Annotated in this window: 47 protein-coding genes; 26 read left to right on the forward strand and 21 right to left on the reverse strand. The window is 60.9% G+C overall.

Annotated features, from left to right (window positions below; all coding sequences use genetic code 11):
• Positions 1 to 214: 214 nt before the first annotated feature.
• Positions 215 to 1,108: a LysR family transcriptional regulator gene (locus AB7849_RS17535; RefSeq protein ID WP_037101889.1), complete on the reverse strand. Its 894-nt coding sequence runs from the start codon at positions 1,106 to 1,108 to the stop codon at positions 215 to 217.
• Positions 1,109 to 1,235: 127 nt separating this feature from the next.
• Between AB7849_RS17535 and AB7849_RS17540 the strand changes: the two genes are divergently transcribed.
• Positions 1,236 to 2,231, forward strand: a complete 996-nt coding sequence (locus AB7849_RS17540) for a zinc-binding dehydrogenase (protein WP_008215271.1) — start codon at positions 1,236 to 1,238, stop codon at positions 2,229 to 2,231.
• Between the two features lie 32 nt (positions 2,232 to 2,263).
• Here the strand turns inward: AB7849_RS17540 and AB7849_RS17545 are convergent, their stop codons facing one another.
• A complete protein-coding gene (locus AB7849_RS17545; RefSeq protein ID WP_008215274.1) occupies positions 2,264 to 2,935 on the reverse strand; it encodes a response regulator transcription factor in 672 nt (223 codons plus the stop codon).
• A gap of 101 nt (positions 2,936 to 3,036) precedes the next feature.
• Positions 3,037 to 4,977, reverse strand: coding sequence for an acetate--CoA ligase (gene acs, locus AB7849_RS17550; protein ID WP_008215277.1), 1,941 nt, complete (start codon positions 4,975 to 4,977; stop codon positions 3,037 to 3,039).
• A 224-nt stretch (positions 4,978 to 5,201) separates the two neighbouring features.
• Here acs and AB7849_RS17555 point away from each other — a divergent pair, with 224 nt between their 5' ends.
• From AB7849_RS17555 to AB7849_RS17585, 7 genes are all read left to right on the forward strand, one after another.
• Positions 5,202 to 6,617 (forward strand): carbohydrate porin, encoded by a 1,416-nt coding sequence (locus AB7849_RS17555; protein WP_008215279.1) that lies wholly within the window; start codon positions 5,202 to 5,204, stop codon positions 6,615 to 6,617.
• Between the two features lie 153 nt (positions 6,618 to 6,770).
• Entirely contained in the window at positions 6,771 to 7,349 is a 579-nt protein-coding gene (locus tag AB7849_RS17560) for an acetate uptake transporter (protein ID WP_008215281.1), read from the forward strand.
• Between the two features lie 167 nt (positions 7,350 to 7,516).
• The gene (locus AB7849_RS17565) at positions 7,517 to 7,774 is read left to right on the forward strand and encodes a hypothetical protein (RefSeq protein WP_008215283.1); all 258 of its coding nucleotides are present in this window, start codon (positions 7,517 to 7,519) and stop codon (positions 7,772 to 7,774) included.
• Between the two features lie 292 nt (positions 7,775 to 8,066).
• Entirely contained in the window at positions 8,067 to 9,482 is a 1,416-nt protein-coding gene (locus AB7849_RS17570; RefSeq protein ID WP_369501457.1) for a tyrosine-type recombinase/integrase, read from the forward strand.
• 334 nt (positions 9,483 to 9,816) lie between these two features.
• On the forward strand, positions 9,817 to 11,337 hold the full coding sequence (locus tag AB7849_RS17575; RefSeq protein WP_157618199.1) for a hypothetical protein: 1,521 nt from the start codon (positions 9,817 to 9,819) through the stop codon (positions 11,335 to 11,337).
• 82 nt (positions 11,338 to 11,419) lie between these two features.
• Positions 11,420 to 13,405, forward strand: a complete 1,986-nt coding sequence (locus AB7849_RS17580) for a hypothetical protein (RefSeq protein ID WP_369501459.1) — start codon at positions 11,420 to 11,422, stop codon at positions 13,403 to 13,405.
• 7 nt (positions 13,406 to 13,412) lie between these two features.
• Entirely contained in the window at positions 13,413 to 13,820 is a 408-nt protein-coding gene (locus AB7849_RS17585; protein WP_008215289.1) for a hypothetical protein, read from the forward strand.
• A gap of 51 nt (positions 13,821 to 13,871) precedes the next feature.
• Here the strand turns inward: AB7849_RS17585 and AB7849_RS17590 are convergent, their stop codons facing one another.
• Positions 13,872 to 17,087, reverse strand: coding sequence for a type I restriction endonuclease subunit R (locus AB7849_RS17590; protein WP_369501460.1), 3,216 nt, complete (start codon positions 17,085 to 17,087; stop codon positions 13,872 to 13,874).
• A 221-nt stretch (positions 17,088 to 17,308) separates the two neighbouring features.
• Between AB7849_RS17590 and AB7849_RS17595 the strand changes: the two genes are divergently transcribed.
• Together AB7849_RS17595 and AB7849_RS17600 are read left to right on the forward strand one after the other, a co-directional pair.
• A complete protein-coding gene (locus AB7849_RS17595; protein ID WP_369501461.1) occupies positions 17,309 to 18,424 on the forward strand; it encodes a helix-turn-helix domain-containing protein in 1,116 nt (371 codons plus the stop codon).
• A gap of 14 nt (positions 18,425 to 18,438) precedes the next feature.
• Positions 18,439 to 18,942 carry a hypothetical protein gene (locus tag AB7849_RS17600; RefSeq protein WP_008215293.1) on the forward strand — a complete coding sequence of 168 codons (504 nt, stop codon included), beginning with the start codon at positions 18,439 to 18,441 and terminating at the stop codon, positions 18,940 to 18,942.
• A gap of 100 nt (positions 18,943 to 19,042) precedes the next feature.
• On the opposite strand, the gene AB7849_RS17605 is transcribed toward AB7849_RS17600, so the two are convergent.
• Positions 19,043 to 19,459, reverse strand: a complete 417-nt coding sequence (locus tag AB7849_RS17605) for a helix-turn-helix domain-containing protein (protein ID WP_369501462.1) — start codon at positions 19,457 to 19,459, stop codon at positions 19,043 to 19,045.
• Positions 19,460 to 19,593: 134 nt separating this feature from the next.
• Between AB7849_RS17605 and AB7849_RS17610 the strand changes: the two genes are divergently transcribed.
• Entirely contained in the window at positions 19,594 to 20,439 is an 846-nt protein-coding gene (locus tag AB7849_RS17610; RefSeq protein ID WP_369501463.1) for an 8-oxoguanine DNA glycosylase, read from the forward strand.
• Here the strand turns inward: AB7849_RS17610 and AB7849_RS17615 are convergent.
• The 10 genes from AB7849_RS17615 to AB7849_RS17660 form a co-directional block, all read right to left on the reverse strand.
• On the reverse strand, positions 20,380 to 20,931 hold the full coding sequence (locus AB7849_RS17615; protein ID WP_157618202.1) for a nitroreductase family protein: 552 nt from the start codon (positions 20,929 to 20,931) through the stop codon (positions 20,380 to 20,382). The genes AB7849_RS17610 and AB7849_RS17615 overlap by 60 nt on opposite strands.
• Before the next feature lie 100 nt (positions 20,932 to 21,031).
• Positions 21,032 to 21,637 carry a 7-cyano-7-deazaguanine synthase gene (locus AB7849_RS17620; RefSeq protein ID WP_008215299.1) on the reverse strand — a complete coding sequence of 202 codons (606 nt, stop codon included), beginning with the start codon at positions 21,635 to 21,637 and terminating at the stop codon, positions 21,032 to 21,034.
• Positions 21,634 to 22,845, reverse strand: coding sequence for a PfkB family carbohydrate kinase (locus AB7849_RS17625; RefSeq protein ID WP_008215301.1), 1,212 nt, complete (start codon positions 22,843 to 22,845; stop codon positions 21,634 to 21,636). Before AB7849_RS17625 ends, AB7849_RS17620 begins: the two co-directional genes overlap by 4 nt.
• A 28-nt stretch (positions 22,846 to 22,873) precedes the next feature.
• Positions 22,874 to 23,200 carry a hypothetical protein gene (locus tag AB7849_RS17630; RefSeq protein WP_008215303.1) on the reverse strand — a complete coding sequence of 109 codons (327 nt, stop codon included), beginning with the start codon at positions 23,198 to 23,200 and terminating at the stop codon, positions 22,874 to 22,876.
• Between the two features lie 333 nt (positions 23,201 to 23,533).
• Positions 23,534 to 24,028 carry a DUF4268 domain-containing protein gene (locus tag AB7849_RS17635; RefSeq protein WP_081491849.1) on the reverse strand — a complete coding sequence of 165 codons (495 nt, stop codon included), beginning with the start codon at positions 24,026 to 24,028 and terminating at the stop codon, positions 23,534 to 23,536.
• The gene (locus tag AB7849_RS17640; RefSeq protein WP_369501464.1) at positions 23,973 to 25,256 is read right to left on the reverse strand and encodes an SMODS domain-containing nucleotidyltransferase; all 1,284 of its coding nucleotides are present in this window, start codon (positions 25,254 to 25,256) and stop codon (positions 23,973 to 23,975) included. Before AB7849_RS17640 ends, AB7849_RS17635 begins: the two co-directional genes overlap by 56 nt.
• A complete protein-coding gene (locus AB7849_RS17645; protein WP_037101892.1) occupies positions 25,253 to 25,861 on the reverse strand; it encodes an SLATT domain-containing protein in 609 nt (202 codons plus the stop codon). The genes AB7849_RS17640 and AB7849_RS17645 overlap by 4 nt, the downstream gene beginning before the upstream one ends.
• Before the next feature lie 164 nt (positions 25,862 to 26,025).
• Positions 26,026 to 27,354, reverse strand: a complete 1,329-nt coding sequence (locus AB7849_RS17650) for a restriction endonuclease subunit S (protein ID WP_081491850.1) — start codon at positions 27,352 to 27,354, stop codon at positions 26,026 to 26,028.
• Positions 27,344 to 29,023, reverse strand: coding sequence for a type I restriction-modification system subunit M (locus tag AB7849_RS17655; RefSeq protein WP_008215313.1), 1,680 nt, complete (start codon positions 29,021 to 29,023; stop codon positions 27,344 to 27,346). The genes AB7849_RS17650 and AB7849_RS17655 overlap by 11 nt, the downstream gene beginning before the upstream one ends.
• Positions 29,024 to 29,073: 50 nt before the next feature.
• Entirely contained in the window at positions 29,074 to 29,298 is a 225-nt protein-coding gene (locus tag AB7849_RS17660) for a helix-turn-helix domain-containing protein (protein ID WP_008215315.1), read from the reverse strand.
• 82 nt (positions 29,299 to 29,380) lie between these two features.
• On the opposite strand from AB7849_RS17660, the gene AB7849_RS17665 reads away from it, so the two are divergent.
• The 3 genes from AB7849_RS17665 to AB7849_RS17675 all read left to right on the forward strand — a co-directional run bounded on the left by AB7849_RS17665 (position 29,381) and on the right by AB7849_RS17675 (position 30,901).
• Positions 29,381 to 29,737 carry a hypothetical protein gene (locus AB7849_RS17665; RefSeq protein WP_037101883.1) on the forward strand — a complete coding sequence of 119 codons (357 nt, stop codon included), beginning with the start codon at positions 29,381 to 29,383 and terminating at the stop codon, positions 29,735 to 29,737.
• Entirely contained in the window at positions 29,734 to 30,018 is a 285-nt protein-coding gene (locus AB7849_RS17670; protein ID WP_081491851.1) for a BPSL0761 family protein, read from the forward strand. The genes AB7849_RS17665 and AB7849_RS17670 overlap by 4 nt, the downstream gene beginning before the upstream one ends.
• A gap of 142 nt (positions 30,019 to 30,160) precedes the next feature.
• Positions 30,161 to 30,901, forward strand: a complete 741-nt coding sequence (locus AB7849_RS17675; RefSeq protein ID WP_369501465.1) for an SseB family protein — start codon at positions 30,161 to 30,163, stop codon at positions 30,899 to 30,901.
• Between the two features lie 340 nt (positions 30,902 to 31,241).
• Here the strand turns inward: AB7849_RS17675 and AB7849_RS17680 are convergent, their stop codons facing one another.
• The 3 genes from AB7849_RS17680 to AB7849_RS17690 all read right to left on the reverse strand — a co-directional run bounded on the left by AB7849_RS17680 (position 31,242) and on the right by AB7849_RS17690 (position 33,749).
• Positions 31,242 to 31,742 (reverse strand): hypothetical protein, encoded by a 501-nt coding sequence (locus AB7849_RS17680; protein ID WP_037101886.1) that lies wholly within the window; start codon positions 31,740 to 31,742, stop codon positions 31,242 to 31,244.
• A gap of 310 nt (positions 31,743 to 32,052) precedes the next feature.
• Entirely contained in the window at positions 32,053 to 32,667 is a 615-nt protein-coding gene (locus tag AB7849_RS17685; RefSeq protein WP_008215318.1) for a class I SAM-dependent methyltransferase, read from the reverse strand.
• Between the two features lie 14 nt (positions 32,668 to 32,681).
• Positions 32,682 to 33,749 (reverse strand): DMT family transporter, encoded by a 1,068-nt coding sequence (locus AB7849_RS17690; protein WP_369501466.1) that lies wholly within the window; start codon positions 33,747 to 33,749, stop codon positions 32,682 to 32,684.
• A gap of 221 nt (positions 33,750 to 33,970) precedes the next feature.
• On the opposite strand from AB7849_RS17690, the gene AB7849_RS17695 reads away from it, so the two are divergent.
• Positions 33,971 to 34,309: a hypothetical protein gene (locus AB7849_RS17695; protein WP_369501468.1), complete on the forward strand. Its 339-nt coding sequence runs from the start codon at positions 33,971 to 33,973 to the stop codon at positions 34,307 to 34,309.
• Between the two features lie 764 nt (positions 34,310 to 35,073).
• Here the strand turns inward: AB7849_RS17695 and AB7849_RS17700 are convergent.
• On the reverse strand, positions 35,074 to 35,307 hold the full coding sequence (locus AB7849_RS17700) for a hypothetical protein (RefSeq protein ID WP_369501469.1): 234 nt from the start codon (positions 35,305 to 35,307) through the stop codon (positions 35,074 to 35,076).
• On the opposite strand from AB7849_RS17700, the gene AB7849_RS17705 reads away from it, so the two are divergent.
• The 6 genes from AB7849_RS17705 (at position 35,287) to AB7849_RS17730 (ending at position 42,380) form a co-directional block, all read left to right on the forward strand.
• The gene (locus tag AB7849_RS17705) at positions 35,287 to 36,234 is read left to right on the forward strand and encodes a c-type cytochrome (protein WP_369501470.1); all 948 of its coding nucleotides are present in this window, start codon (positions 35,287 to 35,289) and stop codon (positions 36,232 to 36,234) included. The genes AB7849_RS17700 and AB7849_RS17705 overlap by 21 nt on opposite strands.
• Positions 36,231 to 36,683, forward strand: a complete 453-nt coding sequence (locus AB7849_RS17710; RefSeq protein WP_008209317.1) for a DUF411 domain-containing protein — start codon at positions 36,231 to 36,233, stop codon at positions 36,681 to 36,683. The genes AB7849_RS17705 and AB7849_RS17710 overlap by 4 nt, the downstream gene beginning before the upstream one ends.
• Positions 36,684 to 36,760: 77 nt before the next feature.
• Positions 36,761 to 37,633: a DUF4396 domain-containing protein gene (locus tag AB7849_RS17715; RefSeq protein WP_369501471.1), complete on the forward strand. Its 873-nt coding sequence runs from the start codon at positions 36,761 to 36,763 to the stop codon at positions 37,631 to 37,633.
• Between the two features lie 105 nt (positions 37,634 to 37,738).
• Positions 37,739 to 39,514: a copper resistance system multicopper oxidase gene (locus AB7849_RS17720; RefSeq protein ID WP_369501472.1), complete on the forward strand. Its 1,776-nt coding sequence runs from the start codon at positions 37,739 to 37,741 to the stop codon at positions 39,512 to 39,514.
• Positions 39,515 to 39,609: 95 nt separating this feature from the next.
• On the forward strand, positions 39,610 to 40,620 hold the full coding sequence (locus tag AB7849_RS17725; RefSeq protein ID WP_008209314.1) for a copper resistance protein B: 1,011 nt from the start codon (positions 39,610 to 39,612) through the stop codon (positions 40,618 to 40,620).
• 449 nt (positions 40,621 to 41,069) lie between these two features.
• Positions 41,070 to 42,380, forward strand: coding sequence for a hypothetical protein (locus tag AB7849_RS17730; RefSeq protein ID WP_157618029.1), 1,311 nt, complete (start codon positions 41,070 to 41,072; stop codon positions 42,378 to 42,380).
• Between the two features lie 104 nt (positions 42,381 to 42,484).
• Here AB7849_RS17730 and AB7849_RS17735 read toward each other — a convergent pair whose 3' ends face one another.
• Positions 42,485 to 44,857, reverse strand: a complete 2,373-nt coding sequence (locus AB7849_RS17735; RefSeq protein ID WP_369501473.1) for a heavy metal translocating P-type ATPase — start codon at positions 44,855 to 44,857, stop codon at positions 42,485 to 42,487.
• 94 nt (positions 44,858 to 44,951) lie between these two features.
• On the reverse strand, positions 44,952 to 45,263 hold the full coding sequence (locus tag AB7849_RS17740; RefSeq protein ID WP_369501474.1) for a hypothetical protein: 312 nt from the start codon (positions 45,261 to 45,263) through the stop codon (positions 44,952 to 44,954).
• A 230-nt stretch (positions 45,264 to 45,493) separates the two neighbouring features.
• On the opposite strand from AB7849_RS17740, the gene AB7849_RS17745 reads away from it, so the two are divergent.
• The 5 genes from AB7849_RS17745 to AB7849_RS17765 all read left to right on the forward strand — a co-directional run bounded on the left by AB7849_RS17745 (position 45,494) and on the right by AB7849_RS17765 (position 52,847).
• Positions 45,494 to 45,883 carry a hypothetical protein gene (locus AB7849_RS17745; RefSeq protein ID WP_157618028.1) on the forward strand — a complete coding sequence of 130 codons (390 nt, stop codon included), beginning with the start codon at positions 45,494 to 45,496 and terminating at the stop codon, positions 45,881 to 45,883.
• A gap of 684 nt (positions 45,884 to 46,567) precedes the next feature.
• Entirely contained in the window at positions 46,568 to 47,950 is a 1,383-nt protein-coding gene (locus tag AB7849_RS17750) for a TolC family protein (RefSeq protein ID WP_008209303.1), read from the forward strand.
• Positions 47,947 to 49,296: an efflux RND transporter periplasmic adaptor subunit gene (locus AB7849_RS17755; protein ID WP_008209301.1), complete on the forward strand. Its 1,350-nt coding sequence runs from the start codon at positions 47,947 to 47,949 to the stop codon at positions 49,294 to 49,296. Before AB7849_RS17750 ends, AB7849_RS17755 begins: the two co-directional genes overlap by 4 nt.
• Positions 49,293 to 52,469: an efflux RND transporter permease subunit gene (locus AB7849_RS17760; RefSeq protein WP_008209298.1), complete on the forward strand. Its 3,177-nt coding sequence runs from the start codon at positions 49,293 to 49,295 to the stop codon at positions 52,467 to 52,469. Before AB7849_RS17755 ends, AB7849_RS17760 begins: the two co-directional genes overlap by 4 nt.
• A gap of 21 nt (positions 52,470 to 52,490) precedes the next feature.
• A complete protein-coding gene (locus AB7849_RS17765) occupies positions 52,491 to 52,847 on the forward strand; it encodes a P-II family nitrogen regulator (protein ID WP_008209296.1) in 357 nt (118 codons plus the stop codon).
• The last annotated feature ends 1,042 nt before the right edge of the window (positions 52,848 to 53,889 follow it).

Raw genomic sequence — 53,889 nt, forward strand, 5'->3', positions numbered from 1 at the left:
AATCCACGCCGATGGTTATAGTGCTCATGGAGACTTCCTCTTCGTAGTGACGGTTGTGTCGCAACACCATCATGGCCATCGAGGCCGAAAGGGAGGGGAAGTCTCTTTTTACTCGTTCAAGGCGGACGCGACAGTTCCTACGCTTTAGTGGATACCGTGCCGCACTGATGGGGAACGAAGCGATGCCGGGAAAGTTTTGGACTCATATCGCGATTCAGCGTTCCGCGCGTTCGAATGCCGAGACAAGATAGTCGATGAATACCCGCAGCCTCATCGGTATCCGTCGTCCTGATGGATAAACAAGGTGGATGGGAACGCGCTCCGGTTGTAACTCGGGAAGCAGCACCTGGACTTCGCCGGAGCGGATTTCGTCTGCCACCAGCCAGTAGGGTGCCTGGGCGATGCCGAGGCCGCAAAGAACTGCCGCACGAATCTGTTCGGCGTCGCCGGTTATCAGTGAGCCGCGCGGAACGTAGGAAACCTTTTCCCGCTTGACCTTGAGCGACCAAGGGTAACGCTCGCGGTCTTTTGCAAAGGCAATGCATGCGTGCCTGTCCAGATCCGCAAGCCGGGTCGGCAGTCCTTTCGCGGCAAGGTAGCCCGGGCTCGCCACCAGTACGAAATCCGTCTCGGACAACTTCCTTGCGGTGAGCGTGGAATCCACCAGCCGACCGTGGCGGATAGCCAGGTCGATGCCGTCTCCCACCAGGTCGACGTGCCGCTCCGATACCGACAGTTCGATCGCGACATCGGGATAGCGTCGAAAGAATCCGGGGAGTAACGGCGTGATGCATAGCCGGCCATGGGCCGGCGCGGTATTGATCCTGAGCATGCCTCGCGGCGACTGCTGACGCTCGCCCACGGAAGATTCGAGCGCGTCGAAGCCATCCACGAGCTGCTTGGCCGTCGCGTAGAACGTTTGCCCCGCTTCGGTGATGGTGATTTGGCGCGAGGTGCGCAAGACGAGCTGGGCGCCGAGGTACCGCTCCAGCGCCAGGATTTGCTTGCTTACGGCCGGTTGTCCGATGCCTTCTTCGCGTCCCACGGCGGAAAAGCTGCCGCATTCGACGAGGCGCACGAACAGGCGAATCGCATTCAGGCGATCCATGGCCACCACCTCATTCATTCCGAATTGGCATGGATGGTATGCCCACGAGCGGTGTTCCGGCAATGGATGGCATTGCTTATGGTGCGGGCTGTGCCATCACCGATATCCAGAACGAAGGAACCCACTGATGAAAGCGATTTGCGTGACACCAGAGCGGGAGTTGGAGGTTTGCGCCATCCCGACCCCGAGCGAGCCGGCAGCAGGCCATGTCCTCGTCGACATGGATGCCTCGGCGATCAACCATGGCGACAAGGCGTTCCTGAAAATGCCGGGGACGGCCGGCAACGCGCTCGCCGCCAGCCAGCACGACGTATGGGGTGCATCGGGATCGGGACGGGTGTTGGCCGTGGGGGCAGGCGTCCCCGCGGACTATGCCGGCAAGCAGGTGGCCATCTATCGTTCACTCGGCAGAAGCCCGGAGACGATCGGGTTGTGGTGCGAAAGGGTGCAGGTGCCCTGGACGAGTTGCCTGATCCTGCCGGATCACGTGCGCGCCGCGGACTACAGCGGGTCATTGGTCAACGTCATGACGGCATACGCCTTTCTCGAAGAAATCGCCGAGGCGGGACACCAGGGGGTCATAGTCACGGCCGGAAATTCGGCCACGGGCCACGCCATGGTTTCACTCGCGCGCCGCAGGAAGCTGCCCGCGATTTTCCTGGTGCGCAGCGAGGCGGCGCGGGAGACGCTCCGTGGCTTGGGTGCGGAGCATGTCATCGTGACCCACGAAGGCTTCACCGATACGCTCGCCGCGTTGTCCGCCGAACTGGGTGCGACGGCGGTCTTCGATGGCGTCGGCGGCGATTTGCCGGGGCGGCTGGCTCCCAGTTTACCGATGAATTCAACGATTTATCTGTACGGTTTCCTGGGTGGTGCCACGCCGTTTGCCATCCCGTCCGTGGTTTTCATGATGAAGAACCTGACGGTACGCCGGTTCAGCAATTTCGAGAGCAGGACCGTGAAGGAGCCGGAAAAACTCGCTTCGGCGCTGAGAGCGTTGGAGGGGGTGATTGATGATCCGGTGTTCACTACCCGGATCGGGAAGACGTTTCGCTACGACCAGATCGAAATGGCCATGGCCTACGAGGCGCTGGCGGGTGCCAAAGCCGTGCTGGTTGCATAGTTGTTCCGATTCCCGGCACGTCAAACAGAGAATTACTCCTCGTCCGCCGGCAACGCTGGCACGGCGCCTTGGTCGACGGCGAGCTGGCTGGCGAGCAGGGCGACCTGGGTGCGGTTGTTCACGCCGAGCTTGCGCATGATTGCGGTCATGTGCGCTTTCACGGTGGCTTCGGAAACGCCGAGGTCCCAGGCGATCTGCTTGTTGAGCAGGCCTTCGGCGATCATGGTGAGCACGCGGAATTGCTGCGGCGTCAGTGCGGCGATGCGCGCGGCGGCGTCGGCTTCGTCCGGTTGCAGCGGGGCGTGGCCGCCGAACAGTTGCGGCGGCTGCCAGGTGTCGCCGTCGAGCACGCGGCGGATGGCTTCGGCGATGGCGCTGCCGTCGGTGGATTTGGGAATGTAGGCGGCCGCGCCGTGGGCCAGCGCGCGGCGGGCCACGGTGGCTTCCTCGTGGCCGGATACCACGATGATCGGCAGCCCCGGGTACTGGCCGCGGATGTGTGCCAGCGCGGAATAGCCACGGGCACCGGGCATGTGCAGATCCAGCAACAGCAGGTCGGCGTCGGGATACTGTTCGATCAGCCCCATCAGGTTGTGCACGTCGTCGGCGCAGTGCACCCGCGCTTGCGGCAGCGCGCCGAGCACGGCGCGTTGCAGGGCATCGCGGAACAGCGGGTGATCGTCGGCAATCAGTACGTCGGACATGGTTTTCGCCAAAAATGCAGGAGCGCACCCTGTGCGCGATGCCTGTGCACAATGATGCAGAAAAGAGCATCGCGCACAGGGTGCGCTCCTACACGGTTACCTTATTTGATGAGTCGCTCGTCCACCAGGTTCTTCACCACGCTGGGGTCGGCCAGGGTGGTGATGTCGCCGAGCTGGTCGGGCTGGTTTTCGCCGATCTTGCGCAGGATGCGGCGCATGATCTTGCCCGAGCGCGTCTTCGGCAGGCCGGGTGCCCACTGGATGTAATCCGGCGTGGCGATCGGGCCGATTTCCTTGCGTACCCAGGCGATCAGTTCCTTGCGCAGCTCCTCGCTGCCGGTTTCGCCGGCGACCAGGGTGACATAGGCGTAGATGCCCTGGCCCTTGATCTCGTGCGGGCAGCCGACCACGGCGGCTTCGGCCACCTTCGGATGCGCCACCAGCGCGCTTTCCACTTCGGCGGTGCCGAGGCGATGGCCGGAGACGTTGATCACGTCGTCGACGCGGCCGGTGATCCAGTAGTAGCCGTCTTCGTCGCGACGCGCGCCGTCGCCCGAGAAGTAGTTGCCGGGGTAGGCGCTGAAGTAGGTATCGATGAAACGCTGGTGGTCACCGTAGATGGTGCGCACCTGGCCGGGCCAGGAATCGGTGATCAAGAGATTGCCCTCGCAGGCGCCCTGCTGCACTTCGCCGTTGGTATCGACGATGGCCGGCTTGATGCCGAAGAACGGCAGCGTGGCCGAGCCGGGTTTGGTAGCGATGGCGCCGGGCAGCGGCGAGATCATGATGCCGCCGGTTTCGGTCTGCCACCAGGTGTCGACGATCGGGCAACGGCCTTCGCCGACCACGCGGTGGTACCACTCCCACGCTTCCGGGTTGATCGGTTCGCCGACCGAGCCGAGCAGGCGCAGGCTGGCGCGCGAGGTCTTCTTCACCGGTTCCTCGCCTTCGCGCATCAGTGCGCGGATCGCGGTGGGCGCGGTGTAGAACAGGGTGACCTTGTGCTTGTCGACCACCTGCCAGAAGCGGCTGAAGTCGGGGTAGTTCGGCACGCCTTCGAACATCACCGTGGTGGCGCCGTTGGCCAACGGTCCGTAGACCACGTAGCTGTGGCCGGTGACCCAGCCGACGTCGGCGGTGCACCAGTAGACGTCGTCCTCGCGCAGGTCGAACACCTGCTCATGGGTGTAGCTGGTGAACACCAGGTAGCCGCCGGTGCTGTGCTGCACGCCCTTGGGCTTGCCGGTGGAACCGGAGGTGTACAGCACGAACAGCGGGTGTTCGGCCTCGACCGGGGTAGGCGGGCAATCCGCGCTCTGGCCTTCCATCAAGGTGTGGTACCAGCGGTCGCGTGGCGACTGCATCTCGATGGTGCCGCCGGTATGGCGCACCACCACCACGGTTTCCACGCTGTTGGTGCCGGGGCGCTTCAACGCTTCGTCCACGTTGACCTTGAGCGCGATGCGCTTGCCGGCGCGCAGGCCTTCGTCGGCGGTGATCACCACCTTGGCCTGCGAATCGACGATGCGCCCGGCCAGCGAATCCGGCGAGAAGCCGCCGAACACCACCGAGTGGATCGCGCCCAGTCGGGCGCAGGCCAGCATGGCCACCGCGGCCTCGGGAATCATCGGCATGTAGATGGCGATGCGGTCACCCTTGACCACGCCCAGGTGCTTCAGCGTGTTGGCGAACTTGCACACTTCCTCGTGCAGTTCGCGATAGGTGATGTTGCGCGAGTTCTTCGGGTCGTCGCCCTCGAACACGATGGCCACCTTGTCGCCGCGCTTTTCCAGCTGGCGGTCGAGGCAGTTGGCCGACACGTTCAGTTCGCCGTCTTCGTACCAGCGGATGTGCAGGTCATTGCGGTCGAACGAGACGTTCTTGATCTTCGTCGGCGGCTTGATCCAGTCCAGTCGCTGGCTCACGCGGGCCCAGAACCCTTCCGGGTCTTTCACGGACTCGGCGTACAGCCGTTCGTAGTCGTCCTTGCGGGTCAGCGCCTTGGCGGCGAACTCGGGGGGAACCGGATGGATCGTGGACATGCTTGCCTCCTGCTGGCGGAATGATGGGCAGAGCGCAGCGGCAGCGCGAGGCGTCGCGCACGGCGCGGAGATACATGGTCGTCGATCGAGTGTAGCGGTTGGCCGATGGGGTGGGCACTGGTGGCTGTTCGACTTTGGTCGAGTCTCGACCAATGGCCAATAGGCGCGTGCAAGCCGGCGCGCCCATGCTCGGACCGCATTTGACCCGGGGAGACAACCAGCTCATGAATTCGCCCAGCCCACGCCGTCGCGTTCGCGCGCTCGCCTTCGGCATCGCCTGTGCCCTGAGCCTGCCGCTTGCCGCACAGGCGCAGACATCCGGCAGCACCAGCGGCAACGTCAGCGCGCGCGAACAACAACTCGAACAGCGCGTCGACCAGCTGGAACAGGAGCTGGCCCAGCTCAAGGGCATGATCCAGGCACAGAAGACGGCGCAACCGGCGCCCGCCGCCGCGCCGGCCGCCCAGGCACAGAACGTGGCGGCAGCGCCCGCTTCGGCCAAGCCGGTGTTCACCAGTGCGCCGGGTGTTTCGGTGGCGCTGCACGGGTTTATCAACGCCAGCGCCTTCAGCCAGAACAAGAGCTTCACCTACGGCAACGGCCAGAACGCCTTGTTCCCGGTGCCGGGTTCGCAAGGCTCGCTCAGCGGCGTGGACGTACGCAACACGCGCTTCTGGCTCGACTTCAGCGGCGCCAAGTTTGCCGGTGACTGGGTCGGCGGTGGCCGCATCGAGATGGACTTCTTCGGTGGCTTCAACGGTACCGGGGCCTACAGCCGGCAGCAGATCACCCCTCGTCTGCGCCAGGCCTACATGGACCTGACCAACCCGCTCACCGGCACCACCATCCGCATCGGCCAGCAGTGGGACCTGATGTTCCCGCTGAACTCGCCGACCTCGCTGGCGCATATCGCGTTCCCGCTGGGCTTTGCCAGCGGCTACGGCGGCTGGCGCTTCCCCGGCATCGTGTGGATGCAGGATCTCAACCACGGCTCCAGCGGGCCGGCCTGGCGCCTGGACCTGGGCGCGTTTGACGGTTCGTGGAGCGGCCCGGGCAACAACGTCAATTACCTGTCCGCCGGCAACGCCGGCTTCCGCCCGCAGGTGGAAGCGCGGCTGAGCGTGAAGGACAAGAACTGGCTGGTCTATGGCGCCGGGCATTACAGCCGAATCGACCTGAGAGGCGTGGGTGGTGATGCGCCGACACCGATCAAGTCCGACCTGAAGAGCACCGGCTACGAGATTGGCGGCAGCTGGAAGCCCGGTCCGTGGGACTTCAAGGGCGTGGCCTATACCGGCCGTGCGCTGGGCGAGATCTTCGGCGCCATGTCGCAGTTCGGCGATATCCAGGAAAGCGGCGGCTTCGTGCAGGGTGGTTACCACTTCACGCCGAACTGGAGCCTGTACGCGTTCTACGCCTACGCCAGCCCGGACAACAACGACGTGATCCGCTGGCTTGGCCATGGTTCCACCGGCCTGTTGAAGAACCGCCAGGCCGCGTTGAGCCTGCAATACGCCGCCGGTGCCTACGAACTGGGCGTGGAGCTGCTGCACGACAAGCTCGACTCCACCAGCAACGGCATCGATCGCAAGACCACCACCGGCAACCAGGTCAGCCTGAACGCGCTGTACCACTTCTGAGCCTGACGGCGGCGCTTCGGCGCCGCTGTCGCATTCCACTTGAAGCAGCGGGCCTGCCCGCGATGACACGAGCCAAGCGCGGCGCGTGGATGGCTCGCCGCGCGCGCTGGAGACGGCTTCCATACCGCCATCCGACCACCTGGGGACACCACGATGAGCGATGCAACCTCGCAAGTGAAGTTTTCCAATCCGGCGCCCCTGGGGCTGGCCGGGTTCGCACTGACCACCTGGCTGCTCAGCATGATCAATGCCGGCTGGTTCAGCGGTGAATCGATGGGCCTGGTGCTGGCCGTGGCGCTGGCCTACGGCGGCACCGCGCAGGCCATTGCCGGCATCATGGAACTGCCGCGCGGCAACACCTTCGGCGCTACCGCCTTCCTCAGTTACGGCGCCTTCTGGTGGTCGTTCGCGCTGTTCGTGCTGTTCCTGCACGGCAAGGTGCCGGAGGCTTTCGTCGGCTGGTACCTGTTCCTGTGGGGCGTGTTCACCTTCTACATGTGGCTGGCCTCGCTTCGTGCGGCGCGTGCGCTGCAGCTGATCTTCCTGGCGTTGTGGATCACCTTCTTCCTGCTCGCGGCGGGTGAATGGACGGGCATCGCCGGGGTGCACCAGGCCGGTGGTTACATGGGTCTGCTAACGGCGGTGCTGGCGTTCTATCTGTCGGCGGCGGAAGTCATCAACGAGTCGCACCAGCGTACGGTGTTGCCGGTAGGGGCACCGCGCTCGGCGTGACCGCTTCCCGGCCTCCCCCTGCGACCGAAGGAAGTCCCTTGGGGCAAGCAAGGGGAGGCGCAACACGGACGCCCTCCCCTGTTCCGCAGGGGAGGGTTGGGGTGGGGTAAAACACGTTGCTTCAAGGTGTCGCCCATCCTGAGACAAGCCCGTTGCACACTGGCGGAATGAACGGGTTTCCCCACGCACACAAGGGTCGCGGCGCGGCTTCCAATCCGGAGGGGCGCTTCGAGTCGATTCGGCATCATGCCGAGGATGACGGCTGGCAGAGCCTGCTGCTCGACGAGGACGCGCCGCGGCCACGTACCGAAGTGACCGACGAGCGCGCGAAGAGCGTCATCACCCGCAACGACTCGCCCGACATCGCCTTCGACCAGGCGCTGAATCCGTATCGCGGTTGCGAGCACGGTATGACGTACTGGTAGGTGTTCAGCGCAATTTCTCCACGAAGCCGCTTAAAAACAGCGCTTTGGAAGGGCCAAAGAGTGAACACCATCGTCGCTGATTCGCCGATCCGGTGAACACTCCAAAAATTGCGCCTTATTGATGTCGGTAGGTTGGGTGCTTGCCACCGGGTCGGACGATTCGCGTTCACACGAAGGAATTTCCCCCAACCCCGCCCTGGAGAAACTCGCCCAAAAAACGGGTAGTTTCGTTGCTGTACCGGCTGCACTCGTCGGTATTGTTCGCTCTGTCAACTCACGGCGGAGCAAAGTCATGGACGAGTCTTGTGCGACCTCAAGAGCAGGGGCGGAATCACCCAGACAGGTGCCGGCCTTCGCGGAATTAAACGTGTACGTCCGCAGCACGTACCTAGAAGCCGACGATCAAGGCGAGCTCCGCGCACGGAATGTCAAGCCGATCCCGGATGGCTTGCACATCCTGGTCTCGGGAACGACGGGTCAGGTCGTGGAGCCCGTTCTTCTCTTCTTGGCGGACAAGTTGATTCGACGGTTGCTCCTGAGTAGGCCGAACAGGCTGAAAAAAAGCCCCCATACGCGGAAGGCACTCGCATACGACCTGAAAGATTTTTACGATTTTTTAGACGGTAACGGCCTTACCCTCGACGCGGTCGACGACAGGACGTTGAACACTTACGTGTCCAACATGGAATCCAGACCGTCTCCGGTCACTGGTCGGCCCTACAGGGACAACACAATTATCCGGCGGCTATCCACGGTGAAAATGTTTTGCTCGTGGGCACAAGACAGGGGGCTACTTCGCCACCGCTTTTTGGTCGAGGAAGTGAAAAGCAAGCGGCCCGTGGACAGCAGATTCCTGGCACATCTCGCGTCACCCCGAAAGACGGAAAAGTTTGCCGCTGAAGTCGATATACCCTCAGCTCCGGATCCTTCGGAAAACGTCACCGTGCTGTCGCGCGAAGAAGCCCGGGACATCCTCGACGCGCTAGGTCCATCGGTGCCGATGGAGTGCTTCGGCGAGACCGAAGAATTGACTGACGGACAGTCGGTTCGTGATCGGGTCATGGCGCAATGCGGGCTTTATGTTGGGTTGCGCCGCGAAGAAGTCTGCGATCTCGAGCTGACCATGCTCAATGCAATCAGGATCGCAGATGACGCCCATCCACAAAGCAACCAACAAATGTCGGTGCACGGCAAAGGCGACAAATGGCGCACGGTGAACGTGCCGACATGGTTGATCCTGTCGATGCGATATTACGTTGCTACCGAGCGAGCAGCGGTCGCCGCAAAAGTCCGCGCGCAAGAAGCCAACTACGTTCCGCCGAATCGGGTTTTCTTGAATCGTTCGAGCGCACGCACAGGACGTGGCGCGCAGGTGGCACCAAAAACACTAGGCCGCATATTCCGCGAAGCTCAGCTGCGGCGAAATGCAGCATGTGGATCTGGGTTGCTGACCGAGCCAGGTGCCAGGTTCCATGGATTTCACGTGCTCCGGCATTCGTACGCGGTGTACACATACATTTCTCGCAAGCGCGGCGGCGATACCGACCCGATCAAATACATTCAGGCCCAGCTGGGGCATGCGCACTACTCCACCACCACCGATACCTATTTGAGGTTTGCGGTGTTGGCAGAGTCGAGGCTGTGTGACGTCTATTCAGACGCCAATAGGATGGCGGCCGAAATGTTTGGAGCCGACGTCGATGGCTAAGAGTGGCGCGGCCAAGTCACGGCATGCCCAGCAGGGCGCTACGGGTACGCGCCTATCTGGCGACGCGGATCCGACGCCTGTCAGTGATGCCATCATCTACGATGATACGAAGGCGTCGCTCCTCGTGCGACTCGTCGATCGGCGCACGAGCATCAGCGTCACAGTCGACTGCAGTACATGGTTGGTTGCCCCGGATCTTGCGCTTGAGCTTGCGAAGTCGTCAGTTGCGGCCTGCGCAGGGCAACGCCTTCGAACCAGAGAAGCTCAACTAATCAACCTATCTTATGGCCTCTTTGAGTACCTGCGTACGTGCGAGCGTCACAGGAATCTGGCCATGGCGGATGTCACCACAACCTTCCTGAGGGAAGTTGTCGGAGAATGGATAGGCCGCATACGAGAGGACGGGTCCCACCACTTCGACTACGAGACCCGCAATCACTATCTTGGCGCCATCAGAAAAGTGATTCGATACATAAAGGCACACTATCGGTCGTCATTACCTGACGACTGCGAAGTTCCGAGCAATCCTTGGCCCGGAGGCTCAAATGGCGGGAAGGCGGCGAAGACCAGGGATCCAATCGACGATTCCGCCTTTTACCTATACTGCCGGGACAAAGCCGTTGCGCAGATGGCTGGGATCGAAGCGATCTGGAAATCGGCAGACGAAGCACTGCGCATCAATCCCCGCATCGCGGAAAATCCACTACCTCGCCGTGCGCGAACTGTAGGCATGGCCTACCTACGTGTTTCCCGCCTAACCGGCGGCTATATACCGGAGCAGAAGGTTATTAAAAAGGTCTCGGGCGAGTTGTTCGATTTGACCGAAGAGTTCGGCTACACGGCGATCGCGCGTGCGCTGGCACCTCTGGCCGGGGATCTGACTAAATTCGTCTTCCTCCTCGCCTTCGCAACTGTCCTGAACATGCAGCCGCTGTTGGATATCGAGCTAGACAATCTTGAGATCAAGTCGATCTTGGCGACCAACAGGTTGCTCATCAAAGGCCCGAAGTATCGCGCTGGAAAAACCCAGCATTTGAACTACGCCGAGTCCACCGAATCTGACAGTCCTTTCCGTGTCGTCGCGTTCCTAAAACGATGGACTGAGCGGCTGCGCACCATCTGCCCAGAGGAGCTCAAGGATCACCTATGGTTGTACGTGCCGCGAAACAAAAAGGGAACAGTGCGCATCGAGACTCTCCACGAGATGGGACGCGGCAAGTCGGTAAATTTTCACTCACACATCATCGGATTTTGTAGAGCGGGGAGGTTTGAGTGGAGAGGTTTGCGCTCAGTCCGAACCGCCGGCGCGGAAATCGCTGACCAACTGTTCGATGGGGACATTCGTCAAATCAGTGCGCTGCTTCAGCACAGCGGAATTTCGGTGACGGAGAAACACTACCGGTCCAGAGCTGCACAGCAACGCCAGACAGAACAACTTGTGGCGGGAATAAGCCAGCGCGAGCGCTGGGTGCTAAGCGACGGAAAAATTGATCCACGAAATGCACCAGCGAGCGATGAGTTGGGAGCTGCAACGCCGGGATTCCGCTGCAATGATCCTCTTTCCAGCCCCATGCGCGGCGAGCGCGAAGGAAGGATGTGTGGCGCGTATGGACAGTGTCCAGCGTGCCCGCTCGGGTCGATCGACGTTTCCAGCCCGTACGCACTCGCGCGTCTCCTGCAACTCAAAGCCCTGCACCAGCGCGCGCGCGAACAGCTCGGCGAACAGGCCTGGCAGATGCGATGGGGAGAAAGCTACACGCATCTAGTCACATTCTGGCTCCCACTGTTTACGAATGAAGCTGTGCTAGCTGAGGCGGAACGGCTGCTCATTCCGCCATTGCCGCCATTGGATTAATAGTATGCAAAAGCCTGCACGCTGTGCGCCCAAACCGAACCACGTTTATGCACTCGCGATGCTGCGAGTGAGCGAGAAATGCATGTTTGCCGACAACATATGGGTCTTACTCCACTGCGTCGCCGGGCAGCGACCTCGCCATGGAACGATCAACTGGAATATTTCGCTTCCGGACGGATCGTCCCTGACCGACGAGAAAAACAGCAGCTTGCTTACGGAGTTCAAGGCACTGGTCTGGACGATGATCCACGACCCTCGCGAAGGGAAGGCGATTACGGGTGGAACGCTGAACAGTTTGGAACTGGCGATCGCGAGTGTTTGCTCCTGGATGATCTTGGAGGAAGTGCCCTCCATTGCCGACGTCGACTCTGCTATGAGCTGGGTATACGCGCAGTATTTCCTCGACCACCACGAACAAGTAGATCCAAAGAAGCAAAAGACGAGGCCGCGTACCGTATCCAACGCAAGCGCATCCGTGCGTCTGACCGTCCTGGTGTACATGTATCGTCAGCGCCAAGCCCTTCGGTTGCTAGGCATTGAGCCGGCACAAGAGGCACCATATGACGGTCGCTCGGTTGACGACGTCGTCCGTAACGAGCTTGATCTTCATCGTAAAGGAAAGCTCGACCCGATCCCGGACGACATAGCCATTCCTATCCTGGGCTCCGCAATCAGATTCCTTGGTGCGCCGGCCGATGACGTAATGGCACTTCAAGACCTATGTATGCGCGCCTTCGAAGAGGCACCGGGCGAGTCGGAGGGGACATGGTGTCGACGCGAAAAGTACCGTGCTGCAATCGACGAGCTCACAAAGTTTCAGTTCGCACGAATTGATGAAGAGGTCGAGCCGTGGCGCGGCCCACTCCAACCTACGCCACGACCACTTCGCGACGGGCGGATGGGGATGCTGGAAGGGAATCAGCTCCTGCGTCGCCTGATCATTACCATTCAGTCGGCGGCGATTGTGTGTATTCAGGGTTCCACGGGCATGCGCGCGCATGAGATGTGTGGGTTGGATGCTGGATCCGACGAGAGCCAACCATTGCCGGGCTGCATCGAATCGGAGATCTCTTCCGATGGGTTGATGGAGATCTTCTATTGCCGCAGTGTCGAAGCGAAACAGAGCAAAGTCCGCACCCGCTGGGTGATCGGCGCGCGAAGCGTTGGGAGTAACTACCTCCCCCCTCCGGTTCGCGCATTCCAGGTCTTGTGGCAGCTCTACATGCGGTGGCGGAGGCTCGGGGGGACGACCAAACTCCTGGTGACATTTCGCGCCGCGAAGGGCCTTCCGCGGAAATCGACATCAGTTGGCCGCATGACGGTTGTGGCCCTGACCGAGCTGCAGAAGGACTTCTTGCGGGAACACTGTGATCTTTCCGGCGCGTCGGAGGCGAGTCGAGTCGAATTCCTTGAGCAGCATCGTCTGCGCGGTCACCGTTGGCGCACCACGTTTGCGCTCTTCCTGTTTCGCGTGAATTCGGGATTGCTACCTGCGATATCACGCCACTTCCAGCACCTGAGCATGGTGATGACCGAACGCGGATACATCGGGAACGATGTCGATCTGATTGACACGCTCGATAGCACGCGAGTGATGGAGAGCGCACGATTCATGTTGGAATTCGCGGAAGGCCGCAGCGCGGCGGCCGGAAGTGTCGCGAAGCACGTGGAGCGATTCCGCGAGGAGCTGCGCGAGCAAAAGGTTGAGGCCACCCAGGCAGCTGCGGAAGCTTTCATCATCGAGAACGACTTGCGCATCTTCTTTTTGCCGTATGGCCACTGCTTCCTGCACCTGAAGCCCGAGGCGTCGAGATGCCACGATCTCGGAGGCAGCAGTCACTGGTCTCGGCGCGGCCCGAACGTGGCATTTCGATCACCGTCGGTCTGCTTGGGCTGCCAGCTCTTCATCGCCAACGGACGACACCTTCCGGTTTGGCAGGAGCGAGAGTCGACGTATGCGAAGGCACTGAAGGGTTCCCAGAGGGATCCTGCTTTGCGGGTCATCAAAGCGCGCCATGCGCAGGCGACGAACATGGTTGCCATTCTGGGTAAGAAGGCGGCGAAGTGAGGGATTGATGATCAAGAGCGACAAGGCTGTTGAAGCGGAATTGGAAGCGGCGCTACAGCGTGTGCTCTCGGGTACGCCGCAGACACCACGGCTTGCGCAGCTCGCCGAGAAGGGGAAGCTTGGCGTGTCCTATGCCGTCGTCGCGGAGGAGGCGAGGCGTAGTCGAACCCTGATCGGATATGACGGATGTCGATACCAAGCGTTTCGGGACAAGGTTAAGGCCATTTTGGAAAAAGGGCCTCGAGCAACGGATCTCGCGCGCGGGCTCGAGGCCGCAAGGAAACGCATTCGAGACCTCGAGGCGCAAATCGTCATCAAAGACAGCATCCAAGCCAGCTTGTTGCTTGAGCTCGACGCACGTACCCCTGCGCCGACAAGCACGGTAGGTAACGTGACTCGCATATCACGGCGGTGACTGGGCGGCTATTAGTCAGAGGGTCGAATAGGATCGCAGACAGACCCACTCTCAGTCTGGCTGCCCCGCACTCGCCCAAGCGCCGGTCAAGGTCTCAGCCTGCCGCAGTACGATTTCCACCGCCTCGTCCTGTTTGTCGGGCGGATACTTGTAGCGCCGCAGCAAGGTCTTCACCATCACCCGTAGCTTGGCACGCACAGAATCACGTACCGCCCAATCCACCGTGACGGAATTGCGCAGCTTCTGGGTCAGCTCTACAGCGATCTTGCGCAGCGTCTCGTCACCAAGCTCGCGCACCGCGGATTCGTTATTCGCCAGCGCATCGTAGAAGGCGACTTCATCGCGATTGAGTCCCAGCGCGTCCCCATGTTCAGCAGCCTGCTGGAATTTCTTGGCCATCGCGATCAGCTCTTCGATCACCTGCGCCGTTTCGATCGCACGGTTGCGGTAGCGGGTCAACGACGCCTGCAGCAGCTCCGAGAATTTCGCGCTCTGCACGACGTTGGTCTTGAAGCGTGATTTGATCTCGCCCTTCAGCAGCCGCTCCAGCAGCTCCACCGCGAGGTTGCGCTCCTTCATGTGGCGCACGTCCTGCAGGAACTCCTCCGACAGCACGCCGATGTCCGGACGCTTCAGGCCGGCGGCGGCAAATATGTCGATGACCTGATCGGACACCACGGCACGCGAGATGATCTGCCGCAGTGCATGCTCCTTCTGCTCGTCGCTGAGCTTGGTGTCGGTGGTCGCGTGCTTGGTGATCGCCGACTTGATCGCCTGCAGGAACGCCAGTTCGTCGCGATAGGCCAGCGCCGCATCCAGCGTGCAACACAGCGCGAACGCCTTGGTGGCGGCCAGCACCTGGTCGGCAAAACGCTGCTTGCCGTCGTCCAGTCCCAGCACGTGGTTTGCTGCGCCGGGCAGGAGTGCCCAGGCCTGCGTGCGGAACGCCGCATAGTCGTAGCCGTGCAGCATGCCGCGCAGCAGTTCCATCCGCTCCACCAGCACATCCAACGCCTCTTCGGCATTGATCGTGGGGCGGCCTCTGCCCTTGGCCTGGGTGTAGTCCGCCAGTGCCTGCTTCAACTCGTTGGCAATGCCGATGTAGTCGACCACCAGGCCGCCGGGCTTGTCCTTGAACACCCGGTTCACCCGCGCGATCGCCTGCATCAGGTTGTGCCCGCGCATCGGCTTGTCGATGTACATGGTGTGCAGGCACGGTGCATCGAAACCGGTCAGCCACATGTCGCGCACGATCACCAGCTTGAACGGATCGCCGGCATCCTTGTAGCGCCGCTCCAGCCGCTTGCGCGTTTCCTTCGGATACACATGCGGCTTGAGCATCGGCTTGTCGGCGGCTGAGCCGGTCATCACGATCTTGATCACGCCCTTTTCGGGATCGGCATCGTGCCACTCGGGCCGCAACGCCACGATGGCGTCGTACAGATGCACGCAGATCTCGCGGCTCATCGCCACGATCATGGCCTTGCCATCCATCGCGGCAAGGCGGTTCTCGAAATGCTCGACGATGTCGCTGGCCACCTTCTGGATGCGCGGCGCGGCACCCACTACCTTCTCCAGCGCCGCCCAGCGGCGGATGCGCGCTGCATGCGAGGGATCGTCGACCGCGCCTTCGTTCAACTCGTCGACTTCCTCGTCGAGCGCGTCGATGTCGCCATCGCTCAGTTCGAGCTTCGCCAGCCGCGATTCGTAATAGATCGGTACCGTGGCACCATCCTTCACCGCCTGCTCGATGTCGTAGACGTGCACGTAGTCGCCGAACACGGCGCGGGTGTCGCGATCGGTCAGCGACACCGGCGTGCCGGTGAACGCGACAAAGGTGGCGTTCGGCAGCGCATCACGCAGGTGCTGGGCGTAGCCGTAACGCACGCTGCTCGCGTAACTGGCGGAGGCCTCGTGCGACGTCAGCGCCGCCGTCGCCACCGAGCCTGCCGCGTCCGCCGCCATCTTCGCGGGCTTGGCCTTGCCGGGATCCCCGGTCAGCTTCGCCTCGAAGCCGTACTGCGTGCGATGCGCCTCGTCGCAGATGACCACGATGTTCTGCCGCTGGGACAGCACCGGAAACACATCCTCGTCCTCGCCCGGCGTGAATTTCTGGATCGTGGTGAAGATGATGCCGCCGGACGGACGGTTGCCCAGCAGTTCGCGCAGGCGTGGCCGCGTATCGGCTTGCACCGGCGTTTCGCGCAGCAGGTCGGCGACGCCAGCGAACACGCCAAACAACTGGTTGTCCAGATCGTTGCGGTCGGTCACCACCACGATGGTCGGGTTGCCCATCGCCGGGTGCTGCATCAAGGTGCCGGCTAGGCAAGTCATCTCGATGCTTTTGCCCGCACCTTGCGTATGCCACACCACGCCGCCCTTGCGCGATCCGCCCGGCTTCGATGCCGCCAGCACACTTTCCACCACCGCGCGTACCGCGTGGAACTGGTGGTATCCGGCCACCTTCTTGACCAGCGCACCGTCGTCCTCGAACAAGATGAAATTGCGCAGGTATTCCAACAGCAAGGCGCGGTCGAATGCCCCATGCACCAGCGTTTCCAGCTCGCGCATCTCGCCCAGCGGATCGGTCTGCACGCCGTCGATCGTGCGCCACGCCATATAGCGTTCGCGCTCGGCGGTGAGAGAGCCCATCCGCGCGCGGATGCCGTCGGAGATCACCACCAGCGCGTTGTAAATGAACAGGTCGGGGATGTCCTCCCGGTACGCCTGCACCTGGTTGAACGCCGACCAGATATCCGCGTTCTCGTCGCCCGGATTCTTCAACTCCAGCAGCACGATCGGCAGGCCATTGAGGAACAACAGCAGATCCGGTCGCCGCGTGCGTTTCGGCCCCTGGATGGAAAACTGGTTGACCGCCACCCAGTCGTTGCCGCGCACATCGTCGAAATCGACCAGTCGCACGAGGTCACCGCGGGTCTCGTTGCCTTGCTGGAACTGCACCGGCACGCCTTCGGTCAGCCAGCGGTGCAGCTGGCGGTTCGCCTGCAACGGGCCCGGGATGTTCGGATTCAGCACCATCCGCAGCGCCTCGTCCTGCGCCGTGGCGGGAATCCGCGGATTCAACCGGCGAATCGCATCGCGCAGCCGAGGTTCAAGTACCACCTGCCGGTAACTGTTCCGCTCGCTACCTGGCGTGTGCGCATCCGGCGGCGAAATATCCGGCCCGTGCGCCACCGCCCAGCCCAGGTCGGCCAGCCACTTCAGCGCAGCCTGTTCCAGGTGGTCCTCCAGCAGGATCGGTGTCATCGCTTCCCCTGTGGCCCGGGCGGGCCGAAGCATGTCCGTGATGATGCGCGGCTCAGGTGAGCTGAAGCATGCAGCAAGTGTGATCTTGGACTTTAGCCAAATGGGACGCCTGTAAGGGGTAAATATGAACATCGACTCGATGTGGGCACCGCCTTCAACCTGCAAGAATTCTTGCATTTGACACTTTTGCAAGATAGAATTCCGCAACTGGAGGTGCCGCTATGGACCAAGCAACGATCCGCCGCCGCCTGCAAGCATTGCGCGAGCGCCGAGAGGTCAATCAGACCGACCTGGCCCAAGCCCTGGGCTTCAATGACCGCCAAACCTTGTCCGACATCGAGTTGGGCAAGCGTCAGGTTGCGCCTGTCGATCTGGTGCGCGCCGCCGAGTTTTTCGGTGTCGACACCGGTTATTTCACCGATCCCTTCGAACTCGCCGGCGAAGCCAACTTCTCCTGGCGACAGGCCGCCAAGGCGGATGATCTTGAATCCTTCGAACGACGTGCCGGCGGCTGGATCGCCACCTATCGCCACTTGAGCCGTCTCAAGGGTGAGTCGGTGAATTCCCTGCTCCCCCAGATCGGCTTGAACCCGAAGAGCTCGTTCGAAGAGGCTGCCGACGAGGGCGACGCCGTTTCACGCTCGCTCGGTCTGGGCGATGTGCCAGCGGCGAACCTGGCATCAGTGCTCGAACAGAAACTCGATACGCTGATCCTGCATGTCGATACAGTAGTCGGCGTGTCTGGTGCGGCGTGCCAGCTAGGGCCACTCAACACCATTCTCATCAACCGCCATGAACCCGCCGGACGCCGTGCGTTCGACATGGGTCACGAGCTTTTCCACCTCATCACCTGGCGCGAGATGGCACCGGCGCACGTCGAGGAGGAGAGCAAGCTCTCGAAGAACCAGAAGCGCGTAGAACAGCTCGCGGACAATTTCTCCGGTGGCCTGTTGATGCCGCGTCATGTTGTGGTCGGCCTGATCGACAAGGCCGCTTTGCCGTCGAATGATCCTGAGGCTCAGGCTCGGTGGATCCGTGAAGCCGCCACCCAACTTGGTGTCAGTGGCCCGGCGATGAAATGGCGCCTGGTCGCGTTGGGACTGTTGAAGAATGCCGCCGCGCAGAGCATCGGCGATGGCCTGCTGCGCATGGATGCTGCCGCAAATCCCGCCGCCTTGCCGCCCCGCTTCAGTCACCGCTTCGTGGCAACGCTGGGCTGGAGTATCGAACAGGGCCATTTGTCGGTACGCCGCGCTGCGGATGTGATTGGCACCAGCGTGGATGATTTGGCCGTCCTGTTTACCGAGCACGGCCTGAAAACGCCGTTCGATCTGTAACCGGTCAGCACGGAATGGATTTCCAACCGCGACAGATTGTGCTGGTAGATACCAACGTCATTCTCGAAGCGCATCAGACCGGCTGCTGGATACCGCTGGCCAACTACTTTGCCTTGCACACGGTGGCCAAGGTCGTCGAGGAAACCCAGACCGGCTACCAGAACCGCGATCCCGAGCACTGGATTGACGAGGCCGTGCTGCGCGGGCAACTGAGCCACGTCGAATCGATCACCGAAATACAACGGGTGACATTCAACATGGCGCATGGTCATCCCACCCTCGATGCCGGCGAACGCGATCTGCTGATCTACGCGGGAACTCTTGCTGCGCCGGCCTGGCTGCTCAACAGCCCGGACATGGCCGCCGTGCGTTTTGCCCACGATCTCGGCTGGATCGATCGGCTGGTTTCGCTTGGTGCGATGAGTGCGCACTTGAAGGCACGGCTGAGCCGCGATTTGCGCGACAACTACACGGAGCGCTGGTTGTCGCGCAAGCGGACAGAGCTGGTGCTCGGTTGAGCAGCGCCGCCGCTCACACTAAGCGGCGAACGCAAAAAAAGCGAAGTCCAAGAACTAAGAGCATGTTACGACCTTTGATGCGCTGCGACTTTTCGTGACACTACCTCTTCCGCTTGCGTTGTGTTGAATTTCCTAGCAGCGGCATCAGGCTTTTGAGAATTCCTGCCACGCACGCCGTTGCTTGTGGGCCGCCAGCGATGACTTGCTGTAGCAGCCCAGAGAGTTCAGCCGAGCCTGAAAGGGCTTCTCCCGTCATTTTTAGATCGGCATATAAGCATAACTTTCGCATTGCATCGGTTGGTCGCTTGCGCCGCCCGTTGAGGACGCGACTAATCTGCGGTTGCGGCACGCCAGTAGCGTCTTCTACGTCCTTCTGAGTGTGCCCCTCAACGTCCATGCGTGCCCGTAACGCAGCCGGGAGCTGCGCCATCCAGGAATGAACGGGGGCCTTTCTATTAGGCATATAGGCATACTTTATGGCATACTTCGCTCGTAAGAAAGTTGCGGGCAAGCACATGCACCGGCCTTCAGCCGTAATCACTGGTCGTTAGCGTTCCGGATGGTTGAATGGCGGTTAGGAGTGCTTGCGGCGCAGCGGTCCTTTACCCGTGGTTTGTCTCGCGGGTTCTGATTCTCGGATTGGAGGAGCCCATGCAGCGCGCTTACGTGATGCTGGAATCGATGGCGGTCAGTGTCGATTTGCCGCCACCCGAAACAGAGGTCATGCCGGGTGTTCAATGGGGATACGTCGAAGCATTCCCTTCTCCGGCGTACTGGGCCTACCAAGTCATCGCACGACGCATTGAGGCGCGTTCGATCAACTACCGACTGGGACGGACTTTGCGCGAAGAAGTCGGTGCCTGCCTGTTGGGCGGCCACGGCATCCCGGCTCGCATCGGACTCCGGGCTTTCGAGCATTTGAAGGCCAAGGGCGCGTTTGAAAGGCCCAACCAGGATGAAGCAACCTTGCGCGGCTGGTTGTCGGAGCCGATCGAAGTCGATGGCAAGCACATCCGTTATCGTTTTGCGGCGCAAAAGGCACGTTATCTTGCCGCAGCGTTCGAGCGACTGATGGCCGAACCCTCGCCGCAGAACTCGGGGCGGGAATTGCGGGATTGGCTACTTGGTATACCGGGAATCGGGTTCAAGACTGCCTCTTGGATTGCCCGCAACTGGCTCAATGCCGATGATGTGGCGATCTTGGATATTCACATCTTGCGCGCCGGCGCCCTTGCGAAGTTCCTCGATGCTGGACTGACGGTTGAGCGCCATTACCTCGAGTTGGAACAGCAGTTCCTTGCTTTTAGCAAGGCCTTGGGCGTGCGCTCGTCGGAACTAGATGCGGTGATTTGGTGGGAAATGATGGCGTCCCCGCGCACCGTCGCGACAGTGCTGGAGTCATTGCCCGAGGGCAAGTTCAAACAAAAGCATGCGACATCAAGGTTTCGCCCCAAGGATCGCGACGCCGACTCCCTGCAGCTTGCCCTGATCGGATAGCTGGGCGACCCACGGGTTGCCCGTGATGCCAAGCAGGCAGTAGTTCAATCCCAATGCTGCGGCGACCAGGGCGAGGCTGCCCTGCAGAACCCCCGCATCGCGCCAGATTAGGCTTTCTGGGTTCTCATACTTGGCGGCAGTCTTTCCCGGCTCGGCCACGAACAGGATCAAGTGGCCACCGCCCCGTGGCACCACCTGCTCGCTGCAGTCGACCAATGGCTGCAAAAGGCTGTCGTCCTTCGCCAGAAGGTCCAAGCTGTGATCCTGCGGGTTGTAACGCGCCCAGCTCTCTTCATCTGTGAGCTGGATGACCAAATGGATGGGATGAATAGCGCCCGCCGAGGGTGTTGGACGATGCTCGATCTGGAATCCGAGTGGAGATCGGGCCGCTTCTTTGGTCCGAGCGGTATGCCACAGCAAAGCACCTAGCAGCGCTTCAGGAACAGGCGCAAATGTTCGGTGGCTATGTCGGGTGTCAAGCGTGGTAGCCATGGGAGCTAACGCTTCGCCATCGGAAACGGGAAGTGAGCGACGCCCCTTAACCTCCCACTCGATAGGGCTGTAGAGGTCCGGCGCGGAACGTGGTATCGGGTCAGTCCCCAGTGGCCACATCAGCATCCAGCTCCTGCAGAGTCTCGAAATGCTTATTGCAGCCACGACAGTGGCAGCAAGGAACATCAGCCTTGTGGCAGCTGTGAGCCCACGCGAGCATGGACCGCGGAATGTCCGACTGGCGAATCAGATCCGCCGTTCGCAGGCCAATCGCTGGCGCTTCAACGACGATGCCGCCTTCTTGGTGGGAAAGCAGGCGATTGATGTTTTCGAAGAACTCGGGAGTGCCGTCCTTGTGGATGCCGTCCGATGCGACGGTTCCCAACCAGAGCCGCTGAACACCGGTGGCCACGGCCTTCATTGCCACTAGGGTCACCAACAACTGGTTGCGATACGGCCACCAGTCACTGGCCGGTGCGTTCGGGTCGGGTGCGGTACCCGCCATGTCACCGGAACCCAATGCCTTGGCGTCGAAACGGAGCACCGTGTGCGGGATGTCTAAGGCACTGCAGATCGCGGCTGACGCACTGATCTCGGCAGTGGCGGCGAGCTGGCCGTAGTCGACCGTGAATGCCAACTCGGGGCGCTTCCACCACGCAAGGGCGATGGAATCCATGCCGCCGGAAAGTAGCAGCGCCGTCTTCATAGAGACGCGGCGACCCACACGGTCTTGTAGATCGCGCTGACGAAGTCCCTGCACATGAAGCACCCCGAGCCGATCATCATCTTTCGGTTCTCGGTCGTCTCGTTCTCGGCATAAACGATCACTGGTTTTCCTTCGCGGTGGGCGAAGCCGACCTCGAAGACGGTACCGGCATCGGTGCCGTCCATGATGGCCAGCAACAAGTCGCAATCGTGAATGCCCATAATGTCCTTGGGCACGACATCCGCGGCATCGCCCGGGCCGACATCATGGTAGGGAGAAAAGACCTCCAATCCCATGTCGAGCAAACTACGGCGGGTCTGATCGACCACCCACAACTCACCAAGCGTGAAGAACGGCCCGGCAAGGTAAACCTTGCGTCGCACCCCCTTCTTGTAATTGTCCGAGATGAAAATAGGGTCGGGTTTATAGCCATCAAGTTCGGAGGCAGTAGGAAAACCGAGGTGTTGGCAGTAGAACGCTGTCGCGCGAGATGCCCGATCTGCAGCTGCCACGGGATCTCGCTGCTCTTCCATCCACGCATAGGCGAAGTTCGCGGCGAACTGGTCGCCAGAACCGATCTTCCAAACATTGGTAGTTTCGTAGGCCGGGACTTGAGTGATCTTGCCGCTATGCCATACAAGTGCGCCTTGTGGGCCGCATTTGATGATCACAACTTCGGCATTCTCCTGGTGGGCCAGTTGCTGGGCAGCCTGATCCAATGAGAGGTTATCAGCCGCCCCGAGCAGCGCACGTGCCTCGTATCTGTTCAGCACCAACGCCAGGTGATTGGCGGTAGATCCGTTCTGGTGGAAGGACTCTGGTCCATCGACATTCTGCGGATCGAATACGGCGTAATCCGCATGGATGATGGCCGTGCCTTCCATCATGCCGTAACGAAGGACGTGGTCACCCTTGACCTGCAAGGGAGACAGCTGGCTCGTTGGGCGCCAGAATTTGGGTCGAGCCAGTCCATGCTCATAGTAGAAGCTGATACCCTCAGTCGTTTCGGTATCGTAGACGTCGAATCCTTCCGCAACCTTCCTATCGTCCAAGACCCCTTTCGCTTGGGAGGTCATATAACTGTGCAAAGCAACCTTGCCAGCCAATTTAGCGATCGCGCTTGCCGCACGTCCCGCAGAGCCATAGAACTCGTCCCAATTGGGCCGTAAGCATCGCTCCCGATACACACCACCAACGATCGTCAGCATCTCAACCTCCCCTGTAGTGATGCCGCTGCTAGACCGGCTTAATGCGAACCCGAACTTGGCCATCGGACTTGGAAATTACCGTGGCGACGTACTTGGTTCCCGCATGAATGCATTCTCGCAGCCGATTGGTCTGGGCGTGCGTGATGCCGCCAGCCCTTTCGCCTTGGTAGGTCAGGGCGACTACGCTGGTCGCACCTAGTTGCTCGAGTTCGACCTGTAGGACATCGTTGATCGACAAGTTCTTGATAACGGCTTCCTTCGGAGAGGAAATCGCCGTTTCGATGATGAGACGCTCGCAAGCAATTGGCGCATCGTCGCTCGCTCCGCCTCCGAAACCACCACCTGATCCGGACATCACGCACCTCCGCTGTTGGTTGCTCTGGTTTCCACGCCAAACATTAACTCGACTACGCTTTGTCGGCGCGAAATCGTCGTGCCGATCAAGATTTACCCATTCTGAAAGCCCCACTCATCATCCTATATGACCGACTGCCCGTATTCAAAACGGTACCGTTAGTAACTTCTCTTAGAATTCGGTTACCCACAGAAGTATTCCTCAATCCAGTCGCACTGCTTGAGGTGTACGCACTCAGTTCTTGAAGTGTCCGCTGTGGATCGGCAAGCGACCTTCAGTCGAGTGGTCAACATGCCGGAAATCCGCAACAAGTCGTGCCGGCGCACCTCGACTTCACGGCAACGCCCGAATCACCGGCCTGAAAACGTCGGGCATGCGCGTCGTCTGGTCGATCATCCAGGCGATGTATTCGGGCCAGCGGGTTTCGTTTTCCAGAAGGCTGTCGGGACGGCAGAGGGCGATGCAGCAGGCGTGGGCGTCGGGGAGTTCCTGCCATTCCAGTGCGCAGCCGCGTTTTGTCTCGATCGGTTCGAGCTGTTGGCGCAGTTGTTCGAAGCGAAGCTTCGCCCCCCTGTCGTTGATGTACACCACCACGCCGAGCCGTGCATCGCTTGGCTGACGGTGCCGCTGAGGATGAAGCCGGCGCGGCCCAGCGAGATCTGGATTCAGTGTTGCGGACGCGGCTTCTGCGGTTTGATCGTCGAGGTACGCTCGACTAGTCGGGCGACGAATAGGGTCGGCTAGCCACTTCATCACCAGCCGGCGCAGGCTTTTAGATCGGTACCCCGATCCGGTCTCTGGCAACCACCACACCATCTTGGACTGCATACACCTCGACGTAGTGCTCTCCGGGAAAGGAGGCAGCTTCGGTTCGCTCCCGCTTGCCTTGATCTGGACTGATCTCTCCTCTCAGTTGATCGCGTCGGACCGCCTCGGCTCCCCGATTGCGCACCTTCCAAAAAAGTGAATAGATGCCGGGTACGTCGCAATCGACAACGTGGAAGCGCAGATGGCGACCGACCGGCACGCGTTGCCTTGAACGAAGCATTTTTTGCAGCGCATCGCGAAGGACATTGGCCTCTTTGGTTTCACAATCCAACTCGATGTCGTAGCGAACATCGACCGGATAGAGATCTTCTATGAACTGCTCGCCGTCCCGAACTACGGCCGCAGCGGCTTCCTTCATCACAACGACTTTCGGGAAATGCCGACCGAAAATGTTCCGCCATAGCTTCGCTTGCGCTGCATCGCCCACGGCATGGATGGCCTCCTGGCATCGTTTAGCCGCCTTCTTCGCTTTTGCTTGGAACTTCGACTTGCACCTGACACGCTGACCACTTCCTGGTGCCATCCAGTATTCCTGTTCCGGCAGCGCGCCCAGATAGGTGAAGAGATCCAGAAACAAGTCTGGATACGTGCTGTAGGTGGCCGCGTTGAACTTGCTCGATTGTGAAAAGAAATTGTAGGAAAACGTGTCGATCAACAATCCGCCAATTCCCACACCGTCCTTGTTCTTCCACGCACGAAGCATCTTGCTGACGTCTTTCAGGTTGCCGTTTGTGACCTTATCGAGTTCGTTGACTACCTTTATTTCGGGGCGAGGCTTGGTGACTTTCCACGAACCGCCATTGTTCGTATCGCCGTGGATATAGTCGCCATCCGCGTTGAGGAACGCTGGCAAGACCTCGACGTGATAGCCATTGAAAAAGACACCAACTACTTGGCCGTCCGCCTTGATAGTTGTATTTGGATAGCGGTTCTTGAGCGAGTCGCGCACTTCACGAAGCATGCTGGACGGACCGTTGCCCTCAAGCTTCTTGTAACGTTCCAGCTCCGCCGCAGGCAGTTCAAAGACCATGTCGAGGTCGCTGACGCCCTCAATGGCTGTATGGCGGCCGTACGACCCAATCTGAAGGCTATTGCGCTGATCCGACTCAATATCCCAGAAGTCGGCATTAAGTCGTGTGGTGATGCTGCCGTACTTCTGCGAGATGTCGGCAGCGTTGCTAACCGTCAGTGCCAAGCGAAAGTCTTTGAAGAGGCTGGCGATGCTCATTTTGCAACTCCATTTGCGAGGCAGATATGGATGTGTGTCAAACCTAGGATCACCAAGATCACGACCACGAACACCGTGACGGACAGCGAGAGTGGAATCTTGTCTCGCCAAAATTTGAAATGAAGTTGCTCGTCCAGCCAGTCGGTCTGCGCCTGCCAGAAGAACTTGTAATGCGCGTACCAGTCGCTGAGGAAGATTTGCTTGCTGATCCCGATGGATTGCGACTCGGCCAAGGTCTCACGATACCTAGCCTCAAGGTCAGCCAAATCGTCTCCTTCATGGCGCCCTTTGGCTTCGTAGTAAAGCCCACGAAGTTCGGTAAACAGGGTAGTCAGACGGCTGCCGACGTTTTCATAGCGGGCGCGCTGATCCTGGTACGAGTTGAAGTAGAAGGCGGCAATACCGATCAGCAGCAACACCGCCGCTAGGATATGATTCTCCATCGCTGGAATAACGAGTGCAAAAACACCGAATCCCAAGGTGACTAAACTGATCCAACCTGGCGCCTTTTCGACGATGTCATAGGTCGCCAGATGCTTTTTGGCGGCATAGCCGATGTTGTAGCCGGTCTGTGCCAGCTCCTTCAAAAAGTATGGCCGTTCCATGCTTTCCCCAATGTCGCGTAATGGCGCCAGACGCGCCCCCGAATAGAACATAGGGATGGGAATGCCGAGGTCAAGGGGCAGCCCTGCTGGTTTACGTAGTCAAGGCTGCACAGCACCTTCGCGAGCAATCAGCGACAGCTGCGCGTGCGGATTCGATCGCCAGCTCATGCGATGGCCTCTTCGCTCAGGCTCTGCGCCTCGGGCAGGCGTAGCTTGCCGGAGATCAGGCGGGGAAGCAGAGTGTCGCGGAGTTGGGTGAGTTGACGCATTTGCAGCGAGTTTGAGATACGCCTATCGAGCAACGGCTCAATGATTTCGGTTGCTGCCGTCAGTACCGGCAGTGGCGGTACTGCGACCTTCGCCTGCGTGAGGTGTTGCCGTTGGATATGCCCCATGGTGGTTGCCTTACTTGCCGCAATTTGCCGAAACATAGGCAAGTGCTGGCGTGTGGCGAGGTAGTAGAACCACTTGGGAACTTCGGTGGAGGTCACCTTGAACAAATGCTGGTTGAGGGCGCCGTCGCCACCGCACCAGAACTCCACTTCCAATGAACCTGACCACGAGAAAAGTACGTCGCCGTCGTGAACCACGTAATCCGGCTTCAGTCGAGCGCTCGCGCGGTCGGCATAGGTGGCAGTGCCAGCGCGTAGTTGCGCGATTTTGATGACCGGCAGAAACTCGTCTTCGCTCTCGGGTGGAAATTTTTGCAGCGCGAGACCGTTGAGATAATTCGCAATGGAATCGAGCGAACGTGCCTGCCAACCATGCGGAATCGGGCCGAGCGGGGAATCTTCGAAGGAGTCCGGGAACAGCGCGGTGGTGGCGGCGGCCATACCATCGGGTTCGCGGCCTTCGGCTTTTGCACGCACCGGGTCGAAGTCGGCGAACCATGACTTGAACAGGGCTTGGGCGATCGCTTCGAGGGTGGCGTCCTCCTTCTTCAGAAGCTGGATTCGACACTCAATAGCCGACATGAAGCTTGCTATTTCGACTTGTACCGACGGGGGAGGAACAGGCACCGTCAGCTTGGAAATGATGCCTGTATTGAGGTTGGGCATGACGGCCCCCACAGCGTGGGTACGCAGCCACTCAAATGCTTCATTGGTTGCAAGAAAGGAGGCAAGAAATTTCGAGTCCAGGGTAGATGATCGAAGTCGAAGCAAGATCGCTCCGGTACCGCAAAGTGCGCCGACATGATCATCATCCACATAGGCGGAAAGGCCCGTTGCTTGCGCTCCGCGGCGCGCAAACAAGATATCGCCGCGCTGCAAAACATGGCGTTTGAGTTCAGACGCCTTCTCGCTGGTGATTTGAGGAAGCACCGATTCCGACAAGATGAGGCCGCGGCCTATGGCTTCAGTGGGTACCACGGGTATGCCATGTTCAATGTAGTCATGCTTGTGGAGTTGTGAGCCGAACGGACCGGTTTGCAACGTGACTTCGCCACGTCGTACCAACTCGCCGATCTGTATCTCTGGCCACTCAGACGCCATAACCCAACGCCCCCAACTTCTCTCGAATCAGCGCATCCAGTTCCACGCCTCTGGCCATCTGCTCAGCGAGCTGCGCGGTAAGCCGATCCATCTTCTCGCTGAACACCTCGTCGTCGTCCTCGATATCCTCCGCGCCCACGTAGCGGCCGGGGGTGAGCACGTAGCCGTGTTCGGCGATTTCGGCGAGGGGCACGCTACGGCAGAAGCCGGGAATGTCGGCGTAGGGTTCGGGCGGCGCTTCGACTTCGCCCTGCGGGCTACGCTCAGCGTGAACGGATTTCTTTGAGCTCTGCGGATTGCGCTCGGTGGGAGCGGGCTCTTCTTGGTTGTCATGCGCGAATGGCATGTTGTGCACGAAGCCGTCTTCCCGCCAGCGGTGCACGGTGTCGCCGATGCGGGCGATGTCTTCGTCGTCGAAGACGCGGAACACGCGGCCTTCCAAACGACCGAGTTTGCGCGCGTCGATGAACAGCACTTCACCTCTGCGATCCCGGCCGTTTTTCGTCTTGTCCTTGGCCAGGAACCACAGGCAGGCGGGAATTGTGGTGTTGAAGAACAACTGTGGCGGCAGTGCCACCATCACCTCGACCACGTCGCGTTCAATCATCGCCTGGCGGATCGCGCCTTCGCTGTTCTGGTTGGAGCTCATGCTGCCGTTGGCCAGCACCACGCCGGCCTGACCGCGCGCGGACAGGTGATGCAGGATGTGCTGCAGCCAGGCGTAGTTCGCGTTGCCGGCGGGCGGCGTGCCGAACTGCCAGCGGCGGTCGTCGGCGAGGCGCTCGCCGCCCCAGTCGCTGATGTTGAACGGTGGGTTGGCCAGCACGTAGTCGGCGCGCAGGTCGGGGTGCTGGTCGCGGTGGAAGGTATCGGCCGGCTCCTTGCCGAGGTTGAAATCCATGCCGCGGATGGCCAGGTTCATCGCCACCAGCCGCCAGGTGGTCGGGTTCGCCTCCTGGCCGTAGATGCTGAGGTCGCCGAAGCGGCCGCCGTGGCTTTCCACGAATTTCTCCGACTGCACGAACATGCCGCCGGAGCCGCAACACGGGTCGTACACCTTGCCCTGGTGCGGGCCGAGAATTTCCACCAGCACCTTGACCACCGAGGCGGGCGTGTAGAACTGGCCACCCTTTTTGCCTTCGGCGCTGGCGAACTGGCCGAGGAAGTATTCGTACACTTCGCCGAGCACGTCCTTGGCCTTGTCGCCCGCGCCGAAACCGATCGTGGAAACCAGGTCGACCAGCTCGCCGAGCTTGCCCGGTTCCAGCTGGGCGCGGCCGAAGCGCTTGTCGAGGATGCCCTTCAGGCGCGGGTTGTCCGCCTCGATCGCGTCCAGCGCGGCGTCGATGCGGCGGCCGATGTTCGCCTGCTTGGCATGCGCGCGAAGATTCTCCCAGCGTGCCTGCTCGGGCACCCAGAACACGTTGGCGGCGGTGTAGTAATCGCGATCCTCTTCGGCGGCGGCGCGCACGACGGGATCATCGAGGTACAACTCGGACTCTGGGTCAGCCAGCGCCACACGTAAACCGCTGCGCAACTCGTCGAACGCATCGGAGATGTACTTCACGAAGATCAGCCCGAGCACCAGATGCTTGTACTCGGCCGCGTCCATGCTGGATCGCAGCTTGTCGGCGGCGGCCCATAAGGTCTTTCTCAACTCGATATTCAATGATGTTGTTCCCGGTAGTCCTGAGCCAACCCGTATGCCGGCGGCAGGGCTTAAAGCTTGGCTTGCGCCATCAATGCTGCAATCGGCATGTCCAGCCCGTCTGCCACCCTAGCGAGGGTGGCCAGCGTTACGTTCCGCTCGCCGCGCTCGATGGCGCTGTAGTAGGCGCGGTGCATGCCGATGGCATCGGCAAAGGTGTCCTGGCTGTATTCAAGGGCTTGCCGACGCTCACGCACGGCGGTACCCAATTTGGTCTGTAGCGTCACCTTGTCCATGCGGTGACCGTAAGCAGACGATACTTTTAGGGCTACGCCTTTAGATGTAGTCTACATATAAGTATAGGAAGGTGACACGACGATGCCACTTCGATTGGTCGATGATGATCTGGATCTGTCTTTGGACATCGCGATGAGTTGGAACTCCCGGGAAGCCTTGGGCATCCAGCTGGAGCGGTGCCTGAGCACGGGCACCAACGCGCCATTCGAGTGGCGGTTGATCACCAGTCTGGCCAGCATCCTGGACGACGACCTCCAACCACCAACCAAGAGCCAGGTCTCGTACGCTCTCAGCATCGCGAAAGCGCTTGCGATATCGCTTCCAGGAGAGGCGCTGAAGTACAAGGGAACCATGAAGCAGTTCCTGAATCGCCATGCGCCGATGTTCCACGAGCATCAGCAGAAGCATTCGATGAGAGCGCAAGTGAAGCAGTCATGACGCTTCCGTACGAACGTTCGCGAGCGGTCATCGAAACGAGAGAGTTCTTGAGGCTGCTACTCGGCAACCGCCAAGTTCCGGACTCGATACGTAGTGACGCCAAGTGGCTTCTGCGCCACTACCCATCGGCCAATGAGGTGTTCCAGGCGGGATGGCATGAATTGGCCAGCCCAGCCCATGTTCTGGAGCCGATCTTCGACACCAGCGTCGACGGGAAGCCATCGGATCGCTGGCCACCACCACGCGACAAAGAGCGCAATGACCCCAACGTAGCTGGGTGATCGCCTTGTAGAGGCAACGACAATTGGGCGCTTCATCAAAGGCGAAGCGACTGAAGATGTGACGACAACGTTGCGGTTTCCTGAAATGCCAATTCGCTAACGAGAGGGCCGCAATGCCTGCGAGCCGGAGAGGTACATACTGATGGTGCAAGACCAAAGCGGTTTGCTTGAGGCTTCGTGGCTTCATGCGGGTGATGACTTGGCTGCAGAAGCAGCCTTTCTCCAAGACTTGAGCTGCCATGACGTACTTACGATCGTGATGCAACCGCCTGGACCTGGTGCGGCGGAGCGCGGCAAGAACCTAGCCCTCTGGAAAGATGAAACAAGTGGCGATCCGTTCGTCCCGATATTTACCGACGTGTCGCATCTGACTATCCCAGTCCTGGCACCAGCCACGACCGTTCGAGTGCCGATGCGTGTCCTCTTGGCAGCGGGCGGAGGCCGGCGTTGCATCATTAATCCACTGTCATCGTCCCCGTTCGAGCTTGACGCGGCACGAGTGGCGATGATGCGAAAGTTCTTCGCGGCGCAGGGTTTGGATCCAGGAGAGCCGTCCCCCCAAGCTCCTTGGGCCTTTCGGCTTCCCGACGATGCGCTCTATCCAGTTGCAGTCGTTTTGGCCACCTGGTTCAACATCAGTAGAAAGGTCGACGAGGCATATCTATACGAACTCACCCGGGGAACTTCTCCTCCAGTGGTCGTGTTAGGTCTGAAGCATGATCTAGACCTCGAGCTGGCAAAAAGCCTGAAAGCACTTGCTGTGAGAGCAGGTGCCGACCAACACCGATTCGAAGTCAGGTTCGTTAGCGATGAACCTTCACATCGCGCGGGTATCGCCAGCATCAATCTCGTGCCCTTCTACAGCCGGCCGGTGAGTGCATAGCGCCGCATTGAAGTGCGCCGCTTCTACGGAAATTTCGCTGCGTCGGAGCGAACACGGCACCCACCACCGCAAGCACGAAGCAACTACAGTGACCCCGGGCTCCGAACTGCAGATTGCCAGTTTGTTGACCAATCATTTCCGACACAGCTCACTAGGCTCGCCACACAACCTGACCGGCATCGCCAACCGGCTGACCATCCAGATGAAAGTCCCTTGTCGACCCGAAGGAGACGTTGGCGAACGTCCGCTATCGGGGAGGCTAGTCTTCAACGCCCACGTTCAGTGGCGGCCCCGTGAAGCGGGGACGTCCTCTGGAACCGATTGTTGGCCCACTGCTCGCTCATTTTGACTTTGCGTCAGCGCCATGATCAGATAACTGCGCTCCAAACCATCTGTGTATAGCCGTCAGCAGATGGATATCCGTTGTCGTAAACGTTATTTCAGCACCATTTCGCAAAGCGGCATACCTTACTTTGATGTGAGACGCTCCGGCCTCGAGTTCTTTGAGCCCAGGCATGTCTGCTCCATGCAGCTTCGCAGGATCTGAATAGTTTCCCTTCTGGAACAGCCCCGCTTCATGCTGTAGGTGCTGTTGAATGAGCGCGATCTGATCACTCTCCCCCGCCTTCCTTGCGACAACGCTCTCTACCCCTCCCTGCTCAGTCATTTTGAAGATGTGCACAGTCTTGGACATGTCGAACGGCATCACGTCATGCGACATTTGATGCACGTGCTCTTGCCGCATCGTTTGGGCCGATGCGGGCATGACTAGACATGTGGCCAGCCCCACTGCTAATGCCGCGGCAAGGTGTGCGCCCGGATCTCTATTGCTATGTGTCATCTCAAAACCTCGACTGTGCGTGCACAAAGGTACATTTTTAAGCGTTTATCGGGCGCGCCGACATAGCAAGATCCAAGGCGCGGTACATGACGCGACACATAAACCTCGTTGTACTAAACCGCCGGCGGGGTGGTCGCTTTGGGGGATCGTAAAACTGGTCACCTTGCGTGGGTGACCTTTGAGCGAGGCAAGACGATTCGATGGTGGCGACCGTGCACTTTGGCCCTGGAGATAGCTCGTGCACACGGTTTTTTTTGACGCGCTTTGCAAGCTTGTGGTGACAACAGCAAACCTCCACCCGCAGTACCGCTCAGGCAAGCCGAAAATGGCCATAGAAGAACTGCTGAGTGGTGCCGAACGGTGTTTGATGCAGTTCGCTGCGCTGCTCGATCAGGTTGAAGCGTGGCCCGAGCTCGCGCTGCAAGGATTCGCTGTCATGGCGCACGGTGTCGAGCCCACTGCACTTGGCCGGACCCTGCGGGCCGAAGGTCGAGATAATGACGTGCCCGTCCGGCTTCAGCGCGGAAGTGAGCTGCTCGACGTAGCATGCCCGCTGCTCGGGCAAGGTGAGGAAATGGAATAGTGCGCGGTCATGCCAAAGGTCGAAGCGCTGCGCCGGCAATGCCACTTGCAGGATGTCGTCGACCAGCCAGGTGACCTTGGCGGCGGCCTCACCCAGACGCCGTCTGGCGACATCGATCGCTGCTGCCGAGATGTCCAGCACCGTGAGCTTGCTATAGCCGCGCGCGATCAGATCGTCGACCAGGGTAGCCTCACCCCCGCCGATGTCGATAATGGCAGCCTCGCGGTCCGGCAGTGCCTGTTCGATCAGGGCCAGCGAGGTATCCAGGTGCGGGCGGTACCAGCTCACCGCATCGGCGGCCTTGCTCTGATAAACCGTTTCCCAATGTTGTTTGTCGACCATAAAGCCTCACCTGATCAATGTTGGTGGCGGTGATGGATGTCCGGGAAGTGCGGGTGGCTGTGCAGCAGTGGCGCGTGCACATGCGGGTGGCTGTGCGGTTCTTCGCCGTCCCATGGAAAGTCGTGGCTGTGCTGGTGGTGCTCGTCGTGGCGATGACGATGCTCGTGTGCGAGGGCCTCGTGCGCATGTTCATGCGCGTGCCGTTCGCTGACATGCAACCAGACACCCAGGGCCATCAGTGCACCGGCCAGCCAGAAGGCGAGGCTGGGGTGCTCGCCAAACAGCAGTAATGAGATGAGTGCGCCGACGAACGGCGCCGTCGAAAAATAGGCGCCGGTGCGCGCGGCTCCCAAGCCACGCAAGGCCAGCACGAATAGCACCAGGCTCACGCCGTACCCCGCAAACCCCAGCAATCCGGTCGCCAGCAGAGGCAGGGTGGCAGGCAGTGGGTTGCCCATGGTTAGCGCTAGGGCGAGGGTGATCGCGCCGGCCACGCCACCCTTGATCGCGGCGATCTGCACCGGGTCGCCGGCTGACACGTGGCGGGTAAGATTGTTGTCGATCGCCCAGCACAGACAGGCGCCGGCGATGGCCAGTGATCCCCACGGGAGTTTGCCGGTGGTTTCGCCATGCCATGACAACAGCACGCTGCCCGCAATGATGGCGAGCATGCCAATGAATACGCGACGGTCCACGTTCTCTCGGAACACCACCCAGGCGATGCCGGCAGTCAGCACGCTTTCCAGGTTGAGCAGCAGCGACGCTGTTGAGGCCGGGGTCAACGCCAGTCCCAGCATCAGCAGGATGGGGCCGAAGATACCGCCGACGACGACGGCGCCGCCGAGCCAGGGCAAATCGGCGCGCGCCAGCGGCGCCTCGCTGGGCGCCCGCCGACGCAGCTTGCGCAGTAGCAGCCATAACGACAAGCCGATGCCCGAGCCAACATAGAGAAGGCCGGCGAGCAGCACGGGTGCCATTGATCCCAGCAGCAGCTTGGCGAGCGGCGTACTCAGCCCAAACAGCGCGGCCGCCGCCAGCGCCTGCAGGATGGAGCGCAAATGGGCGCGATGTGAGTCGTTCATGATCTGATCATAGTCGCAATGGGGCTATCCCCTCCGGCAGGGCGTCGTTGTCGATGGACGGGGGGGCGCATAGCAATTCGTTCGGTCTAATGGCGGTTTCAAATGTTCATTCAAACTGCCCAAAGTTGGACGAACAATCGGCCGGAATTTCAACGTTCCTACACACGCGTCGGCACACACTCTCACCGTTGCGTCTGGCAACTCCTCGTTGAGACAACCGTATGACTATTTCACCCAAATCTAAGTTTTCGATGTTTGGCTCTCTGGTGCTCACTTTGGCCCTGATGGGAGTAGCCATTGCCCAGGACAGCACGCCGACAAGCGGCATGGACAAGATGGGTGGGATGCACTCCGGTATGCAGGGCATGCCGGGCATGCACGGCAAAATGATGGGCATGCACATGATGCCTGCGACCGTGACGGAGGCGGATGCAAAGACCGGCATCGTCGACGTGACGAGCGATGGCATGACCTTGAAGGTGCATTTCCCGCCATCCGCCATGGCCCACCTGAAAGCAGGTGACAAGATCACGCTGCAGATGGGCTTCAGCAAGCCGTGAATAATCTGAACCCACCTCCAGAGTTGAGGGTGTCAGTTCACACGGGTAAGCTCACCTAATGACGTTCTCGCTACGGCCGCTCGCTCGTTCACGTCGCCTTCGGGCGATGGGCATGTTCGCGTGGCTGTTGCTGGTCATCAACTCATTGGCCGCTGCACCGATGGGCATGACGGGAAGTCCTCATTCCCATGTCATGCACTCAACGGTCGTGGCGGCCAGTGAACATCGTCCTTCCCACATGGCCGTCAACGGATCTGGATCTTGTTGCGATGACCACACGGGTTGTTGCGGTGGTACGGCAATTCAGGCCTGCCATTGTGGTGCGATGTGCAGCACCACGTTGCCACCCGCAACGGCTGTCGTTCTGGCTTCGGCCGCGATGGGTACCAGTTATGCCATGCCGCTGCCCAGCAGTGCGCCTTCGATGAACACCGCCCCTCCGTTGCGACCACCGGCGGTCTGACTCTTCCTCGTTTTCGATGAGCTTTGCTTGCGATCGTCGTATGTCGGCCATCGGGGCAATCGGCTGTGATTGGTGTTGGCATGCTCAATACCGTCTGCCCCGGAGAGACTCCATGAACTTGCCTTTCCCGCCATCGGCAAATGGCTCGCACTATGCGGTTTCGCGCGGACTACCACTGGCGACGAAGGTGCTTTCAGCGATTCGGCAGAGTGCCTTTTGCGCCGATTGTCCCGTGGCCGGAACTCGCGTCCGGTTCTCATCGGCAACAGCGATCCATCCGGCACATCAGCAGCAAAAGCGATCACTCCATCCTCGACCGGCCAATGGTGGCCGGCGCCCGAATCTGTTTTAAGGGGAGCAACTCATGAAGAAGCACATCAAGCACCACAGCATCACGGTTGCAGTCGTCCTTGGCGTACTTGCCTTGGGGGTGGGGGCGTTCGTGTATTCCGGCATCTACAACATCGGCGCCGATGATCACCACACCAAGCCGGTATTCGCGATCTTGCAAACATTGCGCGAGCGTTCCATTCAAGTCCGTTCGGAAGATCTCAAGGTGCCTGACCTCAACGATCCCCAGCTGATTCTGAAAGGGGCCGGTCAGTACGCGGCCATGTGCACCCAATGCCACCTCAAGCCGGGCATGAACGACTCAGAGCTTCGCCCCGGCCTGTATCCGCAGCCTCCGAATCTGTCGCAGACCCGGGTCGATCCGAAGGAGGCCTTCTGGATAATCAAGCACGGCATCAAGATGAGCGCGATGCCGGCATGGGGCGGCAGCCACGACGACCCCACCATCTGGAGCATGGTCGCGTTTCTGCAAAAGCTGCCCGCCATGACGCCAGCCCAGTACAAGGAGATCGTCGCCAGGGCTCCGCCGGATGACGACATGGACATGAGTGACGAAGCCGGCCACAGCCATAGCCACGGCGGGGCTGCCGACATGAAAGACATGCCGATGCCCGGCGTGGCCAGTCACAGCCACGACCAGACAGCGGACAATGCCCACGCGCCAGTGGCCGCCACGACGGGCACCGCTGAAACTCCAATGTCGCTGCAGGGCATGACGCCAAACGCGGCGCCGCAAGCCGAGGCCGTGGCGCATACGTTCCAGGAAGCCTTGCAGCGGGGCGATCGCACGGCCGCACTCGCGCTGCTGGCGCCCAACGCGACCATCAGCGAAGGCGGCTCGAGCCAGACCCGCGAAGACTATGCGAACGGTCACTTGGGCGAAGACATCGCGTTCCTCAAGGACGCACGGATCACGCCCGTCTCACTGGGTTCCATGCTGATGGGTGACAGCGCCATGGTCGGCAGCGAAAGCGAGATCCGCACAACCATCAAGGGCAAGCCGCTCAGCCTGCGCAGCCGCGAAATGCTTGATCTGCAAAAGTTCGGAAACAGCTGGAAGATCGTGGCGATTCACTGGCAATCGACGCCGTTGACGGAGAAAGGATCATGAAGCGTGGATCGTTCCGCGTCATTACCGGCCTGGTACTCGCTGCGCTGATGTGGCCGGCACTGGCCATGGCCAGCAGCGCCGAGGTCTTTCGCGACCCGAGCTGTGGTTGCTGCGGCGCCTGGATTCACTACCTGCAGGCCAACGGCTATAGCGTTGTCACGCAGGAAGACCAGCCGATGGCGGCGGTCAAGGCGCGGCTGGGCGTGCCGGCTGACGCGACCTCATGTCATACCGCGCTGATCGGCGGCTACGTGATCGAAGGCCATGTGCCGGTGGAGGATATCCAGCGCTTGTTGACCGAACATCCCAATGCCCGTGGTCTGGCCGCCCCCGGCATGCCGATGGGTTCGCCCGGTATGGAGATGGGCACTCCGGTGCGCTACGAGGTGCTGCTGATTGCCCGCGATGGCTCCACTCGCGTGTTTGCCAAGCATGGCCCACAAGCCTGACAGCGCGTGCCTGAAAGGAGAGAACTAATGTCTCTGTTGCCGCCGGCCACCACTCACGACACATGGGAGAAACGATCATGCTGGAAGGCGTAATGCTGCTTTGGTTCCTGCTGACCGGTTTGTCCGTGCTGTACGTGGCGATCGATATCCGCTCCACACCGGAGTCGCCGGTGCTGAAGTGGGGGTTTGTCCTGCTTACCGCGTACACCGGGCCATTAGGTGCCTTTCTCTATGTGCTGGGCTGTCGCGAACCCTTGCCGGGCCTGCATGAACGCTATGTGGCGGTGCGTTGGCGACAGGTGCTCGGCTCGACCATGCATTGCGTGGCGGGCGATGGCGTGGGCATTCTGGCTGGTGCGGTCATCGCCAGCATGATGCAGTTGACGGGGGTGCTGGATATCGCGCTGGAATACGTGCTCGGCTTTGGCTTCGGCTGGACGATTTTCCAGGCGCTGTTCATGCGCGGCGATGCTGGCGGCTCCTACACAGCGGCCTTGCGCAACAGCTTCTTCCCCGAGCTTCTGTCCATGAACGTGCTGATGGCAGCCATGGTGCCGACCATGGTGCTGGCGATGAAGCACGTGCCGGGTGCACATGATCCTGCCGGGCCGGCGTTCTGGTTCGTCATGTCGATGGCGCTGCTGGTGGGATTCGTGGCCGCCTATCCGATGAACTGGTGGCTGGTTTCCCGGCATTTGAAGCACGGCATGATGACTGTGCGTATGGCGGAACCGGACAACACGCAAGCGCGTGACGCCGGGCACGCGAAGTACGGCGCAAGCCATGCCTCGGAGCATGCGCCGGTCGAGTCGAACGGCGAGCCCCATGGCATGGCACATGGCGGGGCCGAAAACGTATCCCACACCATGCTGACCGGGATGACCGTGCTGTCGATAGTGCTGTTTGCGTTGGGCATCGGCGTCGCCGTCCTTTTCGGAGGTTTCTCATGAAGCGCCTGATCGCGTCGCCTCAAGCACGCTGGTGCCAGCGCGCGCCGCTTTGCGAACCGTCTGTCCGTCCCACAAAAACTTTTTTCTTTGACTCTGGAGTTTGATATGTCACGTATACAGTTTCCGGGTGATCCCCCCCACGGGCCCGACCCTTCGCGGCGCCGTTTCGTGCGCGGCCTGGCGTTGGGCGGTGTGCTGGCCGGACTGGTTCCGGCGGCGAGCATCGCCCAGGGCATCCGGGCCAAAAGCACGGGGCTGCGGCGTTCGCCGTCGGTCCTGCGGGGAACGACCTTTGATCTAGAGATCGCCGAAACCCCGGTCAATTTCACCGGAAAACCCGCGATCGGCACCATCATCAACGGCCAGGTGCCGGCACCGACGCTGTACTGGCGCGAGGGCGACACAGTGACCCTCAACGTCACCAACCGGATGAATGTTTCCACCTCGATCCACTGGCACGGCATGATCCTGCCTGCGGACATGGATGGTGTGCCGGGGCTAAGCTACCCGGGTATCGCGCCGGGTGAAACGTTCCAGTACCGCTTCAAGGTGCAGCAGTCCGGCACGTTCTGGTACCACAGCCACACCCGCTTCCAGGAGCAGACCGGCCTGTACGGTGCGATCGTGATCGAACCCCGCGAAGCCGAGCGCTTCCCCAGCGATCGCGAACACGTGGTGGTGTTGTCCGACTGGACCGATACCGACCCCGAGCAGGTGTTCGCCAACCTGAAGAAAATGGGCGGCTACTACAGCCGCACCGAACCGACCACACCGGAAATCTTCAAGCAGGCCGGCATGGAAGGTTTTGCCAAGGCATGGAAGGAGCGGATGGCCTGGAACCGGATGCGCATGAGCCCGCGGGATTTGTCCGACGTGACCGGCTACACCTACACCTTTTTGACCAATGGCGTGACACCCGAAGGCCGTTGGACCGGCCTTTTCAGCCGCGGCGAAAAGGTTCGCCTGCGCTTCGTCAATGCCTCGTCGATGACGTATTTCGACGTACGGATTCCCGGTTTGAAGATGACCGTGGTAGCCGCCGACGGGCAGGACGTGGAGCCGGTGTCGATCGACGAGTTCCGCATTGCCGTCGCCGAAACCCTGGATGTGATCGTCAGCCCCAGCGATGATCGTGCCTACACCATTTTCGCCCAGGCCATCGATCGCAGTGGCTACGCCGCCGGCACCCTGGCGCCGCGCGAAGGCATGCGTGGCGAGATTCCACCGATGGACCCGGTCCCCAGCCTCAGCATGGCCGACATGGGCATGGACATGTCGAAAATGGCCGGCATGGCGGCGGGTGGCATGCAAGCCATGCCGGGTATGGACATGGGTGGTATGGGCGGTAGCCAGACGGTGCCGATCCATCATCACTATGCGACCGAATACGGGCCGTCGAACACCAAATGCATCGCCGTGGCGTCCACCGCGCTGGACGATCCCGGCGCGGGCCTGCGGCACAACGGCAGGCGGGTACTGAGCTACGCCGACCTGCACACGATCGGCGGCCCGCTCGATCCGCGCGAACCGACCCGCGAGATCGTATTGCACCTCACCGGCAACATGGAACGCTATATGTGGTCGTTCAACGGCGTGCCGTATTCCGAGGCCAAGCCGATCCTGTTCCACTACGGCGAGCGGCTGCGCATCGTGCTGATCAACGACACCATGATGAACCACCCGATCCATCTGCACGGCATGTGGAGCGAAGTGGAAACCGCCCAGGCGCAGTTCCAGGTGCGCAAGCACACGGTCAACGTGCGTCCGGCCCAGCGCATCAGTTACCTGGTCAATGCCGACGCCCGGGGACGATGGGCCTACCACTGCCACATGCTTTATCACATGGACGCGGGCATGTTCCGCGCGGTGGTGGTGGCATGAGGACCAGGACGATGACTCTGAACCCGATCACATCTCGCCGCTCCATGCTTCCCGCCGCCCTTGGGCTGGCTTTACTGGGCGCCTCGCCAGGGGTCATGGCGCAAACCGATGCACCGCCGGCCGCTTCGAGCAAGACGGCGGCCAGCCAGTCGATGACGATGACGCCCGGTGACGGCATGGACGGCATGCACCTCAAGACACCAACCACCGCCGCCAAAACCATGCCGCCGAAAAACGGCCACAAGGCCATGTCGTATGGCGCGATGAAGCGCATGTCCCAGCAGCCTGCGAAAAAGTCCGACGACATGGGTGCCATGCAGAACATGCCCGGCATGAAAGGTATGGCGATGCCCATGGACATGAAGCAGGGCAAGGCGATGTCCAAGGCGCCCCCTATCGGCAGCCTGCCAAGCAGCGACGGTGCAGCACCGAAGGGTTATGACGCCTACGGCGTCAGCTTGCGCATGCATGATGATCCGCTGCTGGCCAAGCTGCAGATCGACAACCTCGAGAGCGCGCACAGCAACGACGGCGCGAACGCCCAGCAATGGGACGGTCGCTTCTGGGTCGGGCACAATCTCGACAAGCTGTGGATCCGCAGCGAGGGCAGCCGCAGCAAAGGGCGCATCGAAGAGGGTGATGTCGAAGCGCTTTGGGGCCATGCGGTCAGTCCGTTCTGGAACCTGATGGCCGGCGTGCGCCACGACCTGGGCACCGGACCGACCCGAAACTGGGCGGCGTTTGGCTTCCAGGGCATTGCACCCTACGAGTTCGAGTTCGAGGCGACGGCCTATGCGGGGCCTTCGGGGCGCACAGCGATCCGGCTCAAGACCTCCCAGGATTGGCTGTTTACGCAGAAGCTGATTCTCACCCCCGAGCTGGATCTGAATGCCTACGGCCGTGCCGATCCACGCCGCGATCTCGGGGCAGGTGTCTCCGACGCCTCGTTGAGCTTTCGGCTGCGTTACGAGTTCAGCCGCAAGTTTGCGCCGTATATCGGTTACTCATGGGTACACAAGTTCGGCGCGACGGCGGGCGTGGCCCGCGCAGCAGGCCGACCGGTATCCGATCGGCAGATCCTGATGGGTGCGAGGGTGTGGTTTTGACGGACCGGGACTGGATGAGGCTGCACAAGCACATTGCCACCTGCGCGGCGCTGTAAACGAGCCTTTGGTCCTTTGCCCTGTGACAATGTTCGGCCAATCCGCGGATGTGAATTGGTAGATGGACAATCCACGTGGCCGGGTTCGAGAAGCTCGGGGCATTGATCCTGGTCAAGATGAACGCCAAGCGCTTATATAAAGTCGAACCCATGTCACCGAAGTTCTGAATTCGCCACACGAAGCGCCCCGGCCGGTTTTGGCTGCTGGCGCTGTTGTTTCTATTGCAGCAGGTAGTGCTGGCTGCAAGCGTGTACCCCATGTACAGCGGGCACCTCATGGCGAGGGCAGCTACGCTCGCCTCACAGATTGACTGCATGCACGGCATGCAGGGTCGTGTCTGGGCATTGCGGCATATCTTGGCGGCTTCTCATGAACTCCTTGGTCAGTGTTACGTGAACGAACATGATCCATCTGTTGTAACCAACGCATGTGCCGGCATCTGTGCATCGCCCTCATCGGTTGAAGCGCTCAACAACGAATGCTTCTGCCTCGCTGTGGATGTCCCCGCGCTTCACGCCAAGCTCAGCAATGTACTTGGCGTGTACGGGCTGCGGGGAGCGCTGGCAGTCACGCATCCGCATTTGTTCTCGGCATTGCCGATCTATGTTTCGCGTCGTCACCTCGAACAGACGGCCAACGTCGTTGCCGCCGTTGAGGAAGTGGTCGCGTTGCCGGCCTACCAGTCGGCTGCGCTGGCATGGGCACCTGATATCGCCCGCTTTGACCCGGGATCACCTGGCGGATTGCTTGGACTGGACTTCCATCTGGGCATCGACGGGCCACGACTCATCGAGATCAATACGAACCCGGGAGGCGTCCTGCTGAATGCCATGCTCGGGCAGGCGCAACACGCGTGCATGCCGGAAATAACCAAGCCGCCTACAGCGGTGGGGAGAGTCGATAGCGACATTCTTGAGGTCATGCTGACCGAGTGGCAGCTGCAACGTGGCTCCGCGTCCCTGGGCCTCGTAGCCATTGTCGATGAGTCGCCGACGCAGCAGTATCTCTACCCGGAGTTCCTGTTGTTTCGTGAACTCTTTCGACGACATGGCTATCGCGCAGAAATTTGTGGTCCCGAAGACCTTGTCCTGGGAGACGGCCGTCTTTGGCTCGGCGAAAGCAGCGTCGATCTTCTCTACAATCGATTGACCGACTTCGCGTTCCAGCAGCCCGCTCAGGCTGCCATACGAACCGCGTACCTGACTGGCAAGGTGATTGTCAGTCCGCACCCCCGCGCGCACGCGCTGTATGCGGACAAACGCAACTTGAACTTGCTCGGTAGACGCGATTTTCTGCAGTCGGCGGGTGCCAGCAAGACGGCGGTGGAAACCTTGGTCGCCGGTGTTCCGAAGACCGAACTGCTGACACCGGACAATCGCGATGCCATGTGGGCCGCGCGGCGTCATCTTTTCTTCAAGCCATCTGCTGGCTTCGGCAGCAAGGCCGCTTATCGCGGTGACAAGCTCACGCGCCGGGTATGGGATGAAATGGCAGGTGCTTCCTACGTAGCTCAGGAATTGGTTGTGCCCAGCGAGCGCAGGACGGACGCACAGTCGCCCCCGCTCAAGGTCGACATCCGCTGCTATGCGTATCGCGGCAGGGTGATGCTCTACGCCGCGCGCATATACCAGGGGCAAACTACAAACTTCCGAACTCCCGGTGGCGGGTTTTCTCCCGTATTGACGGCTGAAGACAGCCGATGAATCCGCGCGCACGAATGGGTGCCGCTCCAGCGCTACGCGCGGACGGCCCTGACTGAGAGCGCGTGACCGTTGCGTTGTTTCCAGCACCGAGGCCGGCAGGAGATTCAGTCGAGGTGGGCCTTTCCCAAACGCAACGCGTTGACCACTACCGATACCGAACTCAAGCTCATGGCCAAGGCGGCAATCATTGGGCTGAGCAGAAGGCCGGTCAGCGGATACAAGGCACCAGCCGCGATCGGCACGCCGACCGCGTTGTAGACAAATGCGAATGTGAGGTTCTGCTTCATGTTCGCGACGGTCGCGTTGGAGATGGCGCGTGCACGTACGATGCCTCGAAGGTCGCCCTTGACCAGGGTGACCTGCGCACTGGACATCGCGACATCGGTACCCGTGCCCATCGCAATGCCAACGTCTGCGCCGGCAAGGGCTGGCGCGTCATTGATGCCATCACCGGCCATCGCCACTTTGTGTCCTTCCGCTTTCAGTCGCTGAACCAGGTCGACCTTGTCCTTGGGGCGAACTTCGCCATGAACCTCATCGATACCGAGCGTGCGTGCCACCGGCTTGGCTGTGGTGACACCGTCGCCCGTGGCCATGACGATACGCAGGCCGTCGCGATGCAGGGCTTCGATCGCTTCCGGCGTGGACGCCTTGATCGGGTCAGCGACGGCAACCAGTCCGGCAAGCACGCCATCCACCGCGAGAAACATCACGCTGGCGCCCTCCTGGCGCAGCTTCTCCGCATCGGCAGACATGGATGAGGGATTCACACCCACTTCGCGCATCAGTTCGGTGTTTCCGATGGCAAGCCCGCGACCACCAACTTTGCCGCGTACGCCTACGCCAGTGGCCGACTCGAAGTCGTCAGGAGTCTCCAAAGCGAGCTGTCGCCGACGCGCCTCCGCGACGATGGCGTCGGCCAACGGATGCTCGCTGCCTTGATCGAGACTGGCGGCAAGGCGCAGCACCTCTTCCTCGGTAAAACCGTGCGACGGCAAAGCTGTGCGGAACGCCGGTCGCCCTTCAGTCAGGGTGCCGGTCTTGTCGACGATCAGTGTGTCGATCTTGCGCAGGTTCTCGATCGCCTCGGCATCGCGGAATAGCACGCCACCCTGCGCAGCGCGCCCGGTGGCAACCATGATCGACATCGGCGTAGCCAGTCCCAATGCGCATGGGCAGGCAATGATGAGAACTGAAACGGCATTGAGTACGGCGTAGGTCCAGGACGGTGTCGGGCCAAACAACCCCCATACGAAAAACGTCACGACCGCCGCCGCGAGTACCGCAAGCACGAACCAGAACGCCACCTTGTCCGCCATGCGTTGCATGGGCGCGCGCGATCGCTGTGCCTGCGCGACCAATTGCACGATCTGGGCCAGTACGGTCTCCGAGCCAATTTTTTCGGCACGCATCACCAACGCGCCGGTGCCGTTGAGGGTGGCGCCGATGACTGAGGCGCCGACCGTCTTTTCGACCGGAATCGGCTCACCGGTCAGCATTGATTCGTCGACGTTGGAGCGTCCTTCGATCACCTCGCCGTCGACCGGTACTTTCTCACCTGAACCGACCCGCAAGCGGTCCCCCACATGCACGTGGCGGAGCTCGATATCTTCTTCGGTCCCGTCATCACGAAGGCGGCGTGCCGTCTTGGGGGCCAGCCCGAGCAGTGCCTTGATCGCCGCCGACGTTTTTGAGCGTGCCCTCAGTTCCAGCAGTTGTCCCAGCAGGGTCAGCGAGACGATCACGGCGGCCGCTTCGAAGTACACACCGACGCGACCATGCGCATGAAACGAGGCAGGGAAGAGTTCGGGCGCTACCGCCGCCACGACGCTGTAGCCAAACGCTGCCGTTGTGCCGATGCCGATCAGGGTCCACATGTTGAGACTGTGTTTGCGGATGGATTGCACGCAACGCACGAGGAATGGCCAGCCAGCCCAGAAGAACACGGGAGTGGTCAATACCAACTCAACCCAGGTCCGGGTATCGACCGACAACGCAGAGAATCGGTGCCCGAACATCGCCAGCACCAACACAACCACCGTCAGTGGCAACGTCCACCAGAATCGACGGCTGAAGTCGCGAAGCTCGGGATTGCCCTCGTCCTCCAGACTGGGCATTTCCGGCTCCAACGCCATCCCGCAGATAGGGCACGCTCCGGGCCCCTCTTGACGAATCTGCGGGTGCATCGGACATGTGTAGATGATGCCTGAGGGCGCTGGGGCGTCTGGCGTCAATGGTTCACTTGAGAGATACCGCGCGGGTTCGGCGATGAAACGTTGCTGGCACCGGGTTGAGCAGAAATGATAGGTCGTGCCCTTGTGCTCGGCGGTGAGCAAAGACGTTGCCGGATCGACCTGCATGCCGCATACCGGATCCGTTACCGTCGCGCCGGCGTGAACACTGGCATCGCTGATACGATCGTCAACCGCATCCCGTGCCGGATTGCCGTGATGGTCATGGGGGTCGTGTGAAGTCATGAGTCTTCTCTCAAAAAGCGCTGCGGGATCGAGCTGTGTTTCGCAGGATTGCGGGTCGGTGCAAGTGTTGGGTCTGGCTCGTCTACATATCGCATCACGGGTCTTTCGAGAGTCCTTGGGTGCTGGTTCCCCTGGACAGAGAGTCGCCATGGAGGTGACACCTTGAGCTACCCGTACCACACATTGTGTTGACGGCAAGTCGTGATGCTGCATCTGAAGCTCCAAGCAACAGTCGCGTATCGCCACTGCGACCCGACACCCCCACGAGGCCGTTTTCCCAACCCATCATGCGTTCAACGTCCGTTGCCGAGATCTTCCGCTGTCGCGGAGGTAGTAGCATCAAGTCAGGGTCCAAGCTCCCGGGTCTGGTGACCATGGGCAAGCCATCTAATGGACTCAGGCCCACGGTCGTATCAGCCTGTCACCGAGCCCACCGTAGCAACCGCACGTCGCCTATCCCCAATTGATTGCACAAGGGCAATGAAGCATTCGGACACAACAACCTCCGCCGCTAGCCCGTCCCCGGGCAGAGGCATCAGGGAGCCGACTCCCATCCCGGCGAATCTTCGGCGCCGACTGGGATGGCGCGCTGCATCGCGCCGCCTCGGCCCTGTCAAACCACACGAGATGCTTTGGTTGGTGCTCGCACTTGTCTTCAATCTCGCGTGGGAACTCGCACAACTCGGTTTCTACGACCTGTCCGTCACGCATACCAGCGTCGCGTATGCGGTAGTCCACTGCACGCTCGGCGACGGCATCATTACAGCGGTCGCGTACCTGATGGTGGTCGGCGTTACGCGCTCTCGCACGTGGCCGTATTCGAATCAATGGACGGGGATGGCGGTCATGCTGCTCTCGACCATCGGCTACACCGCGTGGAGCGAATGGCACAACGTCTATCTCGAGCACAGCTGGGCCTACGCGCCATCGATGCCGCTCATCGCCGGTATCGGAGTAGCACCGTTAGTGCAATGGATCGTGGTTCCCGTTGCAATCCTGATCACCGTGCGCCGTTTCAAGCCATAGCGCGCTGCCGCTCACAGATAGGCCCCGGCACGAATGGTCGCGCCACACTATGACTTCGCAAGCGAACTGTGACCAGCCTGTTGGTCTGCAGCAGCGTGACAACTTCCGATGATCGTTCGATGCAGCCCAGCCAGCATGAAACAATCGATGTACTTGATCACGGTCAAGTGTGAGCGCCCCAACCTACGATAGTCTTAAGCTCATGACTGGCATGTCCCACCGGCGAAGCATCCATCGCCACCACATATTGTGGTGCGTGCTGGTGTTGTTGTGGCTGTGCCAGCAGGTTGCTTTTGCGGCTAGTGCTTGCGTTGTTTCCATGCCCGACATGGCCACGGTCACGTCCGCGTCGCAGCCGACTTGCATGGATGACATGGCGGTGGGGCATGCCAAGGACCTCATGTGTGCCCAACATTGCGCTCAGGGCACGGCGATCCAGTCCGATGCATCTTCGCCCAATGTTCCGGGCTCCTTGCTTCCGCCCTTGGCACCGGACGCGCCGGTCGTGGCCATGTTGCCACGCGCCGAAGCATCGTTTGCCTCGACGGATCGGGGGCATGTCTATCGACCTCCGCTCAGATTGCTGTTCTGCTCTCTCCTTATCTAGTTCCCGCCTTGCTTGTAGCAACGGGTCGTACCGGCATTGGTACGGCGCACTTGGCAAGATTGCGGGAGTAACTGTTCATGTTTTCCACGTGTTCTGCACGGCGTCATCAGACGTCCGCGCTGGCCATGCTCCTGTTCGCAGGCATGGCCATAACCCCGATGGCGTGGGCCATCGACGGACCAATGCATCAGGGCGCTGCCACCGCATCGCGTGCAGCCTTGATGGCCCCGGTAGCGGCTGAAATTATTGCGCCATCTGCCGGGCTCACGCCTGACCTGTTGGTGCAGAAGGTTCTGCAACGCAACCCGGGCATCGAGGCGATGCAGGCGGCTTCCGATGCAGCAGGCGCCCGGATCGAGTCAGCCGGCGCGCTGGATGACCCGATGGTCAGCTATGCAATAGCGCCAAACACGGCCGGCGGCCCACGGCAGGGCCTCAACCAGAACGTGCAGTTCAGTCAAAAGTTTCCGTGGCCAGGCACCCTTGATCTGCGCAGCAGGATGGCTACGGCCGAAGCGGAGTCGGCGGACCAGCAAGTGGCTGACCTGCGTCTGCGGCTCGCCGCCCGTGCCCGCGCCGACTATGCCCAGTGGTATTACGTTCATCGGGCGCTGGCGATCAACGCCGCGAACACTACGCTGGTAGAGCATTTGAGGACGGTGGCGGAAGCGGCCTATGCATCAGGGCAGTCGCCGCAGCAAGATGTCCTGCAGGCTGAGGTGGAATTGGTGCGCCTGCGCAACCAGGCTCTGGAGCTGGCGCGTCTGCAGCGCACGGTGCAGGCGAAGATCAATGCGCTGCAGAACGTCGATCCGGATACCGAGGTCGCCGCACCAACCGGCCTTCCGAGTGAGATTCCGCTGCCGACTTACGCCACCTTGCGGGACGCCGCGCTGGCGCATTACCCGCTGCTGCAGAGCCTGGATGCGCGCATCCAGGCGAGCAGGGATCGGGTCGATCTGGCGCACAAGAATACCATGCCGAATATCAGCGTACTGGCCGGCTACAACAGCATCATGGACATGCCAGCCAAGCGACTGACCGTCGGTGTCGCCATCAACATTCCCTTCGGTGGCAACCACCGCGGTGAGGTGAATGAGGCCAATGCACGGCTTCATGAGAGCGAGGCGAAGCTGGCCGATATGCGCAACCAGTTGCTGAGCGACATCGACCAATCGCGTGAAACCGCCGCCCAAGCCGCCGCCACCATCAAACTCTATGCCGACAAGTTGCTGCCGTTGACCAGGCTCAACATGCAGGCAGCCGAGGCTGACTACGGCAGCGGCAGTGGTGACTTCCTCAAGCTCATCACCGCCGAGCAACAGTATCTGATGGCCGAACTGGAAGTGGCCAGGGCACGCGCCGACCTCTTTACCCAATGGGCCTCACTCAACTACCAAACCGGCGGCGGGCTGTTGCCGCTTTCGGCAGCGACCATGCTCAGGGGTACCTCGCCATGAACAAATCGAGATGGATTGCGCTTGCGCTCATCGTCGTCCTGCTTGCACTGATCGGCGGATATTTCGTCGACAAGCGCGGACGTCCAACCAGCGAATCGGCCACACCGGCGGCAGCGTCTGCAACGACACGCAAGATTCTGTACTGGAAAGGGCCGATGACGCCGAACTTTCACAGCGACAAGCCGGGCAAGTCCCCCATGGGCATGGACCTGGTGCCCGTTTACGCCGATGAAAACGGGGCGGCTGAGGCCAGCGACGTGAAGATCTCGCCCGATGTGGTCAACAACCTCGGCGTGCGTACGGTTGAGGTCGAGCAGGGATCGCTATCCCATCGGCTGGAGTTGGTCGGCTATGTGGGCTACGACGAAGACACCATCACCAGCCTCAACACCCGGGCCGAGGGCTGGGTCGAGAAATTGGGTGTCAAGAGTGCTGGCGACAGCGTGCGTGCCGGCCAGATGCTCTACGAACTGTTTTCCCCCAAGTTGGCAACGGCGGAGCGCGAGTATCTGGTCGCGTTGTCCAGCGGAAGTCCGTCACTGGTCGCCGCCTCACGCGAGCGCATGCAGGCACTCGGTTTCAGCGCAGCACAGGTGAAGCAATTGGCGCGCACGCGAAAAGTCAGCGACCGTGTGGCCCGTTACGCCGACTCCGCCGGTGTGCTGATGAGCCTGGGTGTGAGCGAGGGCGCGTATGTGATGCCTGCCACGCAGATCATGAGGCTGGCAGATCTTCGCACCGTCTGGGTACTGGTGGAGGTTGACGAGAGCGCTGCCGCGTTGTTGCACACCGGACAGAAAGCAGACGCGGTGTTCGACGCCTTTCCGGGCCAGCACTGGCAGGGCGTGGTCGACCACGTCTATCCCGACATCAGCAGTACCACCCGCACGGTCAAGGCGCGAGTGCGCTTTGCCAACCCGGACCTGCGCCTGCAACCGAACATGTACGCGCATGTCAGCCTGCAGACGGCAGCCAAGGGCGACGGGCTCTACATTCCGGAGTTGGCACTGATCCGCACCGGCAACAGCCAGCGCGTGATCGTGGCGCTCGGCGACGGTCGCTTCGACGTCTGTCCTGTGCAGGCCGGGCTCAGCTCTGGTGATCAGGTGGAGATCCTGAAGGGCTTGCGCGCCGGCCAGCGCGTAGTCACCTCCGCGCAGTTCATGCTCGACTCCGAAGCCAATGTCGATGCCGCGGCGCTAAGGCTTGGCTCCGGCAAGCCCGGCTGCGCCGAAGCGCCGGTCACGCCCCGTCACGAGCTGACCACCAAGCCCGATGCTGCCACCAGCAAGGACATGGCGACGATGCCAACGCCGAAGGGTGCAGGCACGGAGCAGCACCCATGATCGCCGCGATTATCCGCTGGTCGCTCAGGAACCGCGGCTTCGTCCTGCTGGGGCTGGCCTTCGTGATCCTCGGTGGCCTGTATGCGATGAAAAACACGCCGGTGGACGCGATCCCCGACCTGTCCGATGTGCAGGTCATCGTCAAGACGCCGTATCCAGGGCAGTCGCCACAGGTGGTGCAGGACCAGGTCACCTATCCGCTGGAAACCGCGATGCTGGGGGTGCCGGGTGCGACGGTGGTACGCGGTTATTCATTCTTCGGCGATTCGTACGTCTACATCATTTTCAAGGAAGGCACCGATCTCTACTGGGCGCGTTCGCGCGTGCTGGAGTACCTCGACCAGGTCGCCAGCAGCCTGCCGTCCGACGCGCATCCGAGCCTGGGCCCGGATGCAACCGGGGTGGGCTGGGTCTATGAATACGCGCTGGTGGACAAGACCGGCAAACATGACCTGGCCCAGCTGACGAGCCTGCAGGACTGGTTCCTGAAATACCAGCTGCAAACTGTGCCGGGCGTGGCCGAGGTGGCCACGGCCGGGGGCATGGTGAAGCAATACCAGGTGGTGGTGAACCCGGACAAGCTACGCGCTTACGGCATCACCCTGGATCACGTGAAGAAAGCAATCCAGAACGCCAATAAGGAAACCGGCGGCGCGGTGGTCGAGTTGGCGGAAGCGGAGTACATGGTCCGTGCCAGTGGCTATATCAAAGGTATCAAGGATCTGTTGCAGGTGCCTTTGCTGACCGACAAGAACGGCACGCCGGTGCAATTGAAGGATGTGGCCGACGTGCGGATCGGTCCGCAGATCCGCCGCGGGGTCACCGAGCTCAACGGCCAGGGTGAGGCGGTCGGTGGTGTCATCGTCATGCGCTATGGCGAAAATGCGCAAAAGGTCATTGATGGTGTCAAGGCCAAGTTGGCTTCGCTGAAAGCCAGCCTGCCGCCGGGCGTGCAGATCGTGCCGACCTACGACCGCTCGCAATTGATCCAGGCTGCCATCAGCAACCTGCGTGAGAAGCTTTTCGAAGAGTTCCTCGTGGTGACCCTGGTCTGCATCGTCTTCCTGTTCCATTTCCGCTCGGCCATGGTGGCGGTGGTGAGTCTGCCGATCGGCATCCTGATGGCCTTCATCGTCATGCACCTGCAAGGCCTGAACGCCAACATCATGTCGCTGGGTGGCATCGCGATTGCCATCGGGGCGATGGTGGATGGCGCCATCGTGATGATCGAAAACCTGCACAAGCACATGGAGCGCGAGCCGGTCACCGCGGCGAATCGATGGCGGATGGTGGCCGACGCCACGGTCGAGGTTGGCCCATCACTGTTTTTCTCGCTGGTGATCATCGCGGTGTCGTTCATGCCCGTATTCACACTGGGCGAGCAGGCGGGTCGCATGTTCAAGCCACTGGCGTTTACCAAGACGTACTCCATGGCGGCGGCGGCGATTCTGTCCATCACCCTGGTACCGGTGCTGATGGGCTACTTCATTCGTGGACGGATTACCCCGGAGCATGCCAATCCGGTCAACCGGCTGTTGACCTGGCTTTATCGCCCCTTGGTGAATGGCGTCCTGCGCAAGCCCTGGCTGGTCATACTCGCCAGTGTGTTCGTGCTGGCGATCAGCATCTGGCCGGCCACGCGATTGGGTTCGGAATTCATCCCGCCGCTGGACGAAGGCGACCTGATGTACATGCCGTCGGTGCGCCCGGGCATCTCCGTGGACAAGGCACGTCAACTGCTGCAGCAGACCGACAAGCTCATCATGAGCGTGCCGGAAGTGAAATCGGCCTTTGGCAAGATGGGCCGCGCGGGCACGGCGACCGATCCGGCACCGCTGTCGATGAATGAGACGGTCATCCAGTTCAAGCCGCCGTCCGAGTGGCGCCCCGGCGTCACCAAGGCGCAAATCGTCAGCGAGCTGAAACAAAGGGTGCAGCTGCCGGGATTGACCAATGCCTGGGTCATGCCGATCAAGACCCGCATCGACATGCTCTCCACCGGCATCAAGACCCCGGTTGGCATCAAGGTCGGCGGGCCGGATCTGCAGGTGATCCAGCAGGTCGGCGCGCAACTGGAGAAAATCCTTCCGAAAGTTCGTGGCACGGTGTCGGTGTACTCCGAGCGGCCAGCGGCCGGCGGTCGCTACATCAACATCGATATCGACCGCGGCAAGGCGGCGCGACTCGGACTCAACATCAGCGACGTTCAGGACGTGGTGCGCACCGCCATCGGTGGCATGAATGTCACCGAGACCGTGGAAGGACTGGAACGCTACCCGGTCAACCTGCGATACCCGCGCGACTCACGCAATTCGGTGGCAAGTCTGCGGCAGCTGCCGATCGTCACCGCTCGCGGTGATCACGTCGTACTGGGCGACGTGGCGGTCATCCGCATCGAAGACGGGCCGCCCATGATCAAGAGCGAGGCCGCCCAACTTACCGGCTGGACCTATGTCGACATTGCCAATCGCGACGTCGGATCCTACGTCGCCGAGGCGCAGAAACGGGTGGCGAGCCAGGTCAAGTTGCCCCCCGGCTACTCGCTGAGCTGGTCCGGACAATACGAGTACATCCAGAAGGCGAACAAGAGCCTGGCGTTGGTCGTGCCGGTGACCATCGTACTCATCGCCCTGCTGTTGTATCTGGCATTTCGCCGCATCTCCCACGTCGTGATCATCATGGGGACCTTGCCGATGGCGCTGGCCGGCAGTTTCTGGTTGTTGTACCTGCTGGGCTACAACATGTCGGTGGCCGTGGCGGTGGGCTTGATCGCGCTGGCGGGCGTCACCACCGAAATCGGCGTGGTCCTGATTGTTTACCTGAATCAATCGGTCGCCCGCTATCAGGAAAGGTGCGTGGCGACAAATCTGCCGGTGAGCTTCGACGGTCTGCGCGAGGCGGTGCGCGATGGTGCGCTGCTGCGTCTGCGGCCGATCGCGATGACGGCGGTTGCCATCATTTCCGGCCTGCTGCCGGTGATGTTTGGTTCAGGCACCGGTTCGGAAATCATGCGTCGCATCGCATCGCCGATGGTCGGCGGAATGATCAGTTCGCTGATCCTGACCATGCTGGTGATTCCGGCGGCCTACCTGCTTTGGGAATGGCATCGCTTGCGCAAGCTGGAAGGCCGACCCGTTGAGGTGATGCGAACGGGTTCATCCATCGAGGACTAAAGAAAGTCCGGGAGAAGAAGCATGACATACCGAAAAGTCACCGCGATCATCGACGTCGGAAGTCTCGAGGCAGTCGAACGGGCGGTACAACAAGTGGGGACGTTCGAAGTGGCTGTCACACGGGTCAAAGGTTACGGCCATTACAAAAATTTCTATGCCGCCCAATGGCTGTCCGAGCAGGCGCGAGTGGAGGTATTTGCCCAGCAATCGCAAGCGGCAGCCGTGGTTGATGCCATCTGCAGCGCGGCCTATGTCGGACCTGAAAGCCATGGCATCGTCGCCGTATTACCGGTGGAGGAGATATACCGGATCAGGGACCAGCGAGGCGCCGATCCAGATTCACACTCTGCCGATCAGAGTCGCGGGACACATGAGTGAACCCCATGGACTGTCACCAGTCTGCCAACCAATGAACAGGCGCGGGTGCGACGCATCGCCTTCGTGCCCGCAGGTTAAATGCGTGAAGCACGGCCGCGAAAGCAGCCAACATGAAGGAGAGTTGACATGATGACAAATATGGGCGGAACGACGATGTTTGGCATGGGGATCGGATGGATTCTGATCGTCGTGGTGTCGGTTATCATCATCGCTGCGCTACTGATGTATGTGCGAAGAAAATAGCATCCGGATAAGGCCGCCCTTCGCTTCGGGCGCATGTGCGTGCGACTGCCAGGCACGCACGCGAATAATCAAGACACCTGCTCGCCAAAGCTGACGAGCGTTGCCGATAGGCGTAGAGCCCGACCTCTCCAACGGCGGCAATCGTGCAACTTGGCGGAGACTCCGACCGGCCGAAGTTGGCCGATCACTGTCGGTCGCCGCTGAGGCTCAGTGCTGCCGGCGAGCTTGGCAAATTCCACTGGCGATGGTGGCCCCGTTCCTTGTAGGAACCGGGCAGCATGTTGGCAACGGTGGGCAGTTTGGCTGCCGGCGTTGGTCAGTTCCGCTGGCGAAGCTGGTCAATTGCTGTGGCGAAGGCGGGCAGTTGGCTGGCGTTTTGCAGCAGCGGCATTCTTGCCTTAGTTGTACACGACGCCCGTGGCCTCATCCCTTGCTGCGGCAACCACGATGGACGGATCGGTCGCCAGCATGCTCTGTGGACGGCATGAATAGGGGAAAGTAGGCTCAAAACGGTCCAGTTTCTCGGTCTTGGCGTGGCTGCAGCCGACGTACGATGGACGCATGTCCGCTGATCAGTGATTAGAGGTGCTCTTTCTCTGAGGGTCAGCTCGACGGTGCTGTTGGTGCCCAAAAGGCCAAGTGACAGGGTGTGCTCGAGATCGTGGAAAGCATCGTGAAAATGAACACTTTCTAGTCAGTTATAAAATATTGCTGCATTTATTGGGCTCTCTCGCGTCTGGTGTGGTTGACACGACGGCGATCTTGCCTCGGATGCGGTGCTGAGTGCACGCTTGGCGGA

The sequence above is a fragment of the Rhodanobacter sp. FW021-MT20 genome, from assembly GCF_041107475.1.
In the GTDB taxonomy this organism is placed as follows: domain Bacteria; phylum Pseudomonadota; class Gammaproteobacteria; order Xanthomonadales; family Rhodanobacteraceae; genus Rhodanobacter_A; species Rhodanobacter_A glycinis.

Coding starts and splice junctions, on each gene's coding strand:
- AB7849_RS17725 (WP_008209314.1), top strand. CDS start 39,610: ATGGCGCAAACCGATGCACCGCCGGCCGCTTCGAGCAAGACGGCGGCC.
- AB7849_RS17545 (WP_008215274.1), bottom strand. CDS start 2,935: ATGTCCGACGTACTGATTGCCGACGATCACCCGCTGTTCCGCGATGCC.
- AB7849_RS17765 (WP_008209296.1), top strand. CDS start 52,491: ATGACATACCGAAAAGTCACCGCGATCATCGACGTCGGAAGTCTCGAG.
- AB7849_RS17650 (WP_081491850.1), bottom strand. CDS start 27,354: ATGGCGTCTGAGTGGCCAGAGATACAGATCGGCGAGTTGGTACGACGT.
- AB7849_RS17605 (WP_369501462.1), bottom strand. CDS start 19,459: ATGTGCTTGCCCGCAACTTTCTTACGAGCGAAGTATGCCATAAAGTAT.
- AB7849_RS17690 (WP_369501466.1), bottom strand. CDS start 33,749: ATGAACGACTCACATCGCGCCCATTTGCGCTCCATCCTGCAGGCGCTG.
- acs (WP_008215277.1), bottom strand. CDS start 4,977: ATGTCCACGATCCATCCGGTTCCCCCCGAGTTCGCCGCCAAGGCGCTG.
- AB7849_RS17580 (WP_369501459.1), top strand. CDS start 11,420: ATGTTTGCCGACAACATATGGGTCTTACTCCACTGCGTCGCCGGGCAG.
- AB7849_RS17755 (WP_008209301.1), top strand. CDS start 47,947: ATGAACAAATCGAGATGGATTGCGCTTGCGCTCATCGTCGTCCTGCTT.
- AB7849_RS17555 (WP_008215279.1), top strand. CDS start 5,202: ATGAATTCGCCCAGCCCACGCCGTCGCGTTCGCGCGCTCGCCTTCGGC.
- AB7849_RS17665 (WP_037101883.1), top strand. CDS start 29,381: ATGCCACTTCGATTGGTCGATGATGATCTGGATCTGTCTTTGGACATC.
- AB7849_RS17600 (WP_008215293.1), top strand. CDS start 18,439: ATGGATTTCCAACCGCGACAGATTGTGCTGGTAGATACCAACGTCATT.
- AB7849_RS17695 (WP_369501468.1), top strand. CDS start 33,971: ATGACTATTTCACCCAAATCTAAGTTTTCGATGTTTGGCTCTCTGGTG.
- AB7849_RS17635 (WP_081491849.1), bottom strand. CDS start 24,028: ATGCAGTCCAAGATGGTGTGGTGGTTGCCAGAGACCGGATCGGGGTAC.
- AB7849_RS17720 (WP_369501472.1), top strand. CDS start 37,739: ATGTCACGTATACAGTTTCCGGGTGATCCCCCCCACGGGCCCGACCCT.
- AB7849_RS17685 (WP_008215318.1), bottom strand. CDS start 32,667: ATGGTCGACAAACAACATTGGGAAACGGTTTATCAGAGCAAGGCCGCC.
- AB7849_RS17560 (WP_008215281.1), top strand. CDS start 6,771: ATGAGCGATGCAACCTCGCAAGTGAAGTTTTCCAATCCGGCGCCCCTG.
- AB7849_RS17625 (WP_008215301.1), bottom strand. CDS start 22,845: ATGCTGACGATCGTTGGTGGTGTGTATCGGGAGCGATGCTTACGGCCC.
- AB7849_RS17645 (WP_037101892.1), bottom strand. CDS start 25,861: ATGGAACGGCCATACTTTTTGAAGGAGCTGGCACAGACCGGCTACAAC.
- AB7849_RS17670 (WP_081491851.1), top strand. CDS start 29,734: ATGACGCTTCCGTACGAACGTTCGCGAGCGGTCATCGAAACGAGAGAG.
- AB7849_RS17595 (WP_369501461.1), top strand. CDS start 17,309: ATGGACCAAGCAACGATCCGCCGCCGCCTGCAAGCATTGCGCGAGCGC.
- AB7849_RS17715 (WP_369501471.1), top strand. CDS start 36,761: ATGCTGGAAGGCGTAATGCTGCTTTGGTTCCTGCTGACCGGTTTGTCC.
- AB7849_RS17750 (WP_008209303.1), top strand. CDS start 46,568: ATGTTTTCCACGTGTTCTGCACGGCGTCATCAGACGTCCGCGCTGGCC.
- AB7849_RS17590 (WP_369501460.1), bottom strand. CDS start 17,087: ATGACACCGATCCTGCTGGAGGACCACCTGGAACAGGCTGCGCTGAAG.
- AB7849_RS17575 (WP_157618199.1), top strand. CDS start 9,817: ATGGCGGATGTCACCACAACCTTCCTGAGGGAAGTTGTCGGAGAATGG.
- AB7849_RS17610 (WP_369501463.1), top strand. CDS start 19,594: ATGCAGCGCGCTTACGTGATGCTGGAATCGATGGCGGTCAGTGTCGAT.
- AB7849_RS17680 (WP_037101886.1), bottom strand. CDS start 31,742: ATGACACATAGCAATAGAGATCCGGGCGCACACCTTGCCGCGGCATTA.
- AB7849_RS17535 (WP_037101889.1), bottom strand. CDS start 1,108: ATGGATCGCCTGAATGCGATTCGCCTGTTCGTGCGCCTCGTCGAATGC.
- AB7849_RS17675 (WP_369501465.1), top strand. CDS start 30,161: ATGGTGCAAGACCAAAGCGGTTTGCTTGAGGCTTCGTGGCTTCATGCG.
- AB7849_RS17710 (WP_008209317.1), top strand. CDS start 36,231: ATGAAGCGTGGATCGTTCCGCGTCATTACCGGCCTGGTACTCGCTGCG.
- AB7849_RS17565 (WP_008215283.1), top strand. CDS start 7,517: ATGAACGGGTTTCCCCACGCACACAAGGGTCGCGGCGCGGCTTCCAAT.
- AB7849_RS17615 (WP_157618202.1), bottom strand. CDS start 20,931: ATGGCTACCACGCTTGACACCCGACATAGCCACCGAACATTTGCGCCT.
- AB7849_RS17540 (WP_008215271.1), top strand. CDS start 1,236: ATGAAAGCGATTTGCGTGACACCAGAGCGGGAGTTGGAGGTTTGCGCC.
- AB7849_RS17620 (WP_008215299.1), bottom strand. CDS start 21,637: ATGAAGACGGCGCTGCTACTTTCCGGCGGCATGGATTCCATCGCCCTT.
- AB7849_RS17735 (WP_369501473.1), bottom strand. CDS start 44,857: ATGACTTCACACGACCCCCATGACCATCACGGCAATCCGGCACGGGAT.
- AB7849_RS17760 (WP_008209298.1), top strand. CDS start 49,293: ATGATCGCCGCGATTATCCGCTGGTCGCTCAGGAACCGCGGCTTCGTC.
- AB7849_RS17640 (WP_369501464.1), bottom strand. CDS start 25,256: ATGAGCATCGCCAGCCTCTTCAAAGACTTTCGCTTGGCACTGACGGTT.
- AB7849_RS17630 (WP_008215303.1), bottom strand. CDS start 23,200: ATGTCCGGATCAGGTGGTGGTTTCGGAGGCGGAGCGAGCGACGATGCG.
- AB7849_RS17585 (WP_008215289.1), top strand. CDS start 13,413: ATGATCAAGAGCGACAAGGCTGTTGAAGCGGAATTGGAAGCGGCGCTA.
- AB7849_RS17570 (WP_369501457.1), top strand. CDS start 8,067: ATGGACGAGTCTTGTGCGACCTCAAGAGCAGGGGCGGAATCACCCAGA.
- AB7849_RS17660 (WP_008215315.1), bottom strand. CDS start 29,298: ATGGACAAGGTGACGCTACAGACCAAATTGGGTACCGCCGTGCGTGAG.